The sequence below is a fragment of the Modicisalibacter sp. 'Wilcox' genome (assembly GCF_010993675.1).
In the GTDB taxonomy this organism is placed as follows: Bacteria; Pseudomonadota; Gammaproteobacteria; order Pseudomonadales; family Halomonadaceae; genus Modicisalibacter; species Modicisalibacter tunisiensis.
In genome coordinates this window covers 1-55733 of the sequence record NZ_WNXF01000008.1, presented here as the reverse complement: position 1 = coordinate 55733, position 55733 = coordinate 1, and the positions used below count along the sequence as shown (strand labels likewise).

At 66.9% G+C, this 55733-nt stretch carries 55 protein-coding genes and 2 tRNA genes (1 of these 57 running past the window's edge); 27 read left to right on the top strand and 30 right to left on the bottom strand.

The window, feature by feature from the left end:
* The 5 genes from ung to G7A98_RS09130 form a co-directional block, all read right to left on the bottom strand.
* Nucleotides 1–18 carry the 5' portion of a uracil-DNA glycosylase gene (ung, locus tag G7A98_RS09150; RefSeq protein ID WP_163649363.1) on the bottom strand. It extends 675 nt beyond the left edge of the window, so the window shows 18 of its 693 coding nt (coding positions 1–18); its start codon is at nt 16–18; the stop codon falls past the left edge of the window.
* A gap of 28 nt (nt 19–46) precedes the next feature.
* Nucleotides 47–547, bottom strand: a complete 501-nt coding sequence (gpt, locus tag G7A98_RS09145; protein ID WP_163649362.1) for a xanthine phosphoribosyltransferase — start codon at nt 545–547, stop codon at nt 47–49.
* An 86-nt stretch (nt 548–633) separates the two neighbouring features.
* Nucleotides 634–1182: an adenine phosphoribosyltransferase gene (locus G7A98_RS09140; protein WP_163649361.1), complete on the bottom strand. Its 549-nt coding sequence runs from the start codon at nt 1180–1182 to the stop codon at nt 634–636.
* Nucleotides 1182–2495 (bottom strand): NCS2 family permease, encoded by a 1314-nt coding sequence (locus G7A98_RS09135; protein ID WP_163649360.1) that lies wholly within the window; start codon nt 2493–2495, stop codon nt 1182–1184. The genes G7A98_RS09140 and G7A98_RS09135 overlap by 1 nt, the downstream gene beginning before the upstream one ends.
* Before the next feature lie 190 nt (nt 2496–2685).
* Nucleotides 2686–3300 (bottom strand): riboflavin synthase subunit alpha, encoded by a 615-nt coding sequence (locus G7A98_RS09130; RefSeq protein WP_163649359.1) that lies wholly within the window; start codon nt 3298–3300, stop codon nt 2686–2688.
* 407 nt (nt 3301–3707) lie between these two features.
* Here G7A98_RS09130 and G7A98_RS09125 point away from each other — a divergent pair, with 407 nt between their 5' ends.
* The 5 genes from G7A98_RS09125 (at nt 3708) to G7A98_RS09105 (ending at nt 8038) form a co-directional block, all read left to right on the top strand.
* On the top strand, nt 3708–4751 hold the full coding sequence (locus G7A98_RS09125; RefSeq protein ID WP_163649358.1) for a methionine ABC transporter ATP-binding protein: 1044 nt from the start codon (nt 3708–3710) through the stop codon (nt 4749–4751).
* The gene (locus tag G7A98_RS09120; RefSeq protein WP_163649357.1) at nt 4732–5385 is read left to right on the top strand and encodes a methionine ABC transporter permease; all 654 of its coding nucleotides are present in this window, start codon (nt 4732–4734) and stop codon (nt 5383–5385) included. Before G7A98_RS09125 ends, G7A98_RS09120 begins: the two co-directional genes overlap by 20 nt.
* Nucleotides 5386–5542: 157 nt before the next feature.
* Entirely contained in the window at nt 5543–6289 is a 747-nt protein-coding gene (locus G7A98_RS09115; RefSeq protein ID WP_240464718.1) for a MetQ/NlpA family ABC transporter substrate-binding protein, read from the top strand.
* 75 nt (nt 6290–6364) lie between these two features.
* Nucleotides 6365–6829 (top strand): GAF domain-containing protein, encoded by a 465-nt coding sequence (locus G7A98_RS09110; protein WP_163649355.1) that lies wholly within the window; start codon nt 6365–6367, stop codon nt 6827–6829.
* A gap of 255 nt (nt 6830–7084) precedes the next feature.
* Nucleotides 7085–8038, top strand: a complete 954-nt coding sequence (locus tag G7A98_RS09105) for an alpha/beta hydrolase (protein ID WP_163649354.1) — start codon at nt 7085–7087, stop codon at nt 8036–8038.
* 56 nt (nt 8039–8094) lie between these two features.
* Here G7A98_RS09105 and G7A98_RS09100 read toward each other — a convergent pair.
* Nucleotides 8095–8171: transfer RNA gene (locus G7A98_RS09100), tRNA-Val, on the bottom strand.
* A gap of 41 nt (nt 8172–8212) precedes the next feature.
* Nucleotides 8213–8289: transfer RNA gene (locus G7A98_RS09095), tRNA-Val, on the bottom strand.
* A 359-nt stretch (nt 8290–8648) separates the two neighbouring features.
* Here G7A98_RS09095 and G7A98_RS09090 point away from each other — a divergent pair.
* From G7A98_RS09090 to G7A98_RS09080, 3 genes are all read left to right on the top strand, one after another.
* Nucleotides 8649–9455, top strand: coding sequence for a DeoR/GlpR family transcriptional regulator (locus tag G7A98_RS09090; protein WP_163649353.1), 807 nt, complete (start codon nt 8649–8651; stop codon nt 9453–9455).
* A 376-nt stretch (nt 9456–9831) separates the two neighbouring features.
* The gene (gene glpD / locus G7A98_RS09085) at nt 9832–11343 is read left to right on the top strand and encodes a glycerol-3-phosphate dehydrogenase (RefSeq protein WP_163649352.1); all 1512 of its coding nucleotides are present in this window, start codon (nt 9832–9834) and stop codon (nt 11341–11343) included.
* Nucleotides 11344–11430: 87 nt separating this feature from the next.
* Nucleotides 11431–12501, top strand: coding sequence for an endonuclease/exonuclease/phosphatase family protein (locus G7A98_RS09080; protein WP_163649351.1), 1071 nt, complete (start codon nt 11431–11433; stop codon nt 12499–12501).
* Between the two features lie 27 nt (nt 12502–12528).
* On the opposite strand, the gene G7A98_RS09075 is transcribed toward G7A98_RS09080, so the two are convergent.
* The gene (locus G7A98_RS09075; protein ID WP_163649350.1) at nt 12529–13908 is read right to left on the bottom strand and encodes a class II fumarate hydratase; all 1380 of its coding nucleotides are present in this window, start codon (nt 13906–13908) and stop codon (nt 12529–12531) included.
* A 186-nt stretch (nt 13909–14094) separates the two neighbouring features.
* On the opposite strand from G7A98_RS09075, the gene G7A98_RS09070 reads away from it, so the two are divergent.
* Nucleotides 14095–14514 (top strand): secondary thiamine-phosphate synthase enzyme YjbQ, encoded by a 420-nt coding sequence (locus G7A98_RS09070; protein WP_163649349.1) that lies wholly within the window; start codon nt 14095–14097, stop codon nt 14512–14514.
* A gap of 3 nt (nt 14515–14517) precedes the next feature.
* Here G7A98_RS09070 and hda read toward each other — a convergent pair whose 3' ends face one another.
* Nucleotides 14518–15219, bottom strand: a complete 702-nt coding sequence (gene hda, locus G7A98_RS09065; RefSeq protein WP_163649348.1) for a DnaA regulatory inactivator Hda — start codon at nt 15217–15219, stop codon at nt 14518–14520.
* The gene (locus G7A98_RS09060) at nt 15216–16295 is read right to left on the bottom strand and encodes an AI-2E family transporter (protein WP_163649347.1); all 1080 of its coding nucleotides are present in this window, start codon (nt 16293–16295) and stop codon (nt 15216–15218) included. Before G7A98_RS09060 ends, hda begins: the two co-directional genes overlap by 4 nt.
* Before the next feature lie 111 nt (nt 16296–16406).
* On the opposite strand from G7A98_RS09060, the gene purM reads away from it, so the two are divergent.
* A complete protein-coding gene (gene purM / locus G7A98_RS09055; RefSeq protein ID WP_163649346.1) occupies nt 16407–17483 on the top strand; it encodes a phosphoribosylformylglycinamidine cyclo-ligase in 1077 nt (358 codons plus the stop codon).
* Entirely contained in the window at nt 17480–18211 is a 732-nt protein-coding gene (gene purN, locus G7A98_RS09050) for a phosphoribosylglycinamide formyltransferase (protein WP_163649345.1), read from the top strand. The genes purM and purN overlap by 4 nt, the downstream gene beginning before the upstream one ends.
* 121 nt (nt 18212–18332) lie before the next feature.
* On the opposite strand, the gene dcd is transcribed toward purN, so the two are convergent.
* The 6 genes from dcd to G7A98_RS09020 form a co-directional block, all read right to left on the bottom strand.
* The gene (dcd, locus tag G7A98_RS09045) at nt 18333–18899 is read right to left on the bottom strand and encodes a dCTP deaminase (protein WP_163649344.1); all 567 of its coding nucleotides are present in this window, start codon (nt 18897–18899) and stop codon (nt 18333–18335) included.
* Between the two features lie 112 nt (nt 18900–19011).
* Complete coding sequence (apbC, locus tag G7A98_RS09040; RefSeq protein WP_163649459.1) at nt 19012–19830, bottom strand: iron-sulfur cluster carrier protein ApbC; 819 nt, start codon at nt 19828–19830, stop codon at nt 19012–19014.
* An 88-nt stretch (nt 19831–19918) separates the two neighbouring features.
* Nucleotides 19919–21106 (bottom strand): Xaa-Pro peptidase family protein, encoded by a 1188-nt coding sequence (locus G7A98_RS09035; protein ID WP_163649343.1) that lies wholly within the window; start codon nt 21104–21106, stop codon nt 19919–19921.
* Nucleotides 21107–21276: 170 nt separating this feature from the next.
* The gene (locus G7A98_RS09030) at nt 21277–22500 is read right to left on the bottom strand and encodes a hypothetical protein (protein WP_163649342.1); all 1224 of its coding nucleotides are present in this window, start codon (nt 22498–22500) and stop codon (nt 21277–21279) included.
* Between the two features lie 168 nt (nt 22501–22668).
* On the bottom strand, nt 22669–23082 hold the full coding sequence (arfB, locus tag G7A98_RS09025) for an alternative ribosome rescue aminoacyl-tRNA hydrolase ArfB (protein ID WP_163649341.1): 414 nt from the start codon (nt 23080–23082) through the stop codon (nt 22669–22671).
* A 53-nt stretch (nt 23083–23135) separates the two neighbouring features.
* The gene (locus G7A98_RS09020; protein ID WP_163649340.1) at nt 23136–23498 is read right to left on the bottom strand and encodes a HopJ type III effector protein; all 363 of its coding nucleotides are present in this window, start codon (nt 23496–23498) and stop codon (nt 23136–23138) included.
* 180 nt (nt 23499–23678) lie between these two features.
* On the opposite strand from G7A98_RS09020, the gene G7A98_RS09015 reads away from it, so the two are divergent.
* Nucleotides 23679–24551 (top strand): YihY/virulence factor BrkB family protein, encoded by an 873-nt coding sequence (locus tag G7A98_RS09015; RefSeq protein WP_163649339.1) that lies wholly within the window; start codon nt 23679–23681, stop codon nt 24549–24551.
* A 6-nt stretch (nt 24552–24557) separates the two neighbouring features.
* Here the strand turns inward: G7A98_RS09015 and G7A98_RS09010 are convergent, their stop codons facing one another.
* Nucleotides 24558–25031 carry a TerB family tellurite resistance protein gene (locus tag G7A98_RS09010; RefSeq protein WP_163649338.1) on the bottom strand — a complete coding sequence of 158 codons (474 nt, stop codon included), beginning with the start codon at nt 25029–25031 and terminating at the stop codon, nt 24558–24560.
* Nucleotides 25032–25188: 157 nt separating this feature from the next.
* On the opposite strand from G7A98_RS09010, the gene G7A98_RS09005 reads away from it, so the two are divergent.
* The 6 genes from G7A98_RS09005 (at nt 25189) to nth (ending at nt 32831) form a co-directional block, all read left to right on the top strand.
* Nucleotides 25189–25809: a rhomboid family intramembrane serine protease gene (locus G7A98_RS09005; RefSeq protein WP_163649337.1), complete on the top strand. Its 621-nt coding sequence runs from the start codon at nt 25189–25191 to the stop codon at nt 25807–25809.
* Between the two features lie 135 nt (nt 25810–25944).
* A complete protein-coding gene (locus G7A98_RS09000; protein WP_163649336.1) occupies nt 25945–27522 on the top strand; it encodes a diguanylate cyclase in 1578 nt (525 codons plus the stop codon).
* 95 nt (nt 27523–27617) lie between these two features.
* Nucleotides 27618–29090 carry a tRNA uracil 4-sulfurtransferase ThiI gene (gene thiI / locus G7A98_RS08995; protein ID WP_163649335.1) on the top strand — a complete coding sequence of 491 codons (1473 nt, stop codon included), beginning with the start codon at nt 27618–27620 and terminating at the stop codon, nt 29088–29090.
* A 102-nt stretch (nt 29091–29192) separates the two neighbouring features.
* Nucleotides 29193–31235, top strand: coding sequence for a methionine--tRNA ligase (metG, locus tag G7A98_RS08990; protein WP_163649334.1), 2043 nt, complete (start codon nt 29193–29195; stop codon nt 31233–31235).
* Between the two features lie 7 nt (nt 31236–31242).
* Nucleotides 31243–32196, top strand: a complete 954-nt coding sequence (locus tag G7A98_RS08985) for an RnfABCDGE type electron transport complex subunit B (RefSeq protein WP_163649333.1) — start codon at nt 31243–31245, stop codon at nt 32194–32196.
* Nucleotides 32193–32831, top strand: coding sequence for an endonuclease III (gene nth, locus G7A98_RS08980; protein ID WP_163649332.1), 639 nt, complete (start codon nt 32193–32195; stop codon nt 32829–32831). The genes G7A98_RS08985 and nth overlap by 4 nt, the downstream gene beginning before the upstream one ends.
* A 28-nt stretch (nt 32832–32859) precedes the next feature.
* On the opposite strand, the gene G7A98_RS08975 is transcribed toward nth, so the two are convergent.
* From G7A98_RS08975 to G7A98_RS08950, 6 genes are all read right to left on the bottom strand, one after another.
* Nucleotides 32860–33153, bottom strand: coding sequence for a chaperone modulator CbpM (locus G7A98_RS08975; RefSeq protein WP_205596247.1), 294 nt, complete (start codon nt 33151–33153; stop codon nt 32860–32862).
* A gap of 2 nt (nt 33154–33155) precedes the next feature.
* Complete coding sequence (locus G7A98_RS08970; RefSeq protein ID WP_163649330.1) at nt 33156–34100, bottom strand: DnaJ C-terminal domain-containing protein; 945 nt, start codon at nt 34098–34100, stop codon at nt 33156–33158.
* Between the two features lie 85 nt (nt 34101–34185).
* On the bottom strand, nt 34186–35256 hold the full coding sequence (locus G7A98_RS08965; RefSeq protein WP_163649329.1) for a DUF3524 domain-containing protein: 1071 nt from the start codon (nt 35254–35256) through the stop codon (nt 34186–34188).
* 78 nt (nt 35257–35334) lie between these two features.
* Nucleotides 35335–36000 carry a glutathione S-transferase gene (locus G7A98_RS08960; protein WP_163649328.1) on the bottom strand — a complete coding sequence of 222 codons (666 nt, stop codon included), beginning with the start codon at nt 35998–36000 and terminating at the stop codon, nt 35335–35337.
* A gap of 137 nt (nt 36001–36137) precedes the next feature.
* On the bottom strand, nt 36138–36431 hold the full coding sequence (locus tag G7A98_RS08955; RefSeq protein WP_163649327.1) for an HlyU family transcriptional regulator: 294 nt from the start codon (nt 36429–36431) through the stop codon (nt 36138–36140).
* 51 nt (nt 36432–36482) lie between these two features.
* Nucleotides 36483–37703, bottom strand: a complete 1221-nt coding sequence (locus G7A98_RS08950; RefSeq protein ID WP_163649326.1) for an argininosuccinate synthase — start codon at nt 37701–37703, stop codon at nt 36483–36485.
* Between the two features lie 200 nt (nt 37704–37903).
* Between G7A98_RS08950 and rnt the strand changes: the two genes are divergently transcribed.
* A complete protein-coding gene (gene rnt, locus G7A98_RS08945; protein WP_163649325.1) occupies nt 37904–38566 on the top strand; it encodes a ribonuclease T in 663 nt (220 codons plus the stop codon).
* An 87-nt stretch (nt 38567–38653) separates the two neighbouring features.
* Here the strand turns inward: rnt and G7A98_RS08940 are convergent, their stop codons facing one another.
* Nucleotides 38654–38998 (bottom strand): Grx4 family monothiol glutaredoxin, encoded by a 345-nt coding sequence (locus G7A98_RS08940; protein WP_163649324.1) that lies wholly within the window; start codon nt 38996–38998, stop codon nt 38654–38656.
* A 280-nt stretch (nt 38999–39278) separates the two neighbouring features.
* Here G7A98_RS08940 and argF point away from each other — a divergent pair, with 280 nt between their 5' ends.
* From argF to G7A98_RS08920, 4 genes are all read left to right on the top strand, one after another.
* Complete coding sequence (argF, locus tag G7A98_RS08935; RefSeq protein ID WP_163649323.1) at nt 39279–40196, top strand: ornithine carbamoyltransferase; 918 nt, start codon at nt 39279–39281, stop codon at nt 40194–40196.
* Between the two features lie 162 nt (nt 40197–40358).
* Nucleotides 40359–40574: a DUF2188 domain-containing protein gene (locus tag G7A98_RS08930; RefSeq protein ID WP_163649322.1), complete on the top strand. Its 216-nt coding sequence runs from the start codon at nt 40359–40361 to the stop codon at nt 40572–40574.
* A gap of 713 nt (nt 40575–41287) precedes the next feature.
* Nucleotides 41288–41677: a hypothetical protein gene (locus tag G7A98_RS08925; RefSeq protein WP_163649321.1), complete on the top strand. Its 390-nt coding sequence runs from the start codon at nt 41288–41290 to the stop codon at nt 41675–41677.
* 54 nt (nt 41678–41731) lie between these two features.
* On the top strand, nt 41732–42535 hold the full coding sequence (locus G7A98_RS08920) for a DUF1206 domain-containing protein (protein ID WP_224415123.1): 804 nt from the start codon (nt 41732–41734) through the stop codon (nt 42533–42535).
* Between the two features lie 69 nt (nt 42536–42604).
* Here G7A98_RS08920 and G7A98_RS08915 read toward each other — a convergent pair whose 3' ends face one another.
* Complete coding sequence (locus G7A98_RS08915; protein ID WP_163649320.1) at nt 42605–44428, bottom strand: acyl-CoA dehydrogenase C-terminal domain-containing protein; 1824 nt, start codon at nt 44426–44428, stop codon at nt 42605–42607.
* Between the two features lie 332 nt (nt 44429–44760).
* On the opposite strand from G7A98_RS08915, the gene G7A98_RS08910 reads away from it, so the two are divergent.
* Nucleotides 44761–46392 carry a BCCT family transporter gene (locus tag G7A98_RS08910; RefSeq protein WP_163649319.1) on the top strand — a complete coding sequence of 544 codons (1632 nt, stop codon included), beginning with the start codon at nt 44761–44763 and terminating at the stop codon, nt 46390–46392.
* 87 nt (nt 46393–46479) lie between these two features.
* On the opposite strand, the gene G7A98_RS08905 is transcribed toward G7A98_RS08910, so the two are convergent.
* The 5 genes from G7A98_RS08905 to maiA all read right to left on the bottom strand — a co-directional run bounded on the left by G7A98_RS08905 (nt 46480) and on the right by maiA (nt 52532).
* Nucleotides 46480–47214 (bottom strand): 3'-5' exonuclease, encoded by a 735-nt coding sequence (locus tag G7A98_RS08905; protein WP_163649318.1) that lies wholly within the window; start codon nt 47212–47214, stop codon nt 46480–46482.
* The gene (locus G7A98_RS08900; RefSeq protein ID WP_163649317.1) at nt 47211–49121 is read right to left on the bottom strand and encodes a putative nucleotidyltransferase substrate binding domain-containing protein; all 1911 of its coding nucleotides are present in this window, start codon (nt 49119–49121) and stop codon (nt 47211–47213) included. Before G7A98_RS08900 ends, G7A98_RS08905 begins: the two co-directional genes overlap by 4 nt.
* A gap of 69 nt (nt 49122–49190) precedes the next feature.
* A complete protein-coding gene (gene cobA / locus G7A98_RS08895) occupies nt 49191–50060 on the bottom strand; it encodes a uroporphyrinogen-III C-methyltransferase (protein WP_163649316.1) in 870 nt (289 codons plus the stop codon).
* A 182-nt stretch (nt 50061–50242) separates the two neighbouring features.
* Entirely contained in the window at nt 50243–51703 is a 1461-nt protein-coding gene (locus G7A98_RS08890; protein WP_163649315.1) for a sodium-dependent transporter, read from the bottom strand.
* A 166-nt stretch (nt 51704–51869) separates the two neighbouring features.
* Complete coding sequence (gene maiA, locus G7A98_RS08885; RefSeq protein WP_163649314.1) at nt 51870–52532, bottom strand: maleylacetoacetate isomerase; 663 nt, start codon at nt 52530–52532, stop codon at nt 51870–51872.
* A gap of 237 nt (nt 52533–52769) precedes the next feature.
* On the opposite strand from maiA, the gene G7A98_RS08880 reads away from it, so the two are divergent.
* Genes G7A98_RS08880 through G7A98_RS08870 form a run of 3 tightly spaced genes read left to right on the top strand, consistent with a single transcriptional unit; the run spans nt 52770 to nt 55301 of the window.
* Entirely contained in the window at nt 52770–53243 is a 474-nt protein-coding gene (locus G7A98_RS08880) for a MarR family winged helix-turn-helix transcriptional regulator (protein ID WP_205596246.1), read from the top strand.
* A 26-nt stretch (nt 53244–53269) separates the two neighbouring features.
* Nucleotides 53270–53926 carry a TrkA family potassium uptake protein gene (locus G7A98_RS08875; protein WP_163649313.1) on the top strand — a complete coding sequence of 219 codons (657 nt, stop codon included), beginning with the start codon at nt 53270–53272 and terminating at the stop codon, nt 53924–53926.
* A gap of 10 nt (nt 53927–53936) precedes the next feature.
* On the top strand, nt 53937–55301 hold the full coding sequence (locus tag G7A98_RS08870) for a TrkH family potassium uptake protein (protein ID WP_163649312.1): 1365 nt from the start codon (nt 53937–53939) through the stop codon (nt 55299–55301).
* Nucleotides 55302–55733: the final 432 nt, after the last annotated feature.

The window sequence follows — 55733 nt, the reverse complement described above, 5'->3', positions numbered from 1 at the left end:
CAAGGGAATCTGCGTCATCGTCTGCCTCGTCTGTGTCGCCGGCGACTCAGTCGTCCCGCCCGTCGGCCGGCTGGCGCATCTGCTCGACCAGCGGCTCGACATAGGCGACACCCATGTCCCAGGGGAACTGGATCCAGCAGTCCTGGGCAACCTCGGTCAGGTACTGGTCGACCAGCGGGCGCCCTTCCGGCTTGGCATAGACGGTCACGAAGTGCGCCCTGGGCAGCATGTCGCGCACCGCCCGGGCCGTCCGGCCGGTATCGACCAGGTCATCGACCAGCAGCCAGCCGGCACCGTCATGATCGACGCCCTTGACCACCTCCAGCTCGCTCTGGTCCATGTGGTCGTAACTCTTGATGCACACCGTATCGATCAGGCGCACGTCGAGTTCTCGGGCGATCAGCGCCGCCGGGATCAGGCCGCCACGGGTGATGGCGACGATACCCTTGAAGTCACGCTCGATGAGCTTGTGACACAGCGCACGCACGTCGCGATGCAGCTGGTCCCAGGACACCGTGAACTGCTGATGGTAACGATCGGCTGACATAGAGGAAGCTACCTGTGAAAGGAAACGCGCCGCCACCGGCTCGCCGAGGCGGCAAGACAGTGGCGGCGCGAGGTCAGGAGGCGACGTCAGTCGCTCTCGAGAAAGGAACACACCGCGAAGACGCCGTGGCCGGCCTCGCGAATCTTCTGCGAACCACCCAGCTCGGGCAGATCGATGATGGTGGCGGTCTCGACCACTTGCCCGCCGCTGCGCTGAATCAGCTTGGCGGCGGCCAGCATGGTACCGCCGGTGGCGATCAGGTCATCCATGATCAGGATGCGATCGCCTTCGCGGAAGGCATCGGAATGCAGCTCCACGGTGGATTCGCCGTACTCGAGGGTGTAGGTCTCGCTGATGGTGCGGAACGGCAGCTTGCCCTTCTTGCGCACCGGCACGAAACTGCAGCCCAGCTCATAGGCGACCGGCGCACCGATGATGAAACCCCGCGCATCGATCGCGGCGATAGCGTCGAGATCCATCTCCTGATAGCGATGCACGAAGCTGTCGATCAGCTTGCGGAACGCCGCGCTGTTCTGCAGTACGGGCGTGATATCACGAAAGTTGACCCCCGGCTGCGGCCAGTCGGGCACGGTGCGAATCACGGACTTGATGTAGTCCCCGTAGATACTACTCATCAGTGGCCTCCGTCGAGGAACAGGAACTTGGCAATGAACAGCACCGACAACACGACCACGGCCGGGTTGAGATCACGGTGACGCCCGGAGAACAGCTTGATCAGCGCATAGCTGATGAAGCCCAGGGCGATGCCATTGGCAATGGAATAGGTCAGCGGCATGGCCAGGGCGGCGATCAGCACCGGCGCCGCCTCGGTGACGTCGTCCCAGTCGGCATGCGCCAGGCTGCCGCACATCAGCACGGCGACGTAGAGCAGCGCTCCCGCGGTGGCATAGGCGGGGATGGAACCGGCCAGCGGCGCGAAGAACAGGCTGACCAGGAACAGGATGGCAACCACCACCGCGGTCAATCCGGTGCGCCCACCGGCCGCGATGCCCGAGGCGCTCTCGATGTAACTGGTGGTGGACGAGGTGCCCAGCAACGCCCCGCTGATGGTGGCCGAGCTGTCGGCCATCAGCGCGCGATTGAGCCGTGGCAGCTTGCCGTCCTCGTCCAGCAGCCCGCCGCGGTGAGCCACGCCGATCAGGGTGCCGGCGGTGTCGAACAGGTCGACGAACAAAAAGGCGAAGATCACGCTGAGCATGCTGACGTCGAGCGCACCGGCGATGTCCAGGTGAAAGAGCACCGGCCCGACCGACGGCGGCATCGACACCAGGCCGCCGAACTGGTTGTGACCCAGCAGGATCCCGACCACGGTCACGCCGAGGATGCCGATCATCACCGCCCCCGTGACCCGCAGATAGGAGAGCGCGGTGATCACGAAGAAACCGGCCAGGGTATACAACGCCGGCGGCTGGGAGAGATCGCCCAGGGTCACCAGGGTGGCGGGATGCTCGACGATGATGCCGGCATTTTCCAGGGCGATGATCGCCAAAAACAGGCCGATACCCGCGGCAATGCCCAGTCGCAGCGAGATCGGAATCGAATTGATGATCCACTCGCGGATGCGGAAGATGCTGAGCAGGAAGAAGGTCACCCCCGACAGGAAGACCGCGCCGAGCGCCACCTCCCAGCTCTTGCCCATGCCCATGACCACGGTGTAGGTGAAGAAGGCGTTGAGCCCCATGCCCGGCGCCAGCGCTACCGGATAATTGGCCCACGCCCCCATGATCAGACAGCCGATCGCTGCCGCCAGGCAGGTGGCGACGAAGACCGCCCCCTGGTCCATCCCGGCCTGCGAGAGCACGCTGGGGTTGACGAAGATGATGTAGGCCATCGTCAGGAAGGTGGTGATGCCGCCGATGACCTCCCGGCGTATCGTGGTATCGTGTTCGTCCAGCTTGAAGTAGTTGTTGAGTTGTCGCTTCAGCATTGGCCAGCCCCGCGCTCGCGTCAGGTTCCAGGGATCATGAAAAGCCGCCTATGGTACCCAAAGGGTCACGACGACGCGAGCCATCCGCACCGAGGCCATTCGGGCCGCCCGGGCGGCAGCCCTCCCTTTATATGCAAGCGCCGACGACCGCGCCATCGCTGTCGCCAACGCCCCTTCGACGCAGTATCGCTCAGGCGCTCCGGCGCGCCGCCAGCACCCGCTCCACGGTCTCGACGATCGCCTGGGTCTGCGGATCGATCTCGATGTTGACCCGATCGCCGGGTACGCGCTCGCCCAGCGTGGTACGGGCCAGCGTTTCCGGAATCAGATTGACGCAGAAGCGCTGCCCTCTCACCTCGCCGATGGTCAGGCTGATGCCGTCGATGCCGATGTAGCCCTTCTCGAACAGGAAGCGCTCATAGGGCTGCGGCAGAGTGAACCACAGTCGGCGATTGTTGGGCGCCTCGTCGATCTCGCCGAGCTCGGCCATGGTGATCACGTGCCCCGACATGGCATGCCCGCCGATCTCGTCGCCGAAGCGCGCCGCCCGCTCGACGTTGACGCGGTCGCCGACCGCCAGCTGGCCCAGGTTGGTCAAGCGCAGCGTCTCGCGCATCAGGTCGAAGCTCACCCGCTCGCCGTCGATCGCCGTCACCGTCAGGCAGCAGCCGTTGTGCGCCACCGAGGCGCCGAGCTCGAGTCCCTCGCGCAGTGCAGCCGGCAGGGCCAGCACATGGGTACGGAATTCCTGTGCTTCCTCCACCGCCACCAGTTCCGCGGTCCCCTGAACGATACCCGTGAACATCTTGCGTCTCCCTGAAGTGAAGCGGCCAGTCTAGTGAACGCCACATGGGCGCGTCCACGGCAAACGCCGCCCCGGCCAGCCCGCCATGGGCACCGGCCTTTCCGCCAAGAATTTTCTCGCCAACCGCTTCTGCCACAGCAATATGTTCTGCATGAAACCGCCATGCCTTGCGACATATCCCGAACTCGTTGACGGCTCCCGGCCGCCCCTATAAAATTTCGCGGATATTCTTCAGGCGCCGATTTGATCCCGGCTTGCGGGCGCCTCCGCCAGAAGCCCTCGGGCTGCTGTGCGGAAAGTGCAGCTAAAAGGGTGTGTCCAGCGTTGATGGCCACCCGACAGGGTGGCCTTTTTTTCGCCCGGCAGCGCCCTCCGCCCGGCAATCGCGCCGCGACACGACCTGGCCCATGATCACTCTCGACAACGTTTCCAAGACCTACGGCACGGGCGAGCAGGCGATTCACGCCCTCAAGCCCGTGCATCTGCACGTCCCGCAAGGCGCCATTCACGGCGTCATCGGCCTGTCCGGCGCCGGCAAGTCGACGCTGATCCGCTGCGTCAACCTGCTCGAGCGCCCCACCACCGGCCGTGTGTTCGTCGACGGCGACGAACTCACCGCGCTCGATGCCGCCAGCCTGAACCGGGCCCGCCACCGGATGGGCATGATCTTCCAGCATTTCAACCTGCTGTCGTCGCGCACCGTGTTCGCCAATGTCGCCCTTCCCCTGGAGCTGATGGGCGTCGCCAAGCGCGAGATTCGCGAGCGCGTCGAGCCGCTGCTCGAGCTCACCGGCCTGGCCGACAAGCGGGACATGTACCCGGCCCAGCTTTCCGGCGGCCAGAAGCAGCGCGTGGCGATCGCCCGCGCTCTGGCCAGCCGCCCCAAGGTGCTGCTGTGCGACGAGGCCACCTCGGCGCTGGATCCGCAGACGACGCTGTCGATCCTCGAGCTGCTGCAGGACATCAACCGCAAGCTGGGCCTGACCATCCTGCTGATCACCCACGAGATGGAAGTGGTCAAGACCATCTGCCACCGGGTCAGCCTGATCTCCGCCGGCGAACTGGTGGAGGAAGCCGATGTCGGCGACTTCTTCACCGCCCCGCAGACCCGCCTGGGCCGCGAGTTTCTCAACGCCTTCCTGGAGCTCGAGCCACCGCAGGCGCTGGTCGACCGCCTCGCCGCCCAGCCCGGCGACGACACCCACCCGGTGGTGCGTCTGGCCTTCACCGGCGACTCGGTCTCCACGCCGCTGGTGTCGCGGCTGGCCCGGGACTGCGACATCGACGTCAGCATCCTCGAGGCCAAGGTGGAATCGATCCAGGACCGCACCCTGGGCCTGATGATCGCCGAACTGATCGGCCCCGCCGACAAGACCCGCGAGGCGCTCGCCTACCTCGAATCCCACGACCTGCAAGTGGAGGTGCTCGGCCATGTCCAGCGCGATGCTTGAACTGATTCTCGAAGCCACGCTCGACACCCTCTACATGGTCGCCGTCTCGGGCCTCATCGCGACGGCCCTGGGCGTGCCGCTGGGGGTGCTGCTCTACGTGACCCGTCCCGGACAGATCCTCGCTCAGCCCCTGACCAGCCGGGTGCTGGGGATGATCACCAACATCGGCCGCTCCATCCCGTTCATCATCCTGATGGTGGCGATCATCCCCTTCACGCGCGCCCTGGTGGGCAGCTCGATCGGCACCAACGCCGCCGCGGTGCCGCTGACCATCGCCGCCATCCCCTTCGTCGCCCGGCTGGTCGAGGGGGCGCTGAACGAGGTACCGCCGGGGCTGATCGAGGCCGCCCAGTCGATGGGCGCCACCCCCTACCAGATCATCACCAAGGTGCTGCTGCCCGAGGCCCGCGGCGGCATCATCACCGGCCTGACCATCACCGTGGTCACCCTGATCAGCTACTCGGCGATGGCCGGTGCCGTGGGCGGCGGCGGCCTCGGCGACCTGGGCATCCGCTATGGCTACAATCGCTTCAACCCCACCATCATGCTGATCACCGTGGTGATCCTGGTGGTGCTGGTGCAGGGCTTTCAGATGCTCGGCGACTACCTGGTACGCCGGAGCGACCACAAGTAGCCTATTGGATTAATAACCAAAAAGAATTATAAAAACCGCAGTTATGCCTTACAATCCACACATGAGGCGCGGAACGCTCGCGCACACCGCTACAAGGAGCGCAACCATGAAGCACGCAATCGCCAAGGCACTCGGCGCCACCCTGCTGGGCCTGGGCATGATCGGCAGCGTCCAGGCCGCCGACGACCACATCAAGGTCGGCACCGTGGCCGGTCCAGAAACCGACGTCATGAAGGTCGCCAAGCAGATCGCCAAGGACAAGTACGGCCTCGACGTGGAGATCGTCGAGTTCACCGACTATGTCACGCCCAATGCCGCCCTGGCCGACGGCAGCCTGGATGCCAACGCCTATCAGCACGAGCCGTACATGAAGTCGATGGTTCGCGATCGCGGCTACAAGTTCGCCATCGCCGGACGCACCTTCGTCTACCCGATCGGCGCCTACTCCGACAAGTACGACAGCATCGACGCGCTGCCCGACGGCGCCACCATCGCCCTGCCCAACGACCCGTCCAACGAGGGCCGGGCGCTGATCCTGATGCACAACAAGGGGCTGATCACGCTCAACGACCCGAGCAACCTCGAGGCCACGCCGATCGACATCGCCGAGAACCCGCACGACTTCGAGTTCCGCGAGATCGAGGCCGCCCAGCTGCCCCGCGTGCTGCCGGATGTCGACATGGCGTTCATCAACAACACCTTCGCCCAGCCCGCCGGCCTGAGCCTGGACGACGCCCTGATCAAGGAAGGGCCCGAGTCGCCCTACGTCAACCTGATCGTGGTCCGCGAAGGCGACCAGGACCGCGAGGCGATCCAGGAGCTGGTCGACGCCTATCACAGCCAGGCGGTGATCGACAAGGCCGACGAGCTGTTCAAGGGCGGCGCGGTGCCCGGCTGGAAATAAGTCCACCGCTCGTCACGCACGCACCGTTTTCTCGGGCCGGCCTTGCCGGCCCGAGGCGTTTCCAAGGAGCCTTCCATGACCGACTACGCCCTGCTCGAGCGTCAGCTCGCGGCCCTGCTCGACACCCGCGACTGGCTGACCAACGCCGCCCAGACCTGCGCCTTCCTGATGCAGGAGGTCGGCGAGCTGAACTGGGCCGGTTTCTACCTGCATCGTCGCCCGCAGACCCTGGTGCTCGGCCCCTTCCAGGGCAAGCCGGCCTGCAACCCGATCCCCTTCGACAAGGGCGTGTGCGGCGCCGCGGCCCGCCGCCTCGCGACCCAGCGCGTCGACGACGTGCATGCCGTGGCCGATCATATCGCCTGCGATGCCGCCTCGCGCTCCGAGCTGGTGGTGCCCATCATCGTCGACGACCGGCTGTGGGGCGTACTGGATCTCGACAGCCCGCGCCCGGCCCGCTTCAGCGCCGCCGACCAGGCCGGCCTCGAACGGCTGGTCGACACGTTCGTGGCGGCCAGCGATCTGACGCGCGCGGACTGATCTCGCCGCTCTAGCGCGACGCTGTGCCCGAGCGGCACCGGGGACAGATCGAAGAGGGAGTCCTCGACCAGGGACGGGCCGAGGCAGCACCCATGGACGGGTTCACAGCGCTCCCTCGACGACCTGTCGCCGGTAGCTCACCGAGCACGCCACGCCAGCATCACCCCCCTCGCCAGGCCGATTGCCCGACGCGGCCGAACCCGCCATGCTGAATGCCGGATCAACACGCCACTTTCCGCTTTTCGGGGGACTGCCATGACCACCACCTCGCCGGGCGCCAACCATGAAGGCCTGGATGCCGTGCTTGCCCACCTCGAGCGCCTCAAGGCCCTGAACGCGGCCAGCGGCAACGACCTGACCGTCAAGCGCCGGCTGCTCGACAGCTACTTTGCCGCCGACCCCGCCATCCTGACGATCCGCGGCCGCGTCGAGCCGCTGCTGATCCCGGTGCGCGACGGCCGGGTCATCGCCGCCGAACGCCTGCGCCCCGACGATCCCTCGGGCACCGCCGGCCGCTACCTGCTCTACCTGCATGGCGGCAGCTGGATGGCCGGCAGCGCGGCGAGCCACCGCCCGCTGGCCGCCCGGCTCGCCCAGGCCTGTCGCGCCGAGGTGATCAGCATCGACTATCGGCTGGCACCGGAATACCCGTTTCCGGCCGGCCTCGAGGACTGCCTCGATGCCTGGGCGTGGCTCGCCGAGGAACACGGCGATGCGCCCCTGCTGCTCGCCGGGGACAGTGCCGGCGGCAACCTGGTGCTGGCCTGCCTGAACGCGCTCGGCAGCGCCGGGCAGCGCCGCCCCGACGCCGCGCTGGCCTTCTCGCCGGCCACCGACCTGGACTGGGAAAGCGATTCGCTGCACCGCAAGGCCGACGTGGAGCCGATTCTCGATCCCGAGCTGCTGCCCCTGATCGCCCAGCTCTACCTCGGCCAGTCGCCTGCCGCCGCTCTCGATGACCCGCGCGTGTCGCCGATCGAGGGCGACCTGAGCGGGCTGCCGCCGACGCTGATCCAGTGCGGCGAGGCGGAGATCCTCCTCGACGACAGCCGCCGCTATGCCGAACAGGCTCGCCAGAGCGGCAGCCCGGTCCAGCTCAGCCTGTGGCCCGACATGCCGCATGTCTTCGTGGGATTCGCGCCGCGCCTGGCCGCAGCCCGCCAGGCGCTGGAGGAAATCAGGCACTTCGTCGACAGTCACCTGCCGTGAGCCATCCGCACGCGAAAACGCCCGACTCCTTCTGGGGGAATCGGGCGTTCGGAATCTGGTAGGACCGAGCGGATTTGAACCGCTGACCTCCACGATGTCAACGTGGCGCTCTAACCAACTGAGCTACGGTCCTTCAAAAGCTGTTTCACACGAGGCTGCCACTCGAAAGCGACTTGGTAGGACCGAGCGGATTTGAACCGCTGACCTCCACGATGTCAACGTGGCGCTCTAACCAACTGAGCTACGGTCCTGCCGAGTTGCCGGTTCGTGTGCCCCGACAACGGAAGCGTATTCTACGGATGACGCCGGAAAATGCAAGCCCGTCTCGACGAAAAAATGCAGCCCAACTCAAATGCTTGGGAGTCCCCTGCCGGAACCGACCCGCCTCGCCGCTCCCGACTCACGGCAATCCAGCCAGCCGCGACAAGAGCCGCTCGCGCGTCGGGCGAAAAGGCCTCATGTTCGCTTTCAGTCAGCCGGCGCCCCACAGGGCTTTCGCAAGAGAACATTTCACGCGACCGCCCTCGCCACGCCTGCACCTGATACCATAGCGCCTGACGAGCCGGCGCGCGGCGCCGATTCCCGCCCACTCCTGCCGACAGCAATCACCATGACCCAGCAGCAACGCCACGACGCCATCATCGCCCTGGTCAGGCGCCAGGGATACGCCTCCATCGAGCAGCTGACCCGGGACTTCGGCGTCACGCCCCAGACCATCCGCCGCGACCTCAACGCCCTGGCCGACGACGGACTGATCCGGCGCGTCCACGGCGGCGCCGGACTCGAGTCCAGCACCGTCAATACCGCCTACCAGACCCGCAAGACGCTCAACCTGGATGCCAAGCGACGCATCGCCGACCTGCTGGCCAGTCACATCCCCGATCACGCCTCGCTGTTCATCAACATCGGCACCAGCAACGAGATCGTCGCCGAGGCTCTGCTCGCGCACCACGGCCTCGAGGTGATCACCAACAACCTCAACGTGGCGGCCATCCTGCAGCACAAGGAAGACTTCAACGTGATCGTCGCCGGCGGTCAGGTGCGCTCCCGCGACGGCGGCATCATCGGCGAGGCGACCATCGACTTCATCAACCAGTTCAAGGTGGACTTCGGCATCATCGGCATCAGCGGCATCGACGACGACGGTTCGCTGCTGGAATTCGACTACCAGGAAGTGCGTGTCGCCCAGGCGATCATCCACAACTCCCGCCAGGTCTACCTGATCGCCGATCACTCCAAGTTCCGCCGCAACGCCGTGGTCCGCCAGGGCAACATCGCCCAGATCGATGCCCTGTTCACCGACCGCCAGCCCCCCGAGAACCTCCTGACGCTGATGGAAGCCCACGACGTCAGCCTGTATCTGGCCGACGCGGACGCGCCACCGCGCCCGAAAACGCCCGCCCCGCTGCACGCCTGATCCCTTTCTCTCACGGCATGCCAGCCGTGCTCTCTCGGTAGGCGGTTCATCCGGAACCTGGCCGTGGGAGCGACTTCAGTCACGATAAACCAGCCACCGGGCCACCGCTGTCGAGGATGAATCCTCTCCCACAAGTCCCCTTCAGGGCCCGCACTGCCGGGGATCATCCCGTCCCAAAGGAGCTTCCGGCAGGCCGGCCAGCCCGGATGACCGACCCCGGTCAGCCGGACGGGGCTTCCGTGAACAACCCGGAGGGTTTACACGGCCAGCCGACGGTGTTCGCGCCTTGATGTTCGTTTTCGATTAGTCTATTTTCGTTTTCGAAACGATTACGCACCATCCTTTCATCAGCGAACACGAGCAGCGGAGTCCACGCATGGGCAGCACGTCATCCCCTCCTCTCTACGACCTGTTCGTCGTCGGCGGCGGCATCAACGGCACGGGCATTGCCAACGACGCCGCCGGACGCGGCCTGCGGGTCGCCCTGTGCGAGCAGGGGGATCTGGCCCAGGCGACCTCCTCGGCCAGCAGCAAGCTCATCCATGGCGGGTTGCGCTACCTCGAGCACCGCGAGTTCCGCCTGGTGCGCGAGGCCCTGCGCGAACGCGAGGTCCTGCTCGCCAAGGCACCGCACATCATCTGGCCGCTGCGCTTCATCCTGCCTCACCGCCCTCACCTGCGGCCCGCCTGGCTGCTGCGCACCGGGCTGTTTCTCTACGATCATCTCGGACATCGCGACAGCCTGCCGGCCTCGCGCTCGCTGCGCTTCGACGCCACCAGCCCGCTTCAGCCACACATCACTCGCGGCTTCGAGTATTCCGACTGCTGGGTGGACGACGCCCGGCTGGTGGTGCTCAACGCCCTGCAGGCCCGCGACAACGGTGCCGACATTCATGTCCGCACGCGCTGCGTGGCGGCCCGCGAGATCGACGGCCACTGGCAGCTCACGCTGGAAGACAGCCGCGACGGCCGGCGCACCGAGTGCCGGGCACGGACCCTGGTCAACGCCGCCGGCCCCTGGGTGGAGAGCTTCCTGCGCCAGCGTACCGAGCACCAGCCCCGCTACGGCATCCGCATGATCCAGGGCAGCCACCTTGTCGTGCCGCGCCTGAACACGGACGAACGCGCCTACATCCTGCAGAACCGGGACGGACGCATCGTCTTCGTGCTGCCCTACGAGCAGGACTTCAGCCTGATCGGCACCACCGACATGCGCTATCGCGGCGACCCGGCAACGGTGACGGCCGGCGAGGCGGAGATCGACTACCTGCTGGAGGTGGTCAATGCGCACTTCTCGCGCACGCTCGCTCGCGACGACGTCGTGGCCCACTTTTCGGGCGTGCGCCCGCTGTGCGATGACGAGTCCGCCGATCCCTCGGCCATGACCCGGGACTACACTCTCGACCTGGACGATGCTGGCGCGCCCCTGCTGTCGATCTACGGCGGCAAGATCACCACCTACCGCAAGCTGGCCGAGGCCGCCCTGAGCAGTCTGGCGCCGTACCTGCCCGGTGCCGGACGCCCCTGGACCGCCGAGGCGCCGCTGCCCGGCGGCGACTTCGACACCCCGCAAGCCTTTCAGGCCCGGCTGCTGCGCGACTACCCGTTTCTCGGCGAGGCCCGCGCCTGGCGGTTCACCCGCAGCTACGGCACGCTGTGCCGGCGCTTTCTCGACGGCTGCACCAGCGAGGCCGCGCTCGGCGAGCATTTCGGCGCCGGGCTCACCGCCCGCGAGGTGGACTATCTGGTGGAGCAGGAGTGGGTCGTCGATGTCGACGACCTGCTGCGCCGCCGCAGCAAGCTCTACCTGCGCCTGGACGCCGCCCGGCGCGAGCGTCTGGGCGCCTATCTGCGCGCACGCACGCGCCAGCAGGCACAGACCGCCTGACGGCTCGTGCCGATGCGGCGTTCATGTTATTGATGGGGGCTCAATCACGTCACGCCGACAGGGCGTGGCCCGTCCCGGGAACTCGTCATGATCGATATCGGCCTGGCCGTCGCCGCAGCGCTGCTGGTGCTGTCAACCCTTATGCCCCTGCTGCCGCTGCGTGTCTGGTGGGTGCGCGGCTTCGACTTTCCCCGCCTGCAGCTGGCCGGACTGGCGCTGCTGACGGGCGTGCTGGCACTGCTCTGGGGCACCGGTGCCTGGCAGATCGGCGTGGTGATCGCCTGCCTGCTGGTCATGCTCGTGCAGCTCGCCCACGTGCTGCCCTGGACGCCGCTGTGGCGCAAGCAGGTCATCGATGCCGCCGACGACACGGAGCAGGCCCAGCTGACCCTGATGGTCGCCAATGTCCTGACCGACAACCGCAATGCGGACGACCTGATGCGTCAGATCCACGCCGAGCAACCGGATCTGGTGCTGACCCTGGAATCCGATGCCTGGTGGGGCGAGCAGCTGAGCCGCGCACTGGATGCAGGCTGGCCCCACAGCGTCAAGATCCCGCTGGACAACCTCTACGGCATGCACCTGTTTTGCCGACGGCCGCTGGAGGACGTCGAGGTCAAGTGGCTGATCCAGAGCGACATTCCCTCGATCCATGCCTGGCTGCCGATGCCCTGCGGCACCCGCCTGCGCCTGCATGCCGTGCATCCGCGCCCGCCGGCCCCCGGCGAGAGCGACGACTCCCTGTGGCGGGACGGCGAGCTGCTGCTGGTGGGCAAGGGCATTCACCAGCACGAGCAGCCCACCCTGCTGTTCGGGGATCTCAACGACGTGGCCTGGTCACGCACCACCCGGCGCTTCTGCCGCATCAGCGGCATGCTCGATCCGCGACGCGGACGCGGCATGTTCAGCACCTTCCACGCCAAGTACCCGCTGATGCGCTGGCCGCTCGATCACATCTTCGTCAGCGAGCATTTCACGCTGGCCGACATGCGCCGCCTGGCCCGGTTCGGCTCGGACCACTTCCCGATCATCGCCACCTTCCGCTATCGCCCCGCGCGTGCCGACGAGAACGACACGCCCGAGGCGGACCGGGAAGAACGTCAGGAGGCCAACGAGACCATCCACGAGGCCCGTCGCGAAGGCGACGGCGAGGCCTGAGGCCAGACCTCGCCGCCGCCCTTTCCCTCACTCGGGCACGCCGCCCCGGGTCAGGCGTGCCGGGTCGAGCAGCGTCTCGAGTTCATCGCGGGACAGGCCGGTTTCCTCCTCGGCAACGTCGATGATCGGCCGCCCGGCCTGATAGGCCTTCTTGGCCACCTGCGCCGCCGCGTCATAACCGATCACCGAGTTGAGCGCCGTCACCAGGATCGGGTTGCGGGACAGCGGCGCCTCGATGTTGTCGCGTCGCACATTGAAGGTGGCGATGGCCCGGTCGGCCAGCAGGCGGCTGACGTTGCCGAGCAGGGTGATCGACTCCAGCAGGTTGCGGGCGATCAGCGGCAGCATCACGTTGAGCTGGAAGTTGCCGCTCTGACCGGCCACGGCGATGGCGCCGTCGTTGCCGATCACCTGGGCGGCCACCTGGGCGGCGGATTCGGGAATCACCGGATTGACCTTGCCCGGCATGATCGAGCTGCCCGGCTGCAGGGCCTCCAGCTCGATCTCGCCGAGCCCCGCCAGCGGCCCGGAATTCATCCAGCGCAGGTCGTTGCTGATCTTCATCACTGCGCAGGCGTAGGTACGCAGATGCCCCGAGAGCTCCACCGCGGCGTCCTGCCCGCCCAGGCTGGCGAAGAAGCTGTCGTTGGGACGCAGCGGCAGGTGGGTCTCGGTCGCGAGCCGCTCGGCCACCTTCGCGGCGAACTCAGGGTGAGCGTTGACGCCGGTGCCCACGGCCGTGCCGCCCAGGGCTAGACGCGAGACGCGCCCGAGGCCGTCCTCCAGGCGCTCGATCGCCTGACCGACCTGGCTCGCCCAGCCGCCCAGTTCCTGACTCATGCGCACCGGCATGGCATCCATCAGGTGCGTGCGACCGGTCTTGACCACGTCGTCGAGCGCGTCGGCCTTGCGCTCGATGGTCGCCTTCAGATACGTCATGGCCGGCTGCAGGTGCTCCTTGACCATCAGCGCCGCCGCCAGATGAATCGCCGTCGGCACCACATCGTTGCTCGACTGGCCCATGTTGACGTGATCGTTGGGGCCGACCTCGAGATCGTCCCGCGAGGCGAGATGGGCGATCACCTCGTTGACGTTCATGTTCGACGAGGTGCCGGAGCCGGTCTGGAAGACGTCGATCGGAAACTGGTCGGCATGCTCACCGTCGATCAACGCCTGGGCGGCCGCGTCGATGGCCTCGGCGCGCGCGTCATCGAGCTGCCCCAGCTCCCGGTTGACGCGGGCGGCGGCCTGCTTGATGCGCGCCACGGCCCGGATGAAGGCCGCCGGCATCGGTTGGCCGCTGACCGGAAAGTTGTTCACGGCGCGCTGGGTCTGGGCGCCGTACAGGGCGCTGGCCGGCACTTCCAGCTCGCCCATGCTGTCGCGCTCGATGCGAGTCTCGCTCATGTCATCCTCCTGATTCATTGCCTGGCATCCTTGCTACAGTGTGGCGATATCCACGGGGTGGACGCCAATCATCCTCCCGAATCGGCAGGATAGCCCGGCGCCATGCCCCGGCCTTCAGGTCGCCATCCGGCCCGCTCATGCCGGGCGACGGCATCACGCACACACCCTACCCCAGGGAGCCCCACCATGTGGCACCAGCAGACCGTGACCCTGCCCGCCCACCCGCGCGGCTTTCACCGCATCACCGATGCCCTCGTCGAGGCCCTGCCCGAGATCGCCGAGCTGCGCGTCGGCCTGCTGCACCTGCAGCTGCTGCACACCTCCGCCTCGCTGACCCTCAACGAGAGCGCCGATCCGGACGTGCGTCATGACATGGCGCTGTTCGCCGACCGCCTGGCCCCGGCGAACCTTTCCGGCCTGCGGCACACGCTGGAAGGCGACGACGACATGCCCGCCCACGTACTGGCCAGCCTGTTCGGCACCCAGCTGACGCTGGCGATTCGCGACGGCCGGCCGGCACTGGGCACCTGGCAGGGAATCTGGCTCGGCGAACATCGCGAGCACGGCGGCGCGCGACGGGTACTGGCGACACTCAACGGCGAGTGAGTCTTACCAGTCGAGGGCCTGCTTGACAAAGGGGATGGTCAGCTTGCGCTGCGCGGACAGCGAGGCGCGGTCGAGCCGCTCGAGGGTGGCGAACAGCTCGTTCAGGTGGCGAGGGCCGCGGTGCAGGATGTAGCGCGCCACCTCGTCGGGCAACTGCATGCCCCGCCCCCGGGCGCGCAACTGCAGCGCCTCGAGGCGCTGGGTGTCGTCGAGCCGATGCAGATGAAAGGTCACGCCCCAGGTCAGGCGCGACGCCAGGTCGGGAAGTTGCACGGGCAACTGGCGCGGGGCCGCGGCGGCGCCGATGACCAGCCGCTTGCCGGCATCACGCAGGCGGTTGAAGGCGTGAAACAGCCCCTCTTCCCAGCGCTGGCGCCCGATGACGATGTCCAGATCATCGATCGCCAGCAGGTCGAGGCGCTCGATATCCTCGAGCATGTGGGGCGGAAAATGCCCCAGATCGTCAAGGGGCAGGTAGAGCGCGCGCTTGTCACGGGCGCCGGCCTCGTGGCAGGCCGCCTGCAGCAGGTGGCTGCGCCCCGAGCCCTCGCCGCCCCACAGGTAGATGAAGGCTTCCCCGTCGTCATCGAGCTGGGCACGCAATCGGCCCACAGGCGCCGCGTTGTCGCCCGGCAGGAAGTTGGCGAAGGTTGCATCGTCACGCAGCCCCACGCCCAGTGGCAGCTGCGCCGGCCCCGTGCTCATGCGTCGTCTCCGTTATCCGGCAGGTGTGCACCGGCGTCATATAACTGACTGTTTTTATAGCGTTCGTGCAGATGGCGCAATACTACCATGATCACCGCCGCCACCGGCAGGGCCAGCAGCACCCCGGTGAAACCGAACAGCTGCCCCCCCGCCATCACGGCGAAGATCACCGCCACCGGATGCAGGCCGATCTTGTCGCCGAGCAGCAGCGGCTGGAGCACGACGCCCTCGAGAATCTGGCCTACCGCGAAGATCGCCCCCACGCCCAGCAGGTGGACGAGATCCCCGTACTGGAAGAAGGCCACCAGTGCCGCCACGGCCAGCCCCACGATCACTCCCAGATAAGGGACGATGCTCGCCAGCCCGGCCAGCAGGCCGATCAGCACGCCGAACTGGATGCCCGCCAGCGTCAGCCCCACCGCGTAGACGATGCCGAGGCTCAGCATCACCAGCAGCTGGCCGCGCAGAAAGGCCGACAGTACCTCGTCGCACTCCAGGGCCAGCCGCGTCACCGTCGGCTCCAGCCGCCGCGGCAGCAGATCGCGCACCTGGGCCTTGATGCGGTCCCAGTCGAGCAGCAGGTAGAAGGTCACCACCGGAATCAGCGCCAGATTGGCGACCCACAGCGCCAGGGCCAGCCCCGAGCGGGACACCCGCGCCAGCAGGCCCGCGGCGAAGGTGCCGGTTTCCTTCCAGTTGGCCATCAGCGCCTGGCGCAGGGACTCGAAGTCGGTACTGAGGTCGATGCCCGAGACCTCGCGCACCCAGGGCAGCACGGTGCCCTGCACCCAGTTGAAGATCGCCGGCAGGGCGTCGATCAGCTGACCGAGCTGCCGGCCGAGCAGCGGTACCATCACCAGCACGGCCAGCCCCAGGGCCAGCGACAGCACCAGGAACACCACGCTCACCGCCAGCCGCCGCGACAGCCCGCGGGCTTCCAGCCAGTCGGTCAGCGGGTCGCCCAGGTAGGCAAGAATCATGCTGATGAAGAACGGCATCAGGATCGGCTCGAGCAGCACCAGCAGCCACAGCACGGCCGCCAGGCCCAGCAGTATCCAGATGTGTTGACGTGTCATGTCTCGTCCTTGCAAGCCGTTGACGGGAACCGCGCCTGCCGATGCACCCCGGCAGGCGCGATGCTACAATGCGCGCGCTTTCACCTCTAGGTCACTTCGACAGGACACGCCATGACCCGCAGCGACGCCGATCCATCACAGCCCCCCTCCCTGAGCTACAAGGACGCCGGCGTGGACATCGATGCCGGCAACGCCCTGGTGGAACGCATCAAGGGAGTCGCCAGGCGCACCCATCGCCCCGAGGTGATGGGCGGCCTGGGCGGCTTCGGCGCCCTGTGCGAGCTGCCCGCCGGCTACCGCCAGCCGGTGCTGGTCACCGGCACCGACGGCGTGGGCACCAAGCTGCGCCTGGCCATGGACCTGGGGCGTCACGACACCATCGGCATCGATCTGGTGGCGATGTGCGTCAACGACCTGGTGGTGGCCGGCGCCGAGCCGCTGCAGTTCCTCGACTACTATGCCACGGGCAAGCTGGATGTCGACATCGCCGCCGACGTGGTGAGCGGCATCGGCGAGGGCTGCTTGCAGGCCGGCTGCGCGCTGGTGGGCGGCGAGACCGCCGAGATGCCGGGCATGTACGAGGGCAGCGACTACGATCTGGCCGGCTTCTGCGTCGGCGTGGTCGAGAAGTCCGAGATCCTCGACGGCAGCCGGGTCGGCGAAGGCGACGTGTTGCTTGGCCTGGCCTCTTCCGGGCCACATTCCAACGGCTACTCGCTGATCCGCAAGATCCTCGAGGTCAGCGACGCCGACCTGCAGGCCGACCTCGACGGCCGGCCGCTGGGCGACGCCCTGCTCGCGCCGACGCGCATCTACGTCAAGCCGCTGCTGTCGCTGATCCGCGAAAGCGGCGTCGCCGTCCATGCCCTATCGCACATCACCGGCGGCGGCCTGCTCGAGAATTTGCCGCGGGTCCTGCCCGAGACCCTCGCCGCGCGTGTCGACGTCACCGCCTGGCAGCGTCCCGCGGTCTTCGACTGGCTGCAGGAAAAGGGCAACGTCGCCGCGCGCGAGATGTACCGCGTGCTCAACTGCGGCATCGGCATGGTCGTGGTGGTGCCGGCGGCCCAGGCCGAGGCGGCCCGCGCCCATCTGGAGGGCGCCGGCGAGCAGGTCGTCACCCTCGGCGAGATCGTCTCCCGCGAGGGCGACGAGGAACAGGTACGACTGGAGAATCTCGAGGCATGAGCGACGAGTCGACCACCGACACCCTCAACGACTTCACCGCCGAGACGGCCGAGCCACGCCGGGTGGTGGTGCTGATCTCGGGCAACGGCAGCAACCTGCAGGCGCTGATCGACGCCCAGTCCTACGGCGAACTGGGCGGCGAGATCGTCGCGGTCATCTCCAACAAGGCCGACGCCTACGGCCTCAAGCGCGCCCATGACGCCGGCATCGAGGCAGTCGCCCTGCCGCACCGCGAGTACGACAGCCGCGAGGCCTTCGACGGCGCGCTGATCAAGGTGATCGAGCGCCACGAGCCCGACCTGGTGGTGCTGGCCGGCTTCATGCGCATCCTCACCCCGATGTTCGTGCACCGCTTCCATGGCCGCCTGCTCAATATCCACCCCTCGCTGCTGCCCGCCTACCAGGGCCTGAACACCCACGCCCGGGCGCTCGCCGACGGCGTCGAGGAGCACGGCGTCAGCGTGCACTTCGTCACCGAGGAGCTCGACGGCGGCCCGGTGGTGATGCAGGCGGTGCTGAAGCTTCGTCCCGGCGACACCGAGGAGACGATCATCGAGCGCATCCACGCCCGCGAGCACCTGATCTACCCGATCGCCGTGCGCTGGTTTCTCGAGGGGCGCCTCCAGCTCGGTGCCGACGGGCCGACGCTCGACGGCGTGCCGCTGCCGCCGCAGGGCATGCGGCTCTCCCACGCGGACGCCGCCGAGGAACTGGACGAGGAGCGGTAAGCGGTAAGCGGTAAACGGTAAACGGTAAACCAGATAATCAAAAGTGAACCCCATCGGCCTTGCGGCGATGGGGTTCACTTTTTCTTACAGCTCCAGGCTTGTGGCTCCCGGCGAAGCCGGGTCAGGTCCGCGGCAGGGTCACGCCCCGCTGCCCCATGTACTTGCCGCCGCGGTCCTTGTAGGAGATCGCGCACTCCTCGTCGGATTCGAGGAACAGCATCTGCGCCACGCCCTCGTTGGCGTAGATCCGCGCCGGCAGGTTGGTGGTGTTGGAGAACTCGAGCGTCACATGGCCCTCCCACTCGGGCTCGAGCGGGGTGACGTTGACGATGATCCCGCAACGCGCGTAGGTCGACTTGCCCAGGCAGATGGTCAGCACGCTGCGTGGAATGCGAAAGTACTCGACGGTCCGCGCCAGCGCGAAGGAGTTGGGCGGAATCACGCAGACATCGCCCTTGATGTCGACGAAGCTCTTCTCGTCGAAGCCCTTGGGGTCCACCACCGCCGAATGAATGTTGGTGAACACCTTGAACTCGTCGGCGCAGCGCACATCGTACCCATAGCTGGACGTCCCGTAGGAGATCACCCGCTGGCCGTTGACATGGCGAACCTGGTCGAACTCGAACGGCTCGATCATGCCTTCCTGCTCGGCCATGCGGCGGATCCAGTTGTCGGATTTGATGCTCATCGGGAAGTCCTTGCACTCTTTCGGTCGCCGCGGCCTCACTCATCGAAGCCCGGGCGAAAAAACGGGGCCGTTATCATAACGGCCCCGTCGATGTGGCGAAAGCCACGGCGTCTCAGTCGCCGAAGGAAATGCTCGGCCCTTCCTCGGCCTGGCCGGCGATTCCCTCGACCACCGCCGTCGCCACCCGGCGGAAGGTGGCGGTCACCTCGCTGTCGGGCTCGGCCACCACGGTCGGACGACCGCCGTCGGCCTGTTCGCGGATACCCAGTGTCAGCGGCAGCTGCCCGAGCAGCCGGGTCTCGTACTGCTCGGCGATGCGCTCGCCGCCGCCGGTACCGAAGATCGGCTCGCTGTGACCGCAGTTCGAACAGACATGCAGGCTCATGTTCTCCACCACGCCGAGCACCGGCACGTTGACCTTGCGGAACATCTCGATGCCCTTGCGCGCGTCGAGCAGCGCGATGTCCTGGGGCGTGGTGACGATCACCGCCCCGTCCACCGGCACCTTCTGGGCCAGTGTCAGCTGGATGTCGCCGGTGCCCGGCGGCATGTCGATGAACAGGTAGTCGACATCATCCCATACGGTCTGGTTGAGCAGCTGCTGGAAGGCACCGGCGACCATGGGACCGCGCCAGACCATCGGCTCGGAGATATCCACCATCAGCGCCATCGACATGGCCTGAATGCCGTGGGCCATGATCGGCCTGAAACTGTTTTCACCGACCACCTCGGGGCGTGTGCCCGGTGCGATCCCCAGCATCTGCGCCTGGCTGGGACCGTAGATATCGGCATCCAGCAGGCCCACACGGTAGCCTTCGGCCGCCATGGCCAGCGCCAGGTTGGCAGTCACCGTGGACTTGCCGACCCCGCCCTTGCCGGAGGCTACGGCGACGATGTGCTTGACTCCCTCGATCACGGTTGACTCCTTGATTGGTTTGCCCGACGCCCTTCACGGGGCGTCGTGTGACGCCAGTATAACCCGCGACCGCGGGGCATAACCAAGCACGGTGCTCAACCATTCACGCCGGCGACTCGACCGTCAGCGACCAGGGATTGGCGGTCAACGGCTCGGCGCCCTCCGCCGTGATGCGTACCGTGTCGCTGCAGCCGATGCCCCACTGACCGGGCAGGCGCAGGCACAGCGGCAGGTGGAAGACCATGTCGGGCGCGAATTCCTGCTGCTGTCCACGCGCGATAAACCCCGAGCCCTCGACCCACGACGGCGGAAACTGCCCGCCGACGGTGTAGCCGAAGACCCCGGAAAAGTAGGCGGCCTCGCTCAGCGGCGCCAGGACCTGCTCCGCCGCCCGCGCGGCGCTGTCGAAGGTACGCCCCGGGCGCATCACCGACAGCAGGGTGTCATGGAGGCGTCGACAGGTATCGAAGACTTCCTGCATGCGCGCGCTGGGCCGCCCGGCGACCACGGTGCGCATCATGGGGGCGGTATAGCGGTTCCACGCCGAGCCGAACTCCATGAACACCGGCTCGTCGGCGGCGATGGGACGGCGGCGATGATTCAGATGGCCGACGCTGCTGCTCACTCCGCCGACCACGATCGGCTGCATGCTCATGAACTCGCTGCCGGCCTCGTGCAGGGCCTGTGCCCCCGCCGCGGCGATGTCGCTGTCGGTCGCCCCGGCCGCCACTGCATCGGCAGCTGCCGCGATCCCGGCCCCGGTGATCCGGGCACTGGCGGCGAGACAGTCGAGCTCGAGCGCGGACTTGACGATCTTCACCCCGGCCAGCAGCGAGCCGGCATCGACCAGCGCCATACCCGGCAAGCGTCTTGCCAGTTCCGTCGTCACGCCCTGGCGCAGGCCACCCTGCCAGGGATCGACACCCAGGCGCGCCACGCCCGCCAGGCGCTCGACCAGCGGCTCGATCACCTCGTCGAGGTTCTCCCAGCGATAACTGCAGATGTCATCGACGCGGGTCGTGGTCACGGCCGGGCCCACCTCGATCGACGGCACCTGCAGCGTCAGCCGCTCCGGCGTCACCAGCAGCGCCGCATGCACGGAGACCTCGAAGGTGCTGTAGCCCGTCAGGTAGAAGATGTCCGCCGGCGCGGTCAGCAGCACGGCCTCCAGCGCCGATGCCTGCATCGCCTCGCGGACGGCGCGCCGGCGATGCTCGAACTCCGTTTCGGGAAACACGCACTCGCTGCCGGCCAGCGGCTCGAGCTGGCGGCGATACGTCGAATGATCCATCGATATGACCCCATTGCGGCGATAGTGGCATTGGCGTCTTCACTCTAGTCATCCCGCCGCCTGTCTCGCCAACCTCGAAAGGGCCTCGCGCTGGCCACCTCCGGACGCAAGAAGGCCGGGGACATGCCCCGGCCTTTCAGGGAGGCCCTGCGGCCCCGGTTAATGCCCGATCAGGCAGTGGTGGTGGGCTCGCGAGTGTTGGAGGCCGACTCCTTGCCAGAGGCCGACTCCGAGGTGGCATCGCTACCGCCGGAAGCCTTGCTCGGCTCACCAGCCTTTTTCGGCTCATCGGCCTGTTGCGGCTCATCGGCCTTGTTCGACGCCTTGTCGGTCTTCTCCGACGCATCGGCCCTGTCCGCCTTGCTGCTCTGGTCCGGAGCCGACTGGTCCGCAGAGGCAGCGGCGTCATCCGCCTTCGCTGCCTTGCCGGCCTGCTGCTCGCCCGACGCACTGGACGCATCGGCAGCAGCCGTTCCGTTGCCGGTCTGGGCGTTCGTCTCGACGCTGGCCCCCAGCTTCTTGAGGGTCTCCTGCATCCCGGCGATGGCCGACAGCTCCTGCTGCACCTGCGTCAGGTGCGCCTTGAGCGCGGCAAGCCGCTGGGTACGAGTCTGCAGCTGATCGGTCACGTCCGCCAGGCGCTGCTCGGCAGTCTGCACCTGCTTGGTCAGCGTCTCGTGACGCTGGCGGGCCTGGGCCACCGCCTCACGCGCCTGGTCCAGGTTTTTCTTGGCCTGGGCCGTCTGGCCCTGGAGTTCGGCCAGCTCCGATTCACGCGAGGAGACCTGCTTGTCCAGCTGCTTCAGCCGCTCCTGGCTCGACTCGACCTTCTTCTGCAGGGTCGTGTGCTGCCCCTGGACTTCCGCGGTCTTTTCCTGAACCTGCTTGAGTTCGCCGTGTGCCTGGTCGAGGGTCTGCTGGGCGGACTTGACCTGGCCGTCGAGATCCTCGCGCTTGGCCTGGGTCTGCTCGATGCGCGCCTGAAGCGTCTGGATCTGCTGATTGCGGGTGTCGAGCTGGTCCTGACGCTCGCTCAGCTGCTGCTTGGCATCATTGATCTGCGACTGCAGGGCATCGAGCTGCGACTGCGCCTGATTGTTCTGCGTCTGCAGATCGTCGCGGGCCTGCTGGGCCTGCTCGACGCTGTCGTAGGCCTTCTCGAAGTCAGCGTTGCGCTGCTCCAGTGCCTGCTTGTCCTGCGTCAACTGATCGATACGCGTCTGCAGCTCGCTGCGCTTTTCTTCCCAGCTTGCCTGCTGGGAACTGGCACTGGAGGCGACGTAGACGGCAATGATCACCGCGACGACCGCGACGGCGGTGATCACCTGGACCCGGACGTCCTTGAACGGGCTGCGGGGCGACTGGTCCGGCTGATTCGAAGAGGGTTCTGCCATGGCTGTCTCCTGACGATCGAAACGGGCCCACCACCATGACCCGATGCCGCCCGCCGAGCAAGACGAAATCCATCACCGGCGTCCCGCCAGACCACGGATTCATAGTGAAAACCACTTCAAATCAATGAGTTGAATATTGTTTGCGACTTTTTGTCTAGCCCGAAAAACTCAGTGGTCGACCTTGCCGCGCAGCGCCTTGCGCTGCCCCTTGCGGGCCTTGGCGTCGAGCCGGCGTCGACGCGAGGCACGGGTGGGCCTGGTGGGAACGCGCTTCTTGGCAGGCTGGGCGACGCTGCGAATCAGTGCCTGCAGCCGCTGCCGGACATCCTCGCGGTTCTGCTCCTGGGTGCGGAAGCGCTGGCCCTTGATGATCAGCACCCCGTCACGGGTGATTCGCCGATCGCGCAGCGCCAGCAGACGCTCCTTGTAACTGTCCGGCAGCGACGAGGCGGCAATATCGAAGCGCAGATGCACCGCCGAGGCCACCTTGTTGACGTTCTGGCCGCCCGCCCCCTGGGCGCGGACCGCCTGCAGATCGATCTCGTCGTCGGGCAGGCTGACCTGCCGCGAAATGTACAGCATGTTGCAGGCCTCATGGATGATGGATGTCGGGAGAAGACCGGCGAAGGCGCCGGTCAGCCCTCGGCCGGCACGTCGCGCGGCAGCAGCGGCTCGCCCTCGAAGACGACGCCGGCCCAGCCGACGCGCCGGAACTCGCGGATATTGCGATGGCCGCTGCCCTGCGGGTCGCCCAGCACCTCATCGCGGTAGACCTCGCCGAAGCAGTGCAGGGTCTGCTCGACATCGAGACCATGACGTCGCGCGAAGGCCAGCACCCGGCAGGAGCCGGCATTCTCGCCGGGGCGATTGCGCACCGCGCCATTGCGGAACCCCACCGGCGTGACCTGGTAGTAGCGGTCGATCACCGCCAGCGTATCGCGGAAGGCCAGCCGCTCGGGCCGATGGCGAAGGGTGTCGAGGAAGTCGTCCAGGGTCATGGCGCAATCCGGTCAGTAACGTGAACCCCACTACTCTACGCAAGCCCGGCGACGCTCACCACCGCATCCGGACGGGGCCGCAGCCGCCGGGACGGGGCTTGGTGAAGGTACAGGCTATGACGGATACTGTCGGCACGCGACACGCCGACGCCCTAACGACGACCGCCTGCCGGAGCCGCCATGCCACCTCTGGTCCTCATCCCTCGCCTCTGGCACTTCTCGACCCGGGTCCTGAAGGCCTTCTTCGCCAATCGCGGCATCCTGCTCGCCGGGGGCGTCGGCTACAACGTGCTGCTCTCGACGATTCCGCTGTTCGCCCTGCTGTGCGTGCTGCTGACCCATGTGGTCAGCGAACAGCGGCTGCTGGGCATCATCGCCATCCAGGCTCAGCATCTGGCCCCCACCCACGCCGACGTGATCCTCGACTCGGTGCGCACCCTGGTGGATTCCCGGGATGTGGTCGGCCTGGTCGGCACCCTGGTGCTGCTGTTCTTCAGCTCGTTCGCCTTCCGCATGCTCGAGGACTCGATCGCCCTGATCTTTCACCAGCCCGACAACCCGCGCAAGCGGCGCTTCTGGGTCTCGGCGCTGCTGCCCTACGCCTTCATGCTGGTACTGGGCGCCGGCCTGCTGGCGCTGACCCTGCTGGTCGCCATGGGTGATGCCGTCAATCAGCTGCTGGTGCTGCTGCTGGACGTGGAGCTGCCGGCGGCGCTGTTCGCCAAGGTGACGCTGAACCTGCTGAGCTTCGTCGGCATGTTCGGCCTGTTCAGTGCCATCTACAAGGTCATGCCGGTGGTGCGCATCGCCATGCAGCGCGCACTGATCGGCGGCTTCGTCGCGGCCCTGCTCTGGGAGCTGGTGCGCCTGGGGCTGGGCTATTACTTCGCCAACCTCTCCTATGTCAATGCCGTCTACGGCTCGCTGGCCACCCTGATCGTGGTGCTGCTGGGCCTGGAGATCGGTGCCATCATCCTGCTGCTGGGCGCCCAGGTGATCGCCGAGCTGGAACGCAGCGCCCGGGCCGGGCGGCACTGGTACCAGTCCCCCTGAGTCGGCCTAGAGTACGGTGATGCCCTGCTCCCGCTGCACCCTCACCTTGGCGTGGATGAAGTCGCTGTGGCGCACGAACAGCAGGTCGGCGAGCTTGCGGATGCGGTGCTCCTCGTGCGCGTCCAGCGACGCATCGGCATAGGCCAGCCGCCACATCAGCTCGACCAGCTCGACCTTGTCCGCGTAGCCGTAGTGCGCGTTGACCAGATGCACGAACTGAAAGTGATCCACGGCCTGCTCGGCCTCGGCACGGGCCAGCGTCATCAGCTCGTCGACCGCCTCGTCGGTCAGGGCGAAACGTGCCTTGAGCATGCCGTGCAGGGCCTCGAGCTCGCTGACGTCGTCGTGATGGTCGGCCCGCACGATCTCGCACAGCAGGGCCGCCGTGGCCAGCTCCAGCGTCAGCCGATGGCGGCGCGAATCGCTCCCCTCGGGCACGGCCAGGGCACGCTGGAAGAACTGTTGAATCGCCTCGAGCATGATGGGCCTCCGGGTGGCAGATGAGTCGTCACGTCTGTGATTTATGACCCGCATCCCGGCGAGAGGTTGCACGGCAACCGGCCCCGGGTTCGGCAAGCGCGTCGCCGTTGCGGTATCGTCGGACGCTGATATCCCAGCCCCTGCCTCGAGGCCCGGCATGACCGATCTGATGCAAACGCCCGTCACGTTGTCGCTGCTGCTGATCAACGTGGTCTTCAGCCTCTACGTCCTGCAGCGCCGGCCGGCCTGGCTGGTCGCCCTGGCCCTGCGCCCGACGCGCATCCTGCATCACCACGAATACTACCGCCTGCTCACGGCCGGCTTCCTGCACGCCAACGGGGCGCACCTGCTGATCAACATGCTCACGCTGTATTTCTTCGGGCCCGTTCTGGAGCGCTACCTGGGCCCGCTGCGCTATCTGATCCTCTACCTCGGCGCCGACGCCGCCGCGCAGGGGCTGACGCTGCTGCTCCAGCGCGCCAACCCGCACTACATGGCGGTGGGCGCCTCCGGCGCGATTACCGGGCTGGTCTTCGCCTTCTGCCTGTACGCGCCGTTCCAGCCGCTGTACCTGTTCTTCGCCATTCCGATACCCGCCCTGCTGTTCGCGATCGGCTTCGTGGCGCTGTCGATGTACGCCATGCGCCAGCGCCAGCCAGGCCGGCAGGGCGGCCTGGCCCACGAGGCTCACCTGGGCGGCGCCCTGGGCGGCATCGTGATCACCCTGCTCATCGACCCCACGGCATGGGGGCGATTCCTGCAGCAACTGGGCAGCTGAACGTCAGCAATCATCGACCGGCCAGGAAAGTGCTAAATATTCTGTGGGCCTGGCCGATAGCTCGCCAAGGCGTGTAAGCGATCTCCTACACGATCTCGCCCACGCTCTTTCCGTCGCCACAACATCAAGAATGCCATGCCTCGTTTTCTCGCCTCGTTGCGCTATCGCTTCTTCCTGGCCCTGGGCACCACCCTGCTCATGGCCCTGGCGGCCCTGGCCCTGATCGCGAAGCTGCTGGTCCTGCCGGCCCTGCTCAAGGACGAGCGCCTCTATGCCAGCCAGGAGCTGGACCGGATACAAAGGGCCATCGACAATGAACTGGGCCACCTGAGCCTGCTCAACAAGGACTGGGCGGTCTGGGACGACAGCTACGCCTTCCTGCGCGGGCGCTATCCCGACTACCCCAGCAGCAACCTGACCAACGGGCAGCTCTTCGACGATGCCAACCTGCGCCTGGTCGTGTTCCTGGACACTGCCTACCGGCCGTACCGCGTGGCCGGGATCGACCCCGACACCGGCGACTACACGATCTGCACGGCACCCACCGGCGCCTGCCGCTGGGCCGCGCCGCTGGTTGCCTCGATGCAGCGCCATGTCGCCCGGGAGCGCGCCCACACCCGCCATACCTGGCTGCATGCCTGGCCCACGCTGAGCATGGTCAGCGCCTGGCCGGTGCTGAAGAGCGACGGCAGCGGGCCGCCGGCAGGCTGGCTGGCCATGGCGCGCGGCATGAACGCCACCTGGCTCGTTCGCCTGAAAGCCAGCACGGGGATCGCCTTCACGGCGACGCCGGCCAGTGACGCCGCGGATGCCGACCCGCCGCTGCTGGTGCGACGGAGTGACGATGACATGCTCGCCACCCGCCGCCTCGCCGCCTCGCCGGCCGGACATGCCATCCAGCTGCAGGCCACCCTGCCCCGGGACGCCTTCCAGACATCCCTCGGCACCTTCCGCTTCGCCCTCTACTGGACCCTGGCGCTGGTCGTGCTCGTGGTGCTGGTGGTGCTGTTGCTGCTCGAGATGATCGTGCTGCGGCCATTGCGCCAGCTGGCGCGACTCACCGACCGGGTACGCTTCGAGGAGGACACCCGGGTGCCGGCCCCCCTGACTCGTCGTCAGGACGAGATCGGCCGGCTCGCCCAGGCCTTCAACCACCTGCTGGCCTTTCAGCGTCGCCGCACGCACTCGCTGGTCCAGCTCTCGCAGCATGACCCGTTGACCGGGCTGGCCAACCGACGGCTGTTCGACCGGCGCCTGGCCCGGGCACTCGACGAAGCCCGCCACGAGGCTCGGCCGGTCGCCATGCTGATGATCGACATCGACCACTTCAAGGCCTACAACGATCACTACGGCCATCCCGCCGGCGATGTCTGCCTCAAGCGGGTCGCCCAGGCCATGCAGGCCAGCCTGGCCGCTCCCGGCTACCTGCTGGCCCGTACCGGCGGCGAGGAATTCTCGGTCCTGATGCCCGACACGGGCCCGGCCGCCGCTCGAGAACAGGCCGAGACGGTTCGCGCCGCCGTCGAGGCGCTGGGCATCGAGCACGGTACCGCCCCGCAAGGGGACGTGGTCACCATCAGCGTCGGCCTGGCCGTATCGACCCGGCTCGATACCCCGACCCCCGGAGCCCTGGGGGCCGCGGCCGATGCCGCGCTCTACACCGCCAAGAAGGCGGGACGCAACCGCATCGCGGCCGGCCCGGTGCCGGCCTAACCGAGCGCCCGTCCGTGCCAGTGGAGCCATCGGGGCAGGCCTGATACCCTGCCCGCCCCGACGTCACCGACCACTCACGCATCACCGCCACGCCCATGCGCTATCGGATCAAGCTGTTTCCGGAAATCACCATCAAGTCCCGCGCGGTGCGCCAGGAAATGGTCCGCTGCCTGCGCACCAACATCCGCAACGCCTTCGCCCGGCAGAGGCTCGAGGTCCGCGTCGCCGACTGCTGGGATGCCCTCGAGGTCCGCCCGCGTCGTGAAGCCGATGCGGCCGCGCTGGCGCAACTCGAGGAGGGACTGACGCGGATTCCCGGCATCCACGAAGTCCAGGCCGTGGAGACGCATGCCTTCACCACCTTCGCGGCCGCCGCCGAGCAGGTGGTGCCGTACTGGCGAAGCGCCATCGCCGGCCGCCGCTTCCGGGTCAGCGTCAAGCGGCGCGGCCGCCATGCCTTCACCTCCGAGGCGCTCGAACGCTACCTGGGCGGCGAGCTGCTGGCCGCCGCCGAGGACGCCCGCGTGGACCTGAAGCACCCCGAGGTCGACGTTCGCCTCGAGCTGATCGACGACACCCTGCGCCTGGTCAGCCGCCGCCACCCGGGGCTGGGCGGCTACCCGCTGGGCACCCAGGGCCAGGCGCTGGCCCTGATCTCCGGCGGCTACGACTCCCCGGTGGCCGCCTGGCACCTGCTGCGCCGCGGCCTCAAGATTCACTACCTGTTCTTCAGCCTCGGCGGGCCGGCCCATGAAGCCGCGGTCCGCGAGGTGGTGCATCACGTCTGGTCGCGCTACGGCGTCTCGCATCGCGTCAACTTCGTCAGCGTGCCCTTCGAGGGTGTGGTCGACGAGATCCAGCGCCGGGTGCCGGCCGGGCTGGCCGGCGTGGTGCTCAAGCGCATGATGCTGCGCGCCGCCAACCGGGTCGCCCGCCGTGCCCGCATTCCGGCATTGATCACCGGCGACGCCCTGGCCCAGGTATCCAGCCAGAGCCTGGTCAACCTGGGACTGATCGATGCCGTCAGCGAACGCCCGGTGCTGCGCCCGCTGATCGCCAGCGACAAGCAGACGATCATCGGCGACGCTCGCCACATCGGCACGGCGGCGCATGCCGCCGCGCTGCCGGAATACTGCGGCACCATCGCCCGGCGCCCGCACGTCAAGCCCCGGCCGGCGCAGATCACCGAGGCCGAGGCCGCCTTCGACGACGCCGTGCTCGACAGCGCCATCGCCGCGTCCACCCTGACGCCCGTGGACCGCCTGCTCGACACCGCGCCCGCCCTGCCCGACATCCCGACCGTCGACTCCCGCGAGGCGCTCGCCGCCCTGCCCGAGGCCACGGTGATCGACATCCGTCATCCCGACGAGCGCGAGGCCGCGCCACTCGTGCTGCCCCACGGCGAGGTGCTGGCGATCCCCTTCTTCGAGCTGGCCGACCGAGCCCCCGCGCTGCGCGGCGGCCGCCGCTACCTGCTGTATTGCGCCCGGGGCGTGATGAGCCGCATGCAGGCCATGCACCTGGCCGATCGCGGACTGACCGGGTTCGGCGTCTATCGACCCGAGTAAGCCGGCCGCCACGGATGCAGCCGTGCGTCAGGCGGGCTACAATCGCCCCCTTGTCCGCGTTCAAGGACGCCATCCCCTTTCGAATCAGTCACTAGAGCCGCCATGTCGACAACCGCCAACGCCAAGCGCCAGATCCTGGTCACCAGTGCCCTGCCCTATGCCAACGGGTCGATCCATCTGGGCCACCTGCTGGAGTACATCCAGACCGATATCTGGGTACGCTTCCAGAAGAGCCGCGGCCACGACTGCCACTATGTCTGCGCCGACGACGCCCACGGCACCGCCATCATGCTGCGCGCCGAGCAGGAGGGCATCACCTCCCAGGCGCTGATCGATCGCGTCAGCCAGGAACACCAGGCCGACTTCGCGCGTTTCGGGGTGGCCTTCGACAACTACCACTCGACGCATTCCGAGGAAAACCGCTACTTCAGCGAGCTGATCTACACCCGGCTGCGCGACCAGGGCCACATCGCCACCCGCGACATCGAGCAGATGTACGACCCGGTCAAGGGCCTGTTCCTGGCGGACCGCTTCATCAAGGGCACCTGCCCCAAGTGCCGGGCCGACGATCAGTACGGCGACAACTGCGAGGCCTGCGGCGCCACCTACACCCCGGCCGAGCTGATCGATCCGGTATCGGCGATCTCCGGCGCCACCCCCGAGGTGAGAAGCTCGACCCACTACTTCTTCAAGCTGCCCGACTTCGCGGCCTTCCTGCAGGGCTGGATCAACGACGACCACGTCCAGCCGCAGATCCGCAACAAGCTGATGGAGTGGTTCGAGTCCGGCTTCAACGAGTGGGACATCTCCCGCGACGCGCCCTACTTCGGCTTCGAGATCCCCGACGCCCCGGGCAAGTACTTCTACGTCTGGCTCGACGCGCCGATCGGCTACCTGGCCAGCTTCAAGAACCTCTGCGAGCGCGAGGGTCTCGACTTCGACGCCTACTGGCGCGCGGACTCCCAGGCCGAGGTCTATCACTTCATCGGCAAGGACATCGTCTACTTCCATGCCCTGTTCTGGCCGGCCATGCTGCATGGTGCCGGACTGCGCACGCCGACCGCGGTGAACTGCCACGGCTTCGTCACCGTCAACGGCGCCAAGATGTCCAAGTCCCGCGGCACCTTCATCAAGGCCGCGACCTATGCCGAGCACCTGAACCCCGAGTACCTGCGCTACTACTTCGCCGCCAAGCTCACCGCCGGCGTCGACGACCTGGACCTCAACCTCGAGGACTTCGCCCAGCGCGTCAACTCGGACCTGGTCGGCAAGGTGGTCAACATCGCCAGCCGCTGCGCCGGCTTCGTCAAGAAGCTCGGCGGCGGGCGGCTCTCCGCCCGCTGCACCGAGCCCGAGCTGGTCGAGCGCTTCGTGGCCGCCGGCGACGAGATCGCCGGGTACTTCGAGGCCCGCGAGTTCGGCCGTGCCATGCGCAAGGTGATGGAACTCGCCGACGAGGCCAACACCTACATCGCCGAGGCCGAGCCCTGGGTGCTGGCCAAGCAGGAAGGCCGCGAGCAGGAGGTCCTCGACATCTGCTCGGTGGGCATCAACCTGTTCCGCCAGCTGATGGTCTACCTGGCGCCGGTACTGCCGGCCATGGCCGAAGGCGCCCGCGCCTTCCTGACGCTCGACGCCCTGGCCTGGGACAGCCGGCAGGAACTGCTGCTCGATCACGAGATCGCCAAGTTCAAGCCGCTGATGACCCGGGTCGAGCGCGACCGCATCGACGCCATGATCGAGGCGTCCAAGGAGGATCTGGTGGAAGAACAGAAGCTCAAGGAAACCCCCAAGGGGCCGCTGGCCGATGACCCGATCGCCGAGGAGATCGCCTTCGACGACTTCACAAAAGTCGATCTGCGCATCGCGCGCATCGCCAAGGCGGAGTACGTCGAGGGCGCCGACAAGCTGCTGCAGCTGACCCTGGATCTGGGCGGCGAGACCCGCACCGTGTTCTCCGGCATCCGCTCGGCCTACGCGCCCGAGGCCCTGGAAGGCCACCTGACGGTAATGGTCGCCAACCTGGCGCCGCGCAAGATGCGCTTCGGCGTCTCCGAGGGCATGGTGCTGGCCGCCGGGGACGGCGACGGCATCTACCTGCTGGAACCGCACAGCGGCGCCAAGCCGGGCCTGCGCGTCACCTGAGGCCGTCATGACCGCCGCCCGTATCGATGTCATCGACGCCGCCCTGCCGCAGACCCAGTGCGGCAAGTGCGGCCATGATGGCTGCCGGCCCTATGCCGAGGCCATCGTCGCCGGCGAGGCGATCAACAAGTGCCCGCCCGGCGGCGAGCGGACCCTGCAGCGGCTGGCCGAACTCACCGGGCAGCCGCCATTGCCGCTGGAGCGCCCGGCCGAATCGCCGCAGGTGGCGGTGATTCGCGAGGACGAATGCATCGGCTGCACCAAGTGCATTCAGGCCTGCCCGGTGGATGCCATCCTCGGCGCGGCCAAGCGCATGCACACGGTGATCGAGGCCGAGTGCACCGGCTGCGAGCTGTGCGTGGCGCCCTGCCCGGTGGACTGCATCGACATCCAGCCCCACCCGGGCTGGGAGGCCGCCGACACGCCGGCCGCGCAGGATGCCTTCCTGGCGCGGCGTGCCACGCTCGGCCGGCAGCGCCATGCGGCCCGCCAGGCACGCCTGGCCCGCGAGGCCGAGACCCGCCGGGCCCGACGCCGCGCATTGCAGGCGCGCAGCACCCCCGCCGAACCGGCGACCACCACGGCCGACGATACTCGACGGCTCAAGACCCAGCGCGTGACCCTGAACGCGGCACTCAAGCGCCTGGAGCGCCAACGCCGCGAGCTCGAGGCCGACACGCCCTCGGCCCGCGAACTGGAAACGCGCATCGCCGACCATCGCGAACAGCTGGCGGCACTCGATCGCCGTCTCGCCGAACAGGCTTCCGCGCCGCAGTCCGCCGATGCTCGTCCGCATCGTCAGCGCATGGCGGTGCGAGCCGCGGAACAGGCCCTGCGTCGCGCCCGCGCCCAGCTCGCCCACGCCGAACGCCAGAACGATGCCGAGGCCATCGCCGGCGCCCGGGCCCAGTGCGAACAGGCCCGGGCCATGCTCGACACCGCCAGGAACGGAACCGCATGAACGCCCAGAAACGCCATGCCATCTTCGCGCGGCTACGCGAGCACAACCCCGAGCCCACCACCGAGCTGAACTGGTCGACGCCGTTCGAGCTGCTCACCGCCGTGCTGCTCTCGGCGCAGGCCACCGACGTGGGTGTCAACAAGGCCTGTGCCCGGCTGTTCCCGGTGGCCAACACGCCGCAGGCGATTCTCGACCTGGGCCTCGACGGCCTGAAGGAGCACATCAAGACCATCGGCCTGTACAACACCAAGGCCGAGAACCTGATGAAGACCTGTCGCCTCCTGATCGACCGGCACGACGGCGAGGTACCGCGAACCCGTGCGGCGCTGGAGGCGCTGCCCGGGGTCGGTCGCAAGACCGCCAACGTGATTCTCAACACCGCCTTCGGCGAGCCGACCATCGCCGTGGACACGCATATCTTCCGGGTCGCCAACCGCACCGGGCTCGCCCGTGGCAAGGACGTGGTCGAGGTCGAGCAGAAACTGATGCGCCACGTGCCGACGGAGTTCCGCCAGGACGCCCACCACTGGCTGATCCTGCACGGCCGCTACACTTGCGTGGCGCGCAAGCCGCGCTGCGGCAGCTGCGTGATCGAGGATCTCTGCGAGTATCCGGACAAGACCGAGCCGGCCTGAGCGGCCGGATACGGGCACAGGGCCCCGCTCAGCCCCCTTGCAACCGCTCGATCTCGTCCATCAGTTCCAGCGCCAGCGCCGCCCCGGCCAGGTTGACGCCCAGTTCCCGCTGCAGGCGCAGCGCCACACGCGCCCGGATCAGGTGGCGGCCGGAAAAGTGCCACTGCTGCGGCAGGGACCCGCCGGGCGTCAGGATGCCCTCGTCGACCAGCTCGATGATGGCCTCGGCATGCACCGCGCAGGCGCGGCTGAGATCGGCCAGGGTCAGCGTCTCCTGCTCCTCGAGAATCACGCCGCTCAGGGGTTGCGAACGATCGACCATGCTCATCCTCCCAGCCCGGCACGCGGCTTGAAATCGGCGAAATGGGCCGCCAGGGCCCGGTAGGCGTCGCGGTCCGCGTCGCCGTCGACGGGCGGCTGCACGATCTTCAGCACCACCAGGAAGTCGCCCGGGCGCGCCGCGGGCAGACCACGCCCACGAATGCGCAGCCGGGCCCCGTTGCGCGCATTGGCGGGAATCTTCAGTTCCACGCTGCCGGTGGGCGTGGGCACCGTGACCGGCCCGCCCAGCGCCGCCTCCCAGGGCGCCACCGGCAGGTCGAGATAGACGTCGCGCCCGTCCAGGCGATACAGCACATGGGGCCGGAATGCCACTTCCAGGTACAGGTCGCCGGCCTTGCCCTGGCCGTGCCCCGGCTCGCCCTGCCCCGCCAGGCGGATGTGCTGCCCGGGGGCGATGCCCCGGGGTACGGTGACGCTGAGCTTGCGCTCGTGCCAGCTGACCCGCCCGTGAGCGTCGTGCTCGGGCAGGCGCAGGGTGATCACATGGGTGGCGCCGTGATAGCTGTCCTCCAGGTCGATCTCGAGCCGGGCGTGGCGATCCTCGCCATGAGCATGGAAACCGCCACGCCGGCCGCCCGGGGCAAAGCCGTGGCCGAACAGGGTCTCGAAGAAGTCGCTGAACCCGGCGGCATCCTGTTCGGTGAAGCCGCCGCCGGAGAATGCGAAACCGGCATCCCAGTCCGGCGGCGGGCGGAACTCCTCGCCCGGCTGCCACTGGCGCCCCAGCTGATCGTAGGCGGCCCGCTTTTCCGGATCCTTGAGCACCTCGTAGGCCTCGCCCAGTTCCTTGAACCGGACCTCGGCATCCGGCTCCTTGCTGACATCGGGGTGATACTTGCGCGCCAGCTTGCGGTAGGCCCGCTTGATCGCCTCCTGGGAGGCGTCCTTCTCCACGCCGAGAACGTGATAGTAGTCCTTGAATTCCATGGCCGCCCTCTGCCCTCGGGACGACCGGAAGGCCCTCCCCGACAGGCAGCATGGCGCGACTTGCCGAGAGACGCCTTGACGCGGATCAAGCCGTGTCCGGTCGCGGCCGCAGCCCCAGGACCTCGCCATAGGCCGAGCGCCAGGCAGGCCATTGCCACTGGCGGGCATCCGGCAGCGGCGGCCGGCTGGCGGGATCGGTCAGCCAGCCACGCAGCCGCGCGACCAGGCTCTCGACATCCCCCGGGTAGCGGCAGGCGTCGGGATAGTAGTCGGGAAAGCACAGCCGGTCGGGCACCAGCGGCAGGCAGCCGCGGTTGACCGCCTCCATGATCGCCAGCCCCTGGAACTCGTGGTCGGTGGTGGACACCACGATATCGGCGGCATCGAGCATGGCCGCATAGTCCGCCGCGGGCTGCTCGCCCCAGCACACGATGCGCTCGCCCAGCCAGGCCCGCGCCATGTCGAAGACCGCCGGCCGATCCCGGAACTGCTGCCCCATCACCGCCACCTCGAAGTCGATGCCCTCGGCGACGAGCCGCTCGAGCGCGGCGAAGAACGCTTCGGGATTCTTGTCATATTCCCAGCGATGGTTCCAGACGATGCGACGCCCCCGGCCCGCCGGCCGAACCGCCTGATCGGGCAGCGGCACGGGGAGCACATGGGCATGCGCGGCCAGCCGCGACAGCCACGGCTCGAGCGGCAGCCGGTCCGGCATGCGAGAAAGGAAGTCGCGGGCACCGGCCACCAGGCTGTCGCGGTTGTAGGCACTGTTGAACACCACCACGTCCGCCGCCAATGCCGCATAGAGGTTGACCATCATCGGCTCGGGGCGCAGAACCTGGCGCGAGGAGCGCGGGAAGGCGAACTGGTTCTCGTGGAAGTAGACCACCTTGCGGGCCTGCGCCAGCGACGGACAAAGGCCGACCAGGGTGGCCAGGTCGACCATCGAGGTGGCGACCACGAGGTCGAACGACTGCTCCAGCACCGCGTGATTGGCAAGCCGCCACATCAGCGGGTTGCCTCGCACCCGCCACTGGAAGTGGCGCGGCGGCAGTTCCAGGCGCTGCCAGTCGATTTCCGGGAATGCCTGTTCCAGACCGTCGGCCCAGAAACGGTGGCTGGCGGCGGCATAGGCGGAGAGCAGCAGGGCCTTCACGGGCGAGTCCTCGGCAAATGACCGGCAAGCTACCCGAGCCCGCCGCCGCTTGCAAAGCCGCCGGTCAGCCCGGCCGGATTACAGGGTAAACTCGCCGCCGCGCTCCACGGCTCGCCGATAGGCGGGGCGTGCCTTGAGGCGGCCCAGCCAGTCGCGCAGCGCCGGGCGCTCGCCCAGGCCGCCGCGGGCGTCCCGGGCCAGCGCCGGGAAGCTCATCTGGATGTCGGCCGCACTGAAGGCCTCGCCGGCCAGCCAGTCCGATGCCGTCAGGGTCTGTTCCCAGTAGTCCAGATGGGTCCTGATCTGGGGCTCCAGATACCGCGAGGCGACGCCACGGCCCAGCAACCGGCCGAACGGTCGCACCAGCGCCGGCACCGGGGGCTTGCCGAGCCGGGTGAAGACCAGCGACATCACCAGCAGCGGCATGGCGGAGCCCTCGGCATAATGCAGCCAGTAGCGGTACGCGCGGTGCGCCGGGGTCCCCGGCGGCGGCATCAGCCGGCCGTCCGGGTCATGGGCGTCTATCAGGTAGTCGATGATCGCGCCGGACTCGGCCAGCGTCACCTCGCCGTCGACGATCACCGGCGACTTGCCCAGCGGGTGCACCTGCTTGAGCGACGCCGGCGCCAGCAGTGTCTCGGGGTCCCGGGTGTAGGGAACCACCGTGTAGTCGAGCGCGAGCTCCTCGAGCAGCCAGAGCACCCGCTGCGAGCGGGAATTTTCCAGATGGTGCACTTCGAGCATGACAGGGCCTCGCGAGATCGACATGACGGTTCTTGACCCTAGCGCATTGCCACTCGAGCGGATACCACCGGCCGAAAACGCGGCGACCCCGTCTGCGAGGAGGCAGACGGGGTCGTCAATACGGCAAGCCGTGATGATCAGTGGTGCGAGGCGAAGATCTCGTCCCCCAGGTCATCGATGAACCGCTGGGCCTTTTCCAGGGTCAACTCGACGCAGGCCTCCCGGGAGCCGACGGTGTCGGAGCGCTCGAAACGATGCTCGAGCGTCTCGCCCCCCTCGACCGGCTTGCGGATCCAGCCGCTGACCCGATACTGCCCGCCCGCATCCTGCGGGTCGGGCGTGATCAGATAGCCGCGATACTCGGTGGCAGGAATCTCCTCGTCATTGACGTTGCCACTGCGGAACAATCCGTCGATCAGCTTCTTGAGCATGTCGCCTCCTCACGGAGCCTTCCGGGCGCCGGACATCCCGGAAGGACGCTCTCAGTTGGCGCTGCGACCCTTGCCGGCGGCAATCCGCAGGCGCAGCGCGTTGAGCTTGATGAAGCCTTCGGCATCCTTCTGATTATAGGCGCCGGCATCATCCTCGAAGGTGGCGATCGACTCGTCGAACAGCGATTCGTCGGACTTGCGACCCACCACGGTGGCACTGCCCTTGTAGAGCTTCATGCGCACCACGCCGTTGACGTGGGTCTGGGTCTCGTCGATCGCCGCCTGCAGCATCCGGCGTTCCGGGCTCCACCAGTAGCCGTTGTAGATCACTTCGGCGTACTTGGGCATCAGCTCGTCCTTGAGGTGCGCGGCCTCGCGGTCGAGGGTGATCGACTCGATGGCGCGGTGGGCACGTAGCATGATGGTGCCCCCCGGGGTCTCGTAGCAGCCGCGCGACTTCATGCCCACGTAGCGGTTCTCGACGATGTCGAGGCGGCCGATGCCGTTGTCGCCGCCCAGCTGGTTGAGGCGCGACAGCACCTCGTGCGGCGCCAGGCGCTCGCCGTCGATGGCGACGATGTCGCCCTGCTCGAAGGTCAGCTCGATGTAGGTCGGCTGATCCGGGGCCGCCTCGGGCGAGACGCTCCAGCGCCACATGTCCTCCTCGGCCTCGGCCCACGGATCCTCGAGGATGCCGCCCTCGTAGGAGATGTGCAGCAGGTTGGCGTCCATGGAGTACGGCGACTTCTTCTTGCTCTTGGAGAAGTCGACCGGAATCTCGTGCTGTTCGCAGTAGGCCATGAGCTTCTCGCGGGAGGTCAGGTCCCATTCGCGCCACGGCGCGATCACCTTGACCCCCGGCTTGAGCGCATAGGCGCCGAGCTCGAAGCGCACCTGATCGTTGCCCTTGCCGGTGGCCCCGTGGGAGATGGCATCGGCGCCGGTCTCGTTGGCGATCTCGATCAGCCGCCTGGCGATCAGCGGCCGGGCGATCGAGGTCCCCAGCAGGTATTCGCCCTCGTAGATGGTGTTGGCGCGGAACATCGGATAGACGTAATCGCGGACGAACTCCTCGCGCAGGTCCTCGATGTAGATCTCCTTGACTCCCAGCGCCTGGGCCTTGGCCCGCGCCGGCTCGACCTCCTCGCCCTGACCGATGTCCGCGGTGAAGGTCACCACTTCGCAATCGTAGGTTTCCTGCAACCACTTGACGATCACGGAGGTGTCCAGGCCGCCGGAATAGGCGAGGACTACCTTTTTCACATCGGACATCGGGGGCTCCTTCTGATTCTTGCGCTTGGCAACATGGGACGTCGACGGTGACGCGCCGACGCACGACGATTCCGCGATTATAGCGCCCCGGCCGAGTGGCGAACACCGCCGTTGGGGACGCCAACCGTGCAAAATGCTAGACTCTCGCGCTATGCAACGCGGGACGACCGCGGGGAATCGACTCAGGACGGGAGAGAGGCATGACCGAGGCGAACGCCCAAGGGCTGTTGTCCCAGCGTTTTCGAAGTTTCCTGCCGGTGGTGGTGGACCTGGAAACCGGCGGTTTCAACGCCGAGCGTGATGCCATTCTGGAGATCGCCGCGGTCACGCTGACCATGGACGCCCAGGGCAACCTGATGCCGGACGCCACCTACGCCTTTCATGTCGAGCCCTTCGAGGGAGCCAACATCGACCAGGCGGCACTGGACTTCACCGGCATCGACCTCGACAACCCCCTGCGTCGGCGTGTGGCCAAGGCCGAAGCCGACGCCCTGGGCGAGATCTTCCGGCCCGTGCGCAAGGCCATCAAGTCGGAAGGCTGCACGCGGGCCGTGCTGGTGGGCCACAATGCGGCCTTCGATCACGGCTTTCTCAACGCCGCCGTCAATCGCTGCGGCATCAAGCGCAACCCCTTCCACCCCTTCTCGAGCTTCGACACCGCCAGCCTGGCCGGCCTGGTGTACGGCCAGACCGTGCTGGCTCGCGCCTGCCGGGCCGCGGGCATCGACTTCGACAACGCCGCCGCCCACTCGGCGCGCTACGACACGGAGCGCACCGCCGAGCTGTTCTGCGCCATCGTCAATCGCTTCAAGGATCTGGGCGGCTGGGACCTGGCCCAGCGCGAACAGGGCATGGAAGACTGACACCGGCCCCGCCCCGAAACACGAACGCCCCGCCATGAGGACGGGGCGTTACGCGCTCGGCCGATACCGGGAAGAGCGAAAGATCGCTCAGGCGTCGTTCTGCTCGGCACCGGCCTTGGCGGCCGTTTCCTTGATCAGGGTTTCCAGCTCGCCACTCTGGTACATCTCGACGACGATGTCACAGCCGCCGACCAGCTCGCCCTCGACCCACAGCTGCGGAAAGGTCGGCCAGTTGGCGTACTTGGGCAGCTCGGCGCGGATATCCGGGTTGTCGAGGATATTGACGAAGGCGAAGCGCTCGCCACAGGCCATCAGCGCCTGCACGGTCTGGGCGGAGAAGCCGCACTGCGGCAACTGGGGCGTGCCCTTCATGTAGAGCAGGATCGGGTTTTCACGGATCTGCTGCTGGATGTTCTCGAGCGTGGTACTCATCGCGTCTTCCTTGCCGGGGCACCGTCATGTCACGGGTGCCGCGTTGCCGGTGAATGATTGCGTGACCCATTATTCTACGCGCGCCGCCGCCCGAAAACAGCCCCGTGACGTCTTGGCCACAGTGCTGCGCGACAGGGTGCATTGCGCGCCGTCGCGGCTGTGGCTAGGATGATCGTTTTTCGCGCGGCCGGCTCTCGACTCCGGCCGGGGCGCCGAGGGCTGGCAGGCCAGCCCCTCGGCGCCCTTTTCGTTAGCGGCTTGCCGATGACAGGAGCTTGCCATGGCCACACGTCACTTCCTGACCCTGCTGGACCTGACCCCGGACGAACTGTCCCACCTGATCCGCCGGGCGATCACCATCAAGAACGGCCTGAAGACTCACGGCCCGACCTACACGCCGTTCTCCAACCGCACCCTGGCGATGATCTTCGAGAAATCATCGACCCGCACCCGGGTGTCGTTCGAGACGGCGATGGCCCAGTTCGGTGGCCATGCCCTGTTCCTGTCCCCGCGTGACACCCAGCTGGGCCGCGGCGAGCCCATTGCCGACACCGCCCGCGTGCTGTCCGAGATGGTCGATGCGGTAATGATTCGCACCTTCTCCCACGCCGGCCTGGAAACCTTCGCCGCCGCCAGCACGGTGCCGGTGATCAATGCCCTGACCGACGACTACCATCCCTGCCAGCTGCTGGCCGACGTGATGACCTGGACCGAATGCCGGGGCTCGGTACGCGGCAAGACCGCCGTGTGGATCGGTGACGGCAACAACATGTGCCACTCGTGGATCAATGCCGCCCGCCAGTTCGACTTCCAGCTGCGCATCTGCTGCCCCGAAGGCTACGATCCGGACCCGGCGATCCTCGCCGCCGCCGGCGAGCGCGTCAGCGTGCTGCGCGACCCGCAACAGGCGGTGGACGGCGCCGATCTGGTGACCACCGATGTCTGGGCCTCGATGGGTCAGGAAGAGGAACAGGCCCGGCGCGAGCAGGCCTTCCGCGGCTTCCAGGTCACCGAAGCCCTGCTCGACCGGGCCGCCGGGGATGCCCTGTTCCTGCACTGCCTGCCCGCGCACCGCGGCGAGGAAATCAGCGAGACGCTGCTCGACGATCCGCGCGCCGTGGTCTGGCAGGAGGCCGGCAACCGGCTTCACGCCCAGAAGGCCCTGCTCGAGTTCCTGCTGCTGGGTCGCGTCGAGTAAGGAACGCACTTCGCCGGCTTACGCATTTCAACCCGATGCTGACGATTTGCTACAGACGCGGCCGAACACGCCAACCACGCTGATGATGGCGTGACCGGCCGGCGGCGGTGCCCCGACCGACACGCCGGGTGGCAATCTCGAACTCAGCGGAGGAGGCGAGCGATGACAGCGGAAGTCCAGGTGATAGCCCACGACGACGAATGGGGAGTCCGCCAGGGCGACACCGAGCACGGCGAGGAGCAGTTCTCGAGCCCGGCCGAGGCAATCGCCCACGGACGGGCCATGGCCGAACGCGATGCCGTCGACCTGGTGATTCACGGCCCGCATGGCACGGTACGCGAGAAGCCCGGCCGGGAGGATACCGAGCACCGCGACTGAACCCGCGCGCTAGCCCGCTCCCGGCCGGACGAGAGCGCGGATCCGACCAACAGTGACCAAGGAGAGGCATAAAAAAAGGACCGCCAACGTGGGCGGTCCAGGTACGCAGGGAACTGAAGGGTCACGAACATTCCGGGACTGGCGGAATGTCGAAGGGGCAAAGCCCCGCAACGACGCCGGTCTCGGGCGTCGTTCATTGCAGCCCCGCCGTGGGCGGGACGCCGCAATTCGGGTGGCATCCTTGCCGGGGAGTCCTTTCCCGAAGCACCTTTCCATGCCCGAAGGCGGTGCCATCTCATCGCAACCTGAGTCACACATCGCAGTGAACGGCAAGGAAGGGAGTGAAACGCGCGAGAGCGCTTGCTGCCTCGCCTTCCCGTTCACCCAATACATTGCCAAAGGTGTGCCAGAAAATATCTTAAATCAATAAAATCAAAAACTTGAAAACAAACCCACAACCCGGCGACGGGTCGGCACGGCCCTGCCGGGCCATGGAGTGTTGCCAAACGCCGACTGGCGGGCCGTGTCGCGACCAGACTACCGGACTCACCCGAATAATCCTTTGAAAACAGGCAGTTGAAATGTCACCTGTCGGCGACACTGCGCCTTTTTCCTTGGCGGAGGCGTGTTCCCACGCCGGCGAACCTGACGACATTCCGCGCGAGTTGGACGACACTGGGAGGACCACTGGCAATACACCCGGAGGAAAAGCCATGCCGAGAGAAGACCTGACGGGCCAGGGCGTCTACCGGCTCAGCGACGGCAAGCTGGTCAAGCGCTGCAACACGCTCCATGAACTCATCCACACCGGGGAGACCACCCCGAGCGATGATGCGACCTTTCTCGATCGCGCCGGTTTCACGCCGCTCGAGCAGGTCGCGGGCGCCTACACGATCCACGTGGCCAGCCCCGACATCGAGGTCGGCAGTGCCTACCGGGAAGGTGTGGAAGGCATTCGCTACCTGATTCTGGCCACCCCTGATCCGCAGGCACATTTCTATATCATGGTGGGTGACAGCCTGGCGGAATACCTGGAGATTCTGGAGCTGCTCAAGCCCCTGGCCTGGCACAAGCGGCAGGCGCTCGCCCCGCAACGAGAATGAGCCGCAAGGGCATGCCGGCTCGTGACATCCACCACGAACAAGCAAGGAGCGCTTGTGAACTTTCATTCCCACGCCTTGATTCTGACGATCAAGATCATTGCCCGCTGCGGCTATGTCGCCAAGGGCATCGTCTACCTGATTGTCGGCGGCCTGGCCAGCCTGGCCGCCGCCGACCTGGGCGGCCGCAACGCCGGCACCAAGGAAGCCATCACCCAGCTGGCCACCCAGCCCTTCGGCGGCGTGATGCTCGCCCTGCTGGGCCTCGGCCTGCTGGCCTATGCCCTGTGGCGGCTCATCCAGGTGCTGCTGGATACCGAGCACCTCGGCCACGGGATACGCGGGCTCGTCACCCGAGCCGGATTTCTGATCAGCGGCGGCATCTACGCCGGTCTGGCACTGTACTGTGCCAACCTGCTGCGCAACGCCGCGACCGGCAACACCTCGACCACCGACCGCACGGCGGAACTGATGAGCCATCCCGGCGGCGTGCTGCTGGTACTGGCGATCGGCATCGGCTTTGCCGGCGTGGGCATTCGTCAGATCTGGCGGGCGGTCAAGCGCTCGTATCTCAAGAACTGGCACATGATCGAGATGAGCGACGCCCAGCAACACCTGGCCGAGGCAGCCACGCGCTGGGGGCTTTCCGCACGGGGAGTGGTCTTCCTGATCATCGGCGGCTTTCTGGTCGTCGCCGCCGTCCAGACCAACCCTAGCCAGGCCCAGGGGCTGGGCGGCGCCCTGAACGTGCTGGCCCGCCAGCCCTTCGGCCCCTGGCTGCTCGGCGTGGTCGCGCTCGGCCTGATGGCCTATGCGATCTATTGCTTCGTCAACGCCCGCTTCCGCGATGTGACCCCCTGAACGGTGAGCCCCGGGGGGCCGCCCTGTGGCAAGGTCGGGGTCCTTGCCGCAGGGGGGCTTCTTCAATACTCAATCCCTCGGGTAGAAGGCCTCCTCGGGCAGCGCCATCAGCGTCTCGGCGCCCGCCCCGATCTCCTGCTCCAGCGACTCCACCCGGGGCAGCAGGCGCGTCAAGAAATAGCGCCCCACCGCCAGCTTGGCGCGATAGAAGGCGTCGCCGGAGGGCCCCTGCTGCTGCAGGCCCTGCCGGGCCGTGGTCATCATGCGCCACCACAGCCAGGCATAGACGACATGGCCCAGCAGAGAGAGATAACCGGCCGCCGCCGCCCCAAGCTCGGCGGCATCCCCCCGGGCCCGCGCCAGCAAGGCCGACGTGGCGCGCTCCAGTCCGGTCACGGCCTCGCTGACGCGCCGGCGTTCATCGGCCAGTTCCGGGTCGCGCTGCGCATCGAGCTCACTGCGGACGCGCTCGACGAGTCGCGCGACCAGAGCGCCCTGATTGCGGAACAGCTTGCGTCCGACCAGATCCATCGCCTGAATGCCGTTGGTGCCTTCATAGATCATCGCGATACGCGCATCACGCACGTACTGCTCGGCGCCCCACTCCACACAGTAGCCATTGCCGCCATAGAGTTGCTGGGCCTCGACGGTGACGTCGAAGCCCCGATCGGTGAGAAAGGCCTTGGCCACCGGCGTGAGCAGAGCCACCAGGGCCTCGGCGTCTTCGCGCACGGCGGCGTCGGGATGCAGGCGCGCCCGGTCGAGCTGGCCGGCGACGAAGCCCGCGAAGGCGCGCCCGCCCTCGTTCCAGGCGCGGATGTCCAGCGCCATGCGGCGCACGTCGGGGTGCACCAGGATCGGATCGGCCGGCTGGTCGGGCTCCGCCGCGCCCTGCGGCGCCCGCCCCTGGCGCCGCTGACGGGCGAAGTCCATGGCGCTCTGGCCGGCGACCTCGCCTAGCCCCAGCCCCTGCAGCCCGATCGACAGCCGCTCGTAGTTCATCATCGTGAACATCGCCGCCAGGCCCTGATGCGGCTCGCCGATCAGCACGCCCTCGGCGGCGTCGAAGTGCATCACGCAGGTCGCGCTGCCCTTGATGCCCATCTTGTGCTCGAGGCCGCCACAGCTGACCCCGTTGGTCTCGCCAGGCTCGCCCGCCGCGTCCAGCTTGCGCCTGGGCACCAGAAACAGCGAGATCCCCCGGGTACCGGCCGGGGCATCGGGCAGCCTGGCGAGCACCAGATGCACGATGTTGTCGACCATGTCGTGCTCGCCGCCGGTGATCCAGATCTTGCTGCCGGTCAGTGCATAGCGCGCTTGTCCGGTGGTGTCCTCCCCCGGCAGGGGCTCGGCACGCGTGCGAATCAGCCCGAGATCGGTACCGCAGTGCGGTTCGGTCAGGCACATGGTACCCAGCCACTCGCCGGCGTACATGCGCGGCAGGTAGACACGCTTGACCGGCTCCGGGGCGTGATGATCCAGCAGCAGGGTCGCGCCGGTGTTGAGCGCCGGATACAGGGCGAAACCGGTATTGGTGGCGTAGAGCATCTCCTCGAAGGCGACGGTCAACAGCTTGGGCATGCCCTGGCCGCCATGCTCGGGGTTGCCGCCCAGGCCGAACCAGCCGCCCTCGGCCAGTGTGCGCCGGGCTTCCTTGAAGCCGTCCGGGGTCGCGACCCGCCCGGCCTCGAAACGACACCCCTGGGCGTCGGCGGATTGGTTGAGCGGGAACAGCTCGGCGCGGGTCAGGCGGGCCGCTTCCTCGAGGATGGCATCGGCCAGATCGGGCGTCAGCTCGCGGGTGGCGGGCATGGCGGCCCACTCGTCACCGGCCTGGAAAACCTCGTTGAGCACGAAGCGCATGTCACGCAGGGGTGCCTGATAGTAGGCCATGAACGGGACTCCAGCAGATTCAAACGGTCGCTTGAATGTAGCGCAGATCGGCCGGCGCCGTCATCTCGACCTTCGCCGGGCGGAGCATCGCGATGTTGCCTCGACGCATCGCCGAACGGTCGGTTTTACCGTCTTTTTGCCGCAATTTCGTCGGGAAGGTGGTAGGCAGGGATTTATTGATTCAGGATAATTCCTGACGCTTGCGCGTTCCTGTCGCGTCGCCGCACCTGACGGCGAAACACGCTCGAACGACGCATGGGGAACGCAAGGGGAATGTCGAGAGCGGTATCATCCCCGACATTGCATCTCGGACTGAAAAACGGAGACAACCCGTGGCTCAAGACACCAACAGCCAGCCGGAGCCGCCACAGGAAGGCGTGCCAGCCCCTGAAGGCCCGGCCAATCTCATCGATACCGATTACGTGATCGGACAGGACAACATCACCACCAACAAGTTTGGCTTCGATGTCGACCTGCACGGCAAGGTCTTCACGATCTCGTCGCTGTTGATCCTGTTCTTCGTGATCATCACCCTCGCGCTGCCCGACCAGATGGGGCCGATCTTCAACGGTACCCGCCAGTGGCTGACCAGTCACCTGAGCTGGCTCTTCCTGCTGTCCGCCAACATCTTCGTCATCGTCTCGGTGGTACTGATCTTCACGCCACTGGGCAAGGTGCGCATCGGCGGTCTGCATGCCAAGCCAGACTTCAGCTATGCCGGCTGGTTCGCTATGCTGTTCGCCGCCGGCATGGGCATCGGGCTGATGTTTTACGGGGTTTCCGAACCGATTACGCATTTTGGCACGTCCGTTTCCGGTGACTCCTGGGCACCGCTGGGTGGCGCCGAGGGCGACGCGGCCGCTGCACAATCGCTGGCCATGGCGGCCACCATCTTTCACTGGGGGCTGCACCCTTGGGGGATCTATGCCGTAGTGGCTTTGGCACTGGCCCTGTTCTCCTACAACAAGGGGCTGCCGCTGACCATGCGCTCGATCTTCTACCCCATCCTGGGTGAGCGCGTCTGGGGCTGGCCGGGCCACTTCATCGATATCCTGGCGGTATTTGCCACCCTGTTCGGCCTGGCGACTTCGCTGGGTCTCGGGGCGTCTCAGGCCTCTGCGGGTCTGAACTATCTCTTCGGCATACCCAACACCAACGTCACCATGGTGCTGTTGATCATCGGCATCACGCTGGTGGCGCTGACCTCGGTCATGTTGGGGGTCGACAAGGGGGTACAACGGCTGTCGCAGATCAACATGGCGCTTGCGTTTCTGCTGCTGCTGTTCGTGATCATCGTCGGACCGACCCTGCTGATCGCCACCGACTTCTTCACGAACATGGGCTCCTATCTCAAGAACCTGCCGGCACTCTCCAACCCGTTCGGCCGTGATGACGTCAACTTCATGCACGGGTGGACCGCCTTCTACTGGGCGTGGTGGATCTCCTGGTCGCCGTTCGTGGGCATGTTCATCGCCCGCGTCAGCCGCGGCCGTACGGTGCGCGAGTTCCTGATCGCGGTACTGCTGGTACCGACCATCGTCTCGGTCCTCTGGATGACAACCTTCGGCGATACGGCGATCCATCAGCTGGTCAGTGACGGCTTCGAGGGCGTCAAGAACGCGGAACTGCCGCTGCAATTGTTCACCATGCTCGGCCAATTGCCGCTGACCGCCATCACCTCTTTCGTCGGTATCGTGCTGGTGATGGTGTTCTTCATCACCTCGTCGGACTCCGGCTCGCTGGTGATCGACTCGATCACCGCCGGCGGCAAGGTCGATGCGCCGACTCCCCAGCGTGTATTCTGGGCGTTGATCGAGGGCGCCATCGCCATCGCGCTGCTGCTCGGCGGCGGCCTGACGGCCCTGCAGGCAGCGGTGATCTCGACCGGCCTGCCCTTTACCCTGGTGCTGCTGGCAGCTTGCTATGCCATCATCCAGGGGCTGCGCTCCGAACCGAAAGGCTGACGCTCGCCAGTCAGGCGTATCAAGCGGGAGCGGCCCCCTCGGGGCCGCTCTTTTTTTGTCCTGTCGTAGCGTTTCTCACGAGACTAGTCAGCGCCAGAGCGCCCCAATTGGCGTCTCCCAGCTGTAGTGACGGGCGATCTGCGCCTGCAGCAGCTCGGCGGTGGCGAGGGCATCCACCAGCGCGTGGTGCCCCGTATAGGCCGGGAGATGGTAGCGCAACCGACTTTCGTGCAGGCGAATCGAGGCGGCCGGCTGGCCCAGCCAGCGACGCAACCGGGCCCACCAGGATTGACGATAGATGCGGGCTTCCAGCGACATGGTGTCGATCACCGGAAACAGCAGGCTCTCGCCGAGGCGCTCGCGAATCGCCGCGTCCAGGAAGCTGCGCTCGATGCGCCGGTAGTGGACCACCACCAGGCGTCCCGACAGGCACGCCAGCAGCTCATCGAGAATCGCGCTGAGATCGGGAGCGCCGGCCACCTCCGAGTGCGTGATATGGTGAAAGGCGACGGACTCCTCGCTCAGGTTGCGCCGGGGCGACAGCACCCAGTAGCGCCCCTCGCGGACCCGTATCCGCTCCAGGGTGAAGGGCATGACCCCGATGCTGACGATGTCGTGCCGACCGGCGTCCAGGCCGGTGGTTTCCAGATCCAGGGCCGCCAGCGGCACCCGGCCGATCGGCGTGTCGGGAGACAGCGCCTCCACGCCGGCCGAGAAGAAGTTCACCAGACGCGAATCCCGGGCTTCCCGGGCCCGCGAGGCCAGGTAGACATCCCAGTCCGGCCGCGTCTCGCGGCGCCTGAAGAGTCCGCCGGCCCTCATCCGCGGGACCGTTTCGAGGGCATGGGATAGCGGAATCCCAGGAACTTCTGGGCGTGACTGATCACTTCGAAGGCATCCTTGAGATGGTGTCGCTCGCGACTGTCGATGTTTTCCGGCTCGATATTGTTGTCGGGCTCCTCGCCCTGCTCGATATCGTGGGCCTGATGCCGAATGCGCACCATCGAGAGGAACTCGAAGGCGTAGCGCAGCCGCTCGTTGACGCCGTCGGCCAGCAGTCGCGTCTTGGCGATGTCGTCCAGCCGAGCGAAGGTGTTCTGGGCCTTCGAGCCACAGGCCAGGGCATGCACGCGCACCAGATCGGCCAGTGGCGCGGTGCCGCGCCGCTTGAGATTGATGGATTTGCGGTGCTTGCCGTCCTGTTCCATGACGAAGGTACGGAAGAAGCCCAGTGGTGGCGTTCGGCCCAGGGCGTTGCGCGCCATCGCTGCCAGGAAGTACGGTCGCTGGGGGGCACGCTCGGCAATCAGGTCCTGCAGCGCCTCGACCAGCGGCTCCTCACCATGGACGGCGGCCAGATCGAAGAAGATCGAACTGTGCAGCAGGCGCTCGGGATTGGGGGCGTCCATCCACTCGGTGAAGTAGCGTTTCCAGACCTGCAGGGGCTGACGCCAGCGCGGGTTGGTGGCCATGATGTCGCCCTTGCAGTACGGGTAGCGGCAGGCCGCCAGCCCATCGCTGACGAACTTGGCGAGTGCCGCGAAATAGTCGTCGTGTCGTTCGGGATCGAAACGGTCGTCGAGGACCAGGGCGTTGTCCTGATCGGCGGTGATGGTCGGCTCGTCACGGGCCATCGAGCCCAGCACCATGAAGCAGTACGGCACCGGTGGTGGGCCCAGCTCCGCCTCGGCGAGCTCGATCAGGCGATGCGCGAAGCTGCGCCCCACGGTCGCCAGTGCCCGCCCCACCATCTCCGAGTTGGCGCCGTCGGCCACCATCCGGGCAAAGGCGGTGCGCACCTCCTCGGAGAGGTGGGCGAGCTGGTCCACCTCGTTCTGGAGAAAGATGTTGTTGACCAGAAACAGGCTGCTGTGGCTCTCGTAACGGACGATGTCGGAGAGATGCAGCACGCCGATGGGCTGGCGTCGATGCAGGACCGGCAGATGATGGACCTGATTGCGCAGCATGCACAGCATCGCTTCATGGACCGTCTCGTCGGACTGCACGACGATCACTCGCTCCGACATCACCTCGCCGACCGGAGCCTCGGGCGCAACACCGTCGGCCGCCACCCGGGTGCAGAAATCGCGATCGGTGAGAATCCCCGCCAGCCGGCGGCTCCGGCCATCTCGATCGATGAAGGTACGCGCCGATTCCTCGTCCGCCGCGTCAAGGATCAGCAGGCAGGTGGTGTTGGCCTCGCGCATGCGCTGCGCGGCCGCCTGCAGCGGTGTCGCCACCTCGACCATCTCCGGGGGACGGTCGATCAACTTGCGCACCCGGGTGGTCATCATCTCGCTGTCGCTGCGATGCTGCTCCACCGTGGCCTTGAGACGCTGGCCGCCGGTATCGAAGAACTCGGCGAAGTCGTCGTCCTGATCACAGACCTCCTCGAACAGGAGAGCGGGAATGAAGTAGATCAGGGTGTCCTCGAGCGCCCGCACCGGGTAACGGACGCGACGGTTGCGCAGCAGGTCCGAATAGCCGAAGACGTCGCCCTCCCCCAGCCGGTTGAACAGTCGTCCGCTGCGCTGAAACATTTCCACGGCACCGCTGCGGATGTACCAGAGCTCCTCGATCGGCTGATCCTTGACCAGCAGATCGGTGCCGGCCTGGAAGTAACGCACTTCCACGCCCTCGGCGATGCGGTCCAGCAAGGCGTCGGGAAGGCTATCGAACGGCGCATAGCGCGCCAGGTGATCCCGAATGTCCAGTTGTTCGACGTTCATGCCGCGCACTCCACTTCCCGGATGCCTCCATTCTCGGAAGCGTCTCTGGCGGCGTCAACGCCGGGCAACTCAGGCGGTGTCGGCGTTGCTCGACGGCGTGGGGTGCTTGCCATCCTCCCACCCCCTGCTCGACGAGCGGCGGCCATCGAACCAGGCGAGCTGCTCGTGAAGCGCCACCACGCTGCCCACCACGATCAGCGTCGGCGGCCTGATCCGCTCATGATCGAAGCCGGCCGGCCACGCCGACAGCGTGCCCACGTGCACATGCTGACGCGCCGTGGTGCCCTGTTCGATCAGCGCCAGCGGTGTCTCAGCGGCGAGACCGTGAGCCTGCAGTTCCCGCCGAATGACCTCGAGGCTGCCCAGCCCCATGTAGAAGACCAGCGTCTGCCCCTCGCGCGCCAGCGCCGGCCAGTCCAGGTCACAGCTGCCGTTCTTGAGATGCCCGGTGACGAAACGCACCGACTGGGCGTGATCCCGGTGTGTCAGGGGGATGCCGGCGTAGGCCGCGCAGCCGGACGCCGCGGTGATGCCGGGCACCACCTCGAAGTCGATCCCCGCCTGGGCCAGGCTTTCCAGCTCCTCGCCGCCGCGGCCAAAGATGAAAGGGTCCCCGCCCTTGAGACGTACCACCCGCCTGCCGCGGCGAGCCCAGTCGACCAGCGCCTGATTGATGCCCGACTGGGGCACGCTGTGTCGGGAGCGCGCCTTGCCGACGTAGAGCCGCTGCGTGTGCGGGGGGATCAACGCCAGAATCTCGTCGCTCACCAGGCGGTCGTGCAGCACCACATCGGCCGTCTGCAACCGCTTGAGCGCCTTGAGCGTCAGCAGCTCGGGATCGCCGGGGCCGGCCCCGACCAGACAGACCTGCCCACGCGGGAAGTCGCGCAGCGCCGCGAGACGCGCGGGATTCGAGACGGCATCGTCGGTCGACAACATGGGGCACCCTGTTATAACGAAAACATAGAAAGTCGATAAATCTTATACGTAAAAATAATGAACTGGGGCGCCCGGTACCAGTAACGTCTGGTTGCCAGCATATAACTCGATCGTTGGAACGCAAGACGCCCCCGACGGGATTTCGTCGGAGGCGTCGGGTCAGGCTGTCCCGGAGGGCGGGATCAGCCGGCCAGTTGCTTGCGCAGGCGCGGGCTGAACAGTTCACCGATGACGGTCAGCACGACCAGCGCCGCCAGCAGCCAGGGCCACTGACGGCCCATGTCGAGCGTCATCACGCCCAGCGCGTCGATGAAGATCACCACGATGCCCAGCGGGCTGACGTAGCGGATCATGAACAGCCACAGGGCGTGCTGAGTGCGGCTCAGGCCCAGCTCGGAGCGGAAGATGTCGTCGCGCAGCACGAAGCCGGCGAGAATGGCCATGCCCAGGCCGCCCAGCGGCATCATCCAGCGCGAGGTCAGGTAGTCCAGCCAGCCGAAGACGTTCTTGCCGACCAGCGTCCAGTCCGCACCGACATTGAACGACAGCATGGCCAGCGTGCTGACGATCCACAGCACGATGCCGGTCCCCCAGGCCGCCTTGACCCGGGAAATGCCCTTGCTTTCGTTGAGCCAGGCCACGGTGGCCTCGATCATCGAGATCGCCGAGGTCAGCGCGGCCATGGTCAGCATGATGAAGAAGATGGCTTCCAGCAGGGTGCCCAGCGGCATCTGCTCGAAGGCCAGCGGCAGGCTCATGAAGATCAGCCCCGGGCCGCTGGCCGGATCCAGGCCGTTGGCGAAGATCACCGGGAAGATCGCCAGACCGGCCATCAGGGCTACCAGAGTGTCGCAGATCGCCACGGTGAAGGTGGTACGGGCGATGGACTTGCCGTCGGGCAGGTAGGAGCCGTAGGTGAGGATCGCCCCGGACGCCAGGGACAGGGTGAAGAAGGCATGCCCCATGGCGGCCAGCAGGCCGGCGCTGGAAAGCTTGCCGATCTCGAAGCCGAACAGGAAGTCCAGCGCCTGACCGAAGCCGCCGGAGAACATGGCGTAGACGATCATGATGCCCAGCATGATCACCATGCCCGGCATCATCCAGCGCACGCTCTTCTCGATGCCTTCCTGGACGCCCTTGCCGACGATCACCATGGTGACCACCGTCACCAGCGTGCTCCAGAAGCCGAGGTTCCACGGGTTGGCGTTGTTGGCGCCGAAGATCGCCGCCATGCCGTCCACCGTGTCGGCGCTGAGGCCGCCGGTCACCGTCTTCCACAGGTAGGAGACCGACCAGCCGGCCACCACCACGTAGAAGGAAAGAATCATGAAGCCGCAGAGCATCGCCATCCAGCCGATCAGCGACCACCCGGCCCCCTGGCCGGATTCCCGGGCCACGCGGCGAATGGCGTCGATCGGACTGCCCCGACCGCGGCGACCATAGCCGATCTCGACCATCATGATGGGGATGCCGATGGCCGCGATGCACAGCAGATAGACCAGCACGAAGGCCCCGCCGCCGTATTCCCCGGTCATGTAGGGGAACTTCCAGATATTGCCCAACCCCACCGCGGAGCCGGTCGCGGCCAGCACGAAGCCCCAGCGACCCATCCACAGGTTCTGCGGTTTTTCTCTTGTCGTCATAACACACACCTTGAAGGTTTTATTGTTGTGCCAAAGGCCGCCCACAGGGTTTGGCAAACAGGGCAGCGATTGTAGCGCCAAGCAACGAGCTTGCACCAACATCGCACCCGATTCTGCCGTACCTTGAGCATTTTGCAGCGAAAAGCACTGCGATTATCCAAACCGTTCATGCCGGGACGGCATCGGCCTGCACCTCGGGCGCGGCCCGAGCGAATGCCTCGAGCTCGCGGGCCCGGGTATCCAGCGCGGCCAGCGCCGGATAGTCATCGAGCGGGCAGTCGAAACGCCGCGCGTTGTAGAGCTGCGGCACCAGACACAACTCGACCAGACCCGGCCGCTCGCCGAGCGAGAAGGGCGTCGACCACTCGGCCACCCGGGATTCGAGCGCTGCCAGTCCCTGTGCGACCCAGTGGCGGTACCAACGCAACTTGTCCGGCTCCTCGACGCCCAGCTCGCGCTTCAGATACTGCAGGACCCGCAGGTTGTCGAGCGGATGGATCTCGCAGGCGATGACCTGGGCCAGGGAGCGGCTCCGGGCACGAGCCACTGGATCCTCGGGCAGCAGTCGTGGGCCGGGGCGCGTCTCGTCCAGGTACTCGATGATCGCCAGCGACTGGGACAGGCAGGTGCCGTCGCTGTCGATGAACAGCGGCACCAGCCCCTCCGGGTTGCGTCGTCGATACGCCGGAGCGTGCTGCTCGCCCCCGTCGCGTACCAGGTGCACGCTGCGATGCTCGACCTCGACCTGCTTGAGATTGAGGGCAATCCGCACACGATAGGCGGCGCTGGAGCGCCAGTAGCCATAAAGAACAGGAGGCGATTCAGCCATCGCGATCTCCTTCAGCCGTCATTTGAAGTGGACCGAGCATCGCCGACCCGGCATAAAGTTTCATTTGAAACGATATGCGCACTTCCCCCGGTCGCTCAAGAGCCCGACTCCCGCCCTTAGTCGTAGCCGATCCACAAAGCTGTCAACTTTTCCGTACGGCACATTCCCCTGCCACGACTTTCGGGGCGGAATTATACTCGGGGGATCGTTCACCTCTGGTCCATCAGGAGTCGTCGCTTGCACTCGACCACTGCCGCCCCCCGTGCCGAACTCGACCTCAAGGTATTTCTGCCCTATCGCCTGGCGAACCTGGCGGAGCGCATCAGTCAGGCGCTGTCCACGATCTATGCCGAGCAGTATGACCTGACCATCGCCCAGTGGCGCATCCTGGCCTGGCTGCAGCAGGCCCAGCCACTGACCGCCAAGCGCATCTGCGAACTGACGGCCATGGACAAGGCCCGGGTATCGCGGGCGGTTTCGCAACTGCTCTCACGCGAGCTCATCTGTCGGCAGCGCGATGACGGCGACCAGCGCACCCTGTGGCTGACGCTCAGCGAGGCGGGACTCGATCTGCTCGACTCGGCGATTCCCCGGGCGCTGGCCTGGGAGCAGTCGTTGGTGGCGACCCTGAGCACGGCAGAGTATCGTGACCTCTTCCGGCTCCTGGACAAGCTCGAGGCCGGGCTCGCCCTCGAGGCGACACGCGACTAGCTCCCGCATTTCCGCAAGGAGGTTTCATGGCTCACCAGTTCGCGATCCTCGGCCTGGGCTATTTCGGCGTGACCGTCGCCCAGGAGTTGCGTCGCCAGCACAATGATGTCCTGGGCGTCGATCACAGCGAGGATCGCGTCAACGCGCTGGCGGACCTGCTGACCCATGCGGTGGTCGCCGACATCACCAACGAAAAGGCCCTGGCCGAGCTTTCGCTGGGCGACTACGACGCCGTGGTGATCGATGTCGACGACAACATCGAGGCCAGCATGATCTGTACGCTGCTGGTCAAGGAACAGGGGGTCCAGGAAATCTGGGTCAAGGCGCATTCCGACACCCACTATCGCCTGCTCAAGCACATCGGCGCCGATCATATCGTCTATCCCGAGTATGATACCGGCCTGCGCGTGGCGGAGAGCCTGCACTATCGCGCCATGGTCGACTTCATCCAGCTCGGCGATCGGCAGTTCATCGTCGAGCTCCAGGCGACCGACAATCTCAGCGAACGCTGCCCGACCGTGGCCGACCTGCCCATCGATGAAACCGATCTCTCGCTCATCGCCATCAAGCGCGGCAGCGAGGTCGTGCGGGATCCGGCCGGCGACACCTCGCTGCGCGGTAACGACCACCTGGTGCTGATCGGGGATCTCGACGCCCTTCGCGAGCTGGGCAAGCAGCTGTGAGACTCGAGCCATGAGCTACCGCCATCGCATCGTGCGTCCGCTGCGTCATCTACCGCACGGCCGCGTGATCCAGCTCTCGCCACCGGAGATCCTGCTGTTCGGTTTCGCCCTGCTCAGCGGCTTCGGCACCCTGCTGCTGTGGTTGCCGATCTCGGCCACGACCCCGCTGAACTGGCACGAGGCGCTGTTCACGGCCACCTCCGCGGTCACCGTGACCGGCCTGTCGGTCATTAAGACAGCCGATCTGACGCTGTTCGGCCAGTGGGTGGTGCTGTGCCTGATCCAGGTCGGCGGGCTGGGCTTCATGACCTTCGCCGCCCTGACACTGATCCTCATGGGCATGCGGCTGCCTCTCTACCAGCGAAACCTGATCAAGGAGAGCCTCAATCACACCTCGTTCAACGAGTTGATGACGCTGGTACGCCTGGTGATGGTCTTCGCCCTGGTCGCCGAGGCGATCGGCACGCTGCTGCTGGCGCTGAACTGGGTGCCGCGATTCGGCTGGTCCCACGGTCTGTGGGTCAGCCTGTTTCATGCCGTATCGGCCTTCAACAACGCCGGATTCTCGCTCTGGCCGGACAGCCTGAGCGATTTCGTCGCCAGTCCGCTGGACAATCTGGTGATCACGGGCCTGTTCATCGTCGGCGGGCTGGGTTTCGTGGTCATCGCCGAGCTGCTCGAGTGGCGCCGAACACGGCGGCTGACTTTGCATGCGCGCATCGTCCTCCATGCCACGCTCTGGCTGTCCCTGGGCGGAATGCTGGCGGTGCTTGCGCTGGAATGGCGCAATCCCGCCACCCTGGGAGGGCTCGACACCCTCGGCGCCAAGCTGCAGGCGGCCTGGTTCCAGGCCGTCACACCGCGCACCGCCGGCTTCAATACCCTGGATACCGGCGCGCTGACCGACCCCACGGCGCTGCTGACCATGCTGCTGATGTTCATCGGCGCGGGGTCGGGGTCCACCGCCAGCGGCATCAAGGTCACCACCTTCGTGGTGCTGCTGCTGGTGGCGCGCGCCTTCATCCGCGGCAATGCGCAACCCGTGGCCTTCAGCCGGGCCATTCCCCAGGAAACCGTCATCAAGGCCGTGGCGGTGGCTCTGGCAGGCATGCTGCTGATATTTACCTGCCTGTTTCTGCTGACCGTGACCGAGTCCGGCAAGCCCTTCCTCGACCTGGCTTTCGAGAGTGTCTCGGCCTTCGGCACCGTCGGCCTGTCACGAGGCGTAACCGCCGACCTGAGCGCGGGAGGCCAGCTGACGCTCATCGTGACCATGCTGCTGGGGCGTGTCGGCCCTCTGTCGCTGGGCTATCTCATGTCCACGCAGCGCGACAAGGGACTGCGCTACGCCCGCGGCTCCGTGCAGATCGGCTGATTCCCTCTTCCGGCAGGCATGAAAACAAGAAGCCCCGCTTGGCACGGGGCAATTCAGCCAGCTCGGATCCAGACCGATTAGCTCCACGCTGCACCGTATCATGTGCGCTCCATCATCGGAGAATTATGGAGGGCTTGCAGGACAAGGATAGTTCAAGCTGGCTGGTGGAGTGGCTGCGAGGTGAGCAGGTTGGGGAGTTCAGGAGTGGGTGGTAGGGCCGAGGAATCGGTGGGCTGGTATAAACGACGAGGCAGCGCGGGCCCTTGCCCGTGCTGCAGGAGCAGGCAAAAGGCCCGGTGTGGGTCCATTTCCCCGGCCCCCAACGCAAAAACCCCGGCCGTTGGGCCGGGGTTTCGCGGGATAGATGCCTGACGATGACCTACTCTCGCATGGAGAAGCTCCACACTACCATCGGCGCTAAGCGGTTTCACT

Coding starts and splice junctions, on each gene's coding strand:
- G7A98_RS09030 (WP_163649342.1), bottom strand. CDS start 22,500: ATGGCAGAACCCTCTTCGAATCAGCCGGACCAGTCGCCCCGCAGCCCG.
- G7A98_RS09135 (WP_163649360.1), bottom strand. CDS start 2,495: ATGCTGAAGCGACAACTCAACAACTACTTCAAGCTGGACGAACACGAT.
- G7A98_RS09070 (WP_163649349.1), top strand. CDS start 14,095: ATGTGGCACCAGCAGACCGTGACCCTGCCCGCCCACCCGCGCGGCTTT.
- G7A98_RS09140 (WP_163649361.1), bottom strand. CDS start 1,182: ATGAGTAGTATCTACGGGGACTACATCAAGTCCGTGATTCGCACCGTG.
- G7A98_RS09105 (WP_163649354.1), top strand. CDS start 7,085: ATGACCACCACCTCGCCGGGCGCCAACCATGAAGGCCTGGATGCCGTG.
- G7A98_RS09090 (WP_163649353.1), top strand. CDS start 8,649: ATGACCCAGCAGCAACGCCACGACGCCATCATCGCCCTGGTCAGGCGC.
- G7A98_RS09020 (WP_163649340.1), bottom strand. CDS start 23,498: ATGACCCTGGACGACTTCCTCGACACCCTTCGCCATCGGCCCGAGCGG.
- purM (WP_163649346.1), top strand. CDS start 16,407: ATGACCCGCAGCGACGCCGATCCATCACAGCCCCCCTCCCTGAGCTAC.
- G7A98_RS09130 (WP_163649359.1), bottom strand. CDS start 3,300: ATGTTCACGGGTATCGTTCAGGGGACCGCGGAACTGGTGGCGGTGGAG.
- maiA (WP_163649314.1), bottom strand. CDS start 52,532: ATGGCTGAATCGCCTCCTGTTCTTTATGGCTACTGGCGCTCCAGCGCC.
- G7A98_RS08940 (WP_163649324.1), bottom strand. CDS start 38,998: ATGAGTACCACGCTCGAGAACATCCAGCAGCAGATCCGTGAAAACCCG.
- G7A98_RS08970 (WP_163649330.1), bottom strand. CDS start 34,100: ATGGAATTCAAGGACTACTATCACGTTCTCGGCGTGGAGAAGGACGCC.
- thiI (WP_163649335.1), top strand. CDS start 27,618: ATGCGCTATCGGATCAAGCTGTTTCCGGAAATCACCATCAAGTCCCGC.
- G7A98_RS08870 (WP_163649312.1), top strand. CDS start 53,937: ATGAGCTACCGCCATCGCATCGTGCGTCCGCTGCGTCATCTACCGCAC.
- arfB (WP_163649341.1), bottom strand. CDS start 23,082: ATGCTGTACATTTCGCGGCAGGTCAGCCTGCCCGACGACGAGATCGAT.
- G7A98_RS08875 (WP_163649313.1), top strand. CDS start 53,270: ATGGCTCACCAGTTCGCGATCCTCGGCCTGGGCTATTTCGGCGTGACC.
- G7A98_RS09120 (WP_163649357.1), top strand. CDS start 4,732: ATGTCCAGCGCGATGCTTGAACTGATTCTCGAAGCCACGCTCGACACC.
- glpD (WP_163649352.1), top strand. CDS start 9,832: ATGGGCAGCACGTCATCCCCTCCTCTCTACGACCTGTTCGTCGTCGGC.
- G7A98_RS08925 (WP_163649321.1), top strand. CDS start 41,288: ATGCCGAGAGAAGACCTGACGGGCCAGGGCGTCTACCGGCTCAGCGAC.
- G7A98_RS08960 (WP_163649328.1), bottom strand. CDS start 36,000: ATGCTCGAAGTGCACCATCTGGAAAATTCCCGCTCGCAGCGGGTGCTC.
- G7A98_RS09000 (WP_163649336.1), top strand. CDS start 25,945: ATGCCTCGTTTTCTCGCCTCGTTGCGCTATCGCTTCTTCCTGGCCCTG.
- purN (WP_163649345.1), top strand. CDS start 17,480: ATGAGCGACGAGTCGACCACCGACACCCTCAACGACTTCACCGCCGAG.
- G7A98_RS09080 (WP_163649351.1), top strand. CDS start 11,431: ATGATCGATATCGGCCTGGCCGTCGCCGCAGCGCTGCTGGTGCTGTCA.
- rnt (WP_163649325.1), top strand. CDS start 37,904: ATGACCGAGGCGAACGCCCAAGGGCTGTTGTCCCAGCGTTTTCGAAGT.
- G7A98_RS08930 (WP_163649322.1), top strand. CDS start 40,359: ATGACAGCGGAAGTCCAGGTGATAGCCCACGACGACGAATGGGGAGTC.
- hda (WP_163649348.1), bottom strand. CDS start 15,219: ATGAGCACGGGGCCGGCGCAGCTGCCACTGGGCGTGGGGCTGCGTGAC.
- G7A98_RS08915 (WP_163649320.1), bottom strand. CDS start 44,428: ATGGCCTACTATCAGGCACCCCTGCGTGACATGCGCTTCGTGCTCAAC.
- G7A98_RS08890 (WP_163649315.1), bottom strand. CDS start 51,703: ATGACGACAAGAGAAAAACCGCAGAACCTGTGGATGGGTCGCTGGGGC.
- G7A98_RS08975 (WP_205596247.1), bottom strand. CDS start 33,153: ATGGTCGATCGTTCGCAACCCCTGAGCGGCGTGATTCTCGAGGAGCAG.
- G7A98_RS09075 (WP_163649350.1), bottom strand. CDS start 13,908: ATGAGCGAGACTCGCATCGAGCGCGACAGCATGGGCGAGCTGGAAGTG.
- G7A98_RS08950 (WP_163649326.1), bottom strand. CDS start 37,703: ATGTCCGATGTGAAAAAGGTAGTCCTCGCCTATTCCGGCGGCCTGGAC.
- G7A98_RS09125 (WP_163649358.1), top strand. CDS start 3,708: ATGATCACTCTCGACAACGTTTCCAAGACCTACGGCACGGGCGAGCAG.
- metG (WP_163649334.1), top strand. CDS start 29,193: ATGTCGACAACCGCCAACGCCAAGCGCCAGATCCTGGTCACCAGTGCC.
- G7A98_RS09060 (WP_163649347.1), bottom strand. CDS start 16,295: ATGACACGTCAACACATCTGGATACTGCTGGGCCTGGCGGCCGTGCTG.
- gpt (WP_163649362.1), bottom strand. CDS start 547: ATGTCAGCCGATCGTTACCATCAGCAGTTCACGGTGTCCTGGGACCAG.
- G7A98_RS08905 (WP_163649318.1), bottom strand. CDS start 47,214: ATGAGGGCCGGCGGACTCTTCAGGCGCCGCGAGACGCGGCCGGACTGG.
- nth (WP_163649332.1), top strand. CDS start 32,193: ATGAACGCCCAGAAACGCCATGCCATCTTCGCGCGGCTACGCGAGCAC.
- G7A98_RS09035 (WP_163649343.1), bottom strand. CDS start 21,106: ATGGATCATTCGACGTATCGCCGCCAGCTCGAGCCGCTGGCCGGCAGC.
- G7A98_RS09005 (WP_163649337.1), top strand. CDS start 25,189: ATGACCGATCTGATGCAAACGCCCGTCACGTTGTCGCTGCTGCTGATC.
- G7A98_RS09110 (WP_163649355.1), top strand. CDS start 6,365: ATGACCGACTACGCCCTGCTCGAGCGTCAGCTCGCGGCCCTGCTCGAC.
- G7A98_RS08985 (WP_163649333.1), top strand. CDS start 31,243: ATGACCGCCGCCCGTATCGATGTCATCGACGCCGCCCTGCCGCAGACC.
- G7A98_RS09015 (WP_163649339.1), top strand. CDS start 23,679: ATGCCACCTCTGGTCCTCATCCCTCGCCTCTGGCACTTCTCGACCCGG.
- G7A98_RS09115 (WP_240464718.1), top strand. CDS start 5,543: ATGATCGGCAGCGTCCAGGCCGCCGACGACCACATCAAGGTCGGCACC.
- dcd (WP_163649344.1), bottom strand. CDS start 18,899: ATGAGCATCAAATCCGACAACTGGATCCGCCGCATGGCCGAGCAGGAA.
- G7A98_RS08955 (WP_163649327.1), bottom strand. CDS start 36,431: ATGCTCAAGAAGCTGATCGACGGATTGTTCCGCAGTGGCAACGTCAAT.
- G7A98_RS09010 (WP_163649338.1), bottom strand. CDS start 25,031: ATGCTCGAGGCGATTCAACAGTTCTTCCAGCGTGCCCTGGCCGTGCCC.
- G7A98_RS08900 (WP_163649317.1), bottom strand. CDS start 49,121: ATGAACGTCGAACAACTGGACATTCGGGATCACCTGGCGCGCTATGCG.
- argF (WP_163649323.1), top strand. CDS start 39,279: ATGGCCACACGTCACTTCCTGACCCTGCTGGACCTGACCCCGGACGAA.
- cobA (WP_163649316.1), bottom strand. CDS start 50,060: ATGTTGTCGACCGACGATGCCGTCTCGAATCCCGCGCGTCTCGCGGCG.